The sequence below is a fragment of the Streptomyces sp. NPDC058291 genome (genome assembly GCF_042880855.1).
Classification (GTDB): domain Bacteria; phylum Actinomycetota; class Actinomycetes; order Streptomycetales; family Streptomycetaceae; genus Streptomyces.
In genome coordinates this window covers 1-57,671 of record NZ_JBHVYK010000025.1, presented here as the reverse complement: position 1 = coordinate 57,671, position 57,671 = coordinate 1, and the positions used below count along the sequence as shown (strand labels likewise).

The window sequence follows — 57,671 nt, the reverse complement described above, 5'->3', positions numbered from 1 at the left end:
AACCAGCTGTGCACCTTGGCGGCTCCCCGCGTGGGCGGCTCGCCGGTGGCGAGCTCGACGAACGTGCGCGGGAAGGAGGCGACCATCGTCGGCCGGAACGCCTCCATGACCGGCTCCACGACGGCGCGCCGCCAGTCGCTCATGACGACGGTGGGCAGTCCGAGCAGGGTGGCGGTGAGGAAGTAGCTGAGTCCGCCGGCGTGCGTGTGCGGCATCAGCGACATCAGCCGGTCGTCCGGCGAGGCGGGGAACCGCTCCATCCGTGGCTCCTTGCCGGCCCAGAACTGGCGGTGCCCGAGCATCGTCGACTTCGGGGTGCCGGTGGTGCCGGAGGAGTGGATGAGCGCCACGATCTCGTCGTCCGCGTGCTGGTGCGGGTATCCGTCGGGCAGCGCGCCGCTCGGCTCGTACGCCTTGATCTCGGCGGACGGGACGACGAAGCGCGGCCGGCGGCGGTTGGCGTCGGCGCGGTAGGCGGCGACCAGCCGGGTCGGGTCGTCGGCGACCAGGCCCACCGCGCCGACGTGGTCGATGTAGCGCAGGGCCGTGACCGCCGGCATGGCGTCGTTGATCAGGGCCGGCACCGCGCCCAGGGCGGTGAGCGCCAGGAAGTGCAGCAGTGGTTCGAGGCCCTCGCCGACGAGGACGGCGACCGGGTCGCCCTGCTCGACGCCGTTGGACCGGTACCAGTGGGCGTACCGGTCGCGCAGGGCGGCCAGGTCGCGCAGGCTGTGGCCGCGCAGCACGACACGGCCCCGGTGGTCGGTGCTGTGGCTGAAGGCGTACGGAACGGTGTTGTTCGGGTTGGCCTCCAGCGCTTTCTGCAGGAAGTTGCCGGCGCCCAGGGCGGGGTCGGTCATGAACTGACGCCGGACGGCGAGTGGAGCGATCGGGCTGGTGGTCACGGTGCTCTCCAGGGAACGTCGGGGTGGTCTCGTGACGGCTCGGGCCGGTGGTCGCCGACCGCGTCCCGCCGGACGACTCCGCCGGGCGGACCACTCCCCCTCGGCGGACGGCGCGTGCGGGCGGGCGACTCCTACGGGTGGGCGGCCAGTTCGGCGGCGGCCCTGTGGCCCGACCGGACGGCGCCCTCCATGAGTCCGAAGAACTCGGTGCTGGTCTCGGTGCCGGCCCAGTGGACGCGGCCGTGCGGGCGGGTCAGGTGGGGGCCGAGCGCGAGCCAGTCGCCGGGGCCGAACAGGGCGGCGTAACAGCCGCGGCTGTAGGGGTCGTTGACCCAGTCGGTCACCTGGAAGCCGATGGGCTCGGGCAGCCGGGGGAACAGCCGGGCGGCCTGGGCGACGGCGGCGGTCCGCTGTTCGGCGGGGGACAGCGCGGCGAAGCGGCGGGCCTCCTCGCCGGTGACGAAGCCGGTCAGGATCCCCGCGCCGCCGTCGGCGGGCGAGTCGTCGACGGTGGACAGCAGCGGGCCCCCGGCGCTCACCGACCAGCCGGACAGACCGTGTCCGCGCCAGAGCGGGGACGGGTGGATCAGGTGGACCTTGACCGCGCAGCCGGGCCCGGTGCGCTCCCCCGAGCGCGGGACGGGCAGTCCGGGCGAGAAGTCGATCCGGTCGGCGAGCACGGGGGGCAGCGCGACGATCACCGCGTCGGCGCGGGTGACGCCGCCCGCGGAGCGCACCGTCACCCCGCTGTCGTCCTGTTCCACCGCGGTGACCGGCTCGGACAGGCGTACCCGGTCGCCGAGTTCGGCGGCGAGCGCCTCGCTCAGCCGGTGCGCGCCCCCGTCGACCCGCCACTCCTGAGCGCCCCCGGCGAAGGCGTTGAGGTAGCGCAGCCCGCCTCCGGAGCTCAGGTAGAAGGCCATGTGCAGGACGGACACGTCGGCGGGAGCGGCGGCCATCATCTCGCCGAGGAAGAGCGGGAAGAACAGCCGGCTGTCCGGGTGGCGCAGGTGGGCGTCGGCCCATTCGGCGGCCGTCATCGCGTCGAGACGCCCGGCGTCCGGGGTGAGCCAGGGCGCGTCGGTGCGCACGGTGCGGGTGACCTCGTCCAGCAGGTCGAACAGCTCGCCCAGTGCCACGCCGCTCAGCGGCGGGAAGCGCCCGGGAACGCTGTCCGCCCCTTCGGACCCGGAGACGTCGAAGCGGCTGTCCCCCTCCATGACGGTGGGCACGGTCTTGAGGTCGCGGCGGGCCATCAGCGCGAGCAGGTCGGTGTGCCGCTCGCCCAGGTAGGCAGCGCCGGCGTCGGCCCAGGCGCCGGGGGCGACTTCGATGCCGTGCGTCCTGCCGCCGACCCGGTCGCGGGCCTCCAGGACCTGGACGTCGACGCCGCGGCCGGCGAGATCGGTGGCGGCGGTGAGGCCGGCGAGACCCGCCCCCACGACGACGACGCTCATCGGGCCGCCCCCGGGGTCACGCTCGCGACCCGGTCGGCGAGCGCCGCCGGCGTGGGGGCCGCGAGCAGGTCGTCGAAGGTCAGCTCCACGCCGTGGACGCGGGCGACGGCGCTCAGGACGCGGGTGCCCAGGAGCGAGTCGCCGCCGTATTCGAAGAAGTCGGTGTCCGCCGTGATGCCGTCGGTCTCCAGAACCCTTCGGAAGACGTCGACCATGTCGTCGGGACTCATCGGTTGTCCTGTTCTGTGAGGCCGCCCCGGTGTTCCGCCGAGGCGGACGGCGCGACGGCGGGTGAGTGACGTCTGTGGGTGCCGAGCCGGTCGATCTTTCCGCCGGCGGTGTGGACGAGTCGGGGGACGACGGTCACCCGGTGCGGGACGAGATGGCCGGGCACGCTGGCCCGCAGGTCGCGCAGGACCTGCCGGGCGAGGGCGGCGTCGTCGGCGTCGGGGCGCTGGGGCACCACGTACGCGGTCACGGTCGTGCGGTCCTGGACCCGGGTGCCGACGACAGCGGCGACGCCGACCTCCGGATGGGCGGTGAGGTGGGCCTCGATCTCGCCGGGATCGACCCGGATGCCGCGTACCTTGATCTCGGCGTCGAGGCGGCCCTCGTGGACCAGACGGCCGTCCGGCCGACGCGTGACCCGGTCGCCGGTGCGGAACCAACGGACGGGGCCGTCCGGCCCCGGACGGTCGACGAAGCGTTCGGCGGTGACCTCCGGCAGGCCTCGGTAGCCGAGCGCCAACGCCGGTCCGGCGATCAGGAGTTCGCCGTCCGGACCGATGTCGTCCGTGACGTGCGGCAGCGGTGTGCCGATGGGGACGCCGCCGTGCTCGCCCCACCAGGCGCCGGGGCCGGGCGCCCGGGGACCGTGCAGGTCGACCGCGTGCGTGATCAGGGTGGTCTCGGTGCACCCGTAGGTGTTGACCAGCCGGACACGGGCGGTGTCCAGGGCTCGCCACTCGACGAGCCGGGCCGGGCTGACGGCCTCGCCGCCGATGACCACCGTCCGCACGCAGTCGGGCAGTTGCTCGTCGCTCTCCGTGAGGTGACGGACGAGTTCGTGCCAGAAGGCGGTCGGCAGGTCGAGCAGCGTGACCCGGGTCGCGGCGACGGCCCTGAGCAGCCTGGGCATCGAGCCGGTGTACGCCTCTTCGTGGAAGACGAGCGTCGCCCCCGTGGTGAGCGCCGGCAGCATCTCCTCCAGGCAGGTGTCCCAGTTGAGCGACGCGAACTGCAGGACCCGGTCCGCGGGGGTGAGGGAGAAGAGGTCTCGGAGCGAGGCGACGGAGGCGGCGATGGCGCGCCGTGGGGTGAGGACGGGCTTGGGCCGCCCGGTGGATCCGGAGGTGAAGAGCGTGTACGCGGGGGCCTCCGTGTCCCCGGTCCCCGCGGCGGGGGCCGGGGCGGGCGCGGGCAGGAGGCCGGACGGTCCGAGCACTCGGGCGCAGCCCGCGGCCTCCAGGAGCGCCCGTTGCCGGGCGGCGGGGAAGGCCGGATCGACCGGGACGTAGACGCCGCCCGCGGCCAGGACGCCCAGGAGGGCGACGACGGTGGCCTCGGAGCGGTCCGTCAGGACCGCCACCGGCCCGGGCGCGGGGCCCAGCTCCCGGGCCGTCGCACGGACCCGGCGAGCCAGCTCCGCATAGGTCCATTCACGTCCGTCGCATTCGACGGCGCACTTGTCGGGAAAGGCGCGAGCCATTTCCAGAAAGGCAGGCACTATACCCACCATCAAGATATCCCTGTATTTTCCAGCATGGCCACGACGCTATCACTCCGAAATATCGACGGGTCAAGCGAATTTCACCACGTGACCCACGTCACATGAATATGAGGAAGCGGACGCACCCTTGCCCGCCTCATCTGCATGCGGTAGGAATTTACCCATCCACAGAGGAGGTCGACTGCGCATGACGAAACCGTTCCAGTTGCGGATCACCGTACGGGGCTATGAACTCGACACACAGGGACACCTGAATCAGGCCGTTTATCTGCAGTACTGCGAGCATCTGCGCTGGGAGAGCCTGCGCGCGGCCGGCATCTCGCAGGACAAGCTGATCGCGACGCAGATCGGCCCCGCCGTCCTGGAGAACACGATGCGCTTCCGGCATGAACTGCGCGGCGGAGACGAAGTCGACGTGACCTGCCAATGGCTCTGGGGCGAAGGAAAGACCTTCCGCGTCGAACAGGAGATCCGGCGCACGGACGGTGTCCTCGCCTGCGAGTTGTCAAGCGTCGCCGGACTCATCGACCTGACCCAGCGCAAACTGATTTCCCATCCGGCCGAGCATTTCGCAAAGCTGGCCGACCATCCGGAAATCATGGGCCTCTGAGATGCGCTAGACCAGCCGGACCCCGCTCGCCGAAAGCATTCAAGAGCATGCCAGAGCACCCGACGAGGATTCGCCCCGAACCCGGCGACGGAATCCTCCGAGGGTGCTCTCGCTTTCTCACCCCGTCCGCCGCCGCGGTGTCACTCCGGCTTCGACGGCCCCCGTCCCGCCGGCCCGTACGCCGCCGGCAGCCGCGAGAGCGTGAGCAGCGCCCGCCCGATGTCGACCCCCTGACGGCCGAGCGCGTCGGCATACCGCCCCAGCACGCCGTTCTCCCAGGCGAGCTCCGCGGCGGGCAGGCCCGACAGCCGCCGCGACGACTGGTCGTAGCGGGCCAGCTCCACCCGGCGCAGCACCATCGAGATGATCTGGCCGTCGAGGTCGGCGAGCAGCGCGCGGACCTCTTGCTCCCCCCCGCACGCGGGAACCGCCTGAGGCGCCCGGGTCACCGAGGCCGCCACGTCCAGGGCGGCGCTCACGCGTCCACCGCCTCGCCCGGCACGGGCATCCCGCGGGACGTGCCGGCCGCGATGGCCGCGATCATGGTCCGCGACTTGACCAGGGTCTCCTCGTATTCCTCGGCCGGTTCGGACAGCGCGATCACCGCTCCGCCGACGCCGAACGACGCGCCCTCGTCGGTGGCGACGATCGTGCGGATCACGATGCTGAGATCGGCGGCGCCGCCCAGCGAGAACCAGCCGAGGGCGCCGGAGTAGACCCCGCGTGCTCCGCCCTCCAGCCCGTCGATGATCTCCATGGTGCGCAGCTTGGGCGCGCCGGTCATCGACCCGCCGGGGAACGACGCGCGCACGCAGTCCACCGCCGAGACGCCGTCGCGCAGCGTGCCCCGCACGGTGCTCACCAGCTGGTGCACCGGCGCGTACGTCTCGACGTCGAACAGCTTGGGGACGTGCACGGATCCGACCTCGCACACCGTGTTGAGGTCGTTGCGGAGCAGGTCCACGATCATCAGGTTCTCGGCGCGGTCCTTCTCGCTGGCCAGCAGGCCGTCCTTCAGCGCGCGGTCCTGCGCGGGGGTTTCGCCCCGCGGCCGGGTGCCCTTGATCGGCTTCGATTCCGCCACCCGGTCCGTCCCGATGCTCAGGAACCGCTCCGGTGAGGCGCTGAGCACGGCCACGCCGGGGAAGTCCAGGAGCGCGCCGTAGGGGACCGGGCTGATGTCCCGCATCAGCCGGTAGGTGGTCAGCGGATCGACCACCGCGGGCGTCGAGACCATGTTCGTCAGGCAGATCTCGTACGACTCCCCGTCGCGGATCTTCTCCAGGCACTGTCCGACGCGGGCCAGGTACGCCTGCTCGTCGTGCCGCTGCGCGAGCGCGGCGACGGCGAGCGGGGGCGCCCCGGTGAGCGGTGTGCGCTCGCGGTCGGTCTGCTCGGGCAGCAGAGCGAGGGTGGCGGCCGTGGCGTCGAGCCACTTGACGGCGTCCGGGTCGTCCGGACCGGTGCCGAGACAGAGCAGGTACGTGCAGCGCGTGCTGTGGTCGACGACGACGGCGCGGTCGGCGAAGAGCAGGGCCGCGTCCGGGGTGGGCGCGGTGTGCGCGGCGCTCGCCCCGGCCTCTGCCTTGAGTTCGTAGCCGAGGTAGCCGACGTAGCCGAGGTTGAAGGAGAACGGCAGCCGTGGGTCGACCGGCAGCGCGCGCCGCCGTAACTCGGTGTCGAGGTAGTCGAAGAAGCCGCTGGCCACGTGCTCGTCGGGGCGGCCGGCCCGCTCGATCCGGACGGTACGGGTCGCGACCCGGTAGGTGAGGTACTCGGCGAGCGGGCCGCTGCCGTCGCCGAGGAAGGAGAAACGGGAGTCGCCGTCGGCGTGGGAGCCGCTGTCGAGCCAGAAGCCGTGCGGCCCGCCGGCGAACAGTTCGGCGTACACCGCCTCGGTGTCGGGCGCCTGGTCCAGTCGGCGGGTGTACAGCCGGTACGGCGACGCGGTCGGCGCCTCCGTCGCGCCGTGTCCGAGGGAGAGGTCGCGGAAGTTGGCGAGCAGTTCGCGGCCGAACTCGCTGGATATGGACTCGGGATGGAACTGGACGCCCCAGATCGGGCGGGTCCGGTGGCGCAGCCCCATGAGGACGCCGTCCTCGGTCCAGGCCACGCCCTCCAGCTCGTCGGAGAGCGTGGAGACGGCGAGCGAGTGGTAGCGGACGGCGGCGAACGGCGAGGGCAGGCCGGCGAAGAGGTCCTCGCCGTTGTGCCGGATCGCCGAGAGCCGGCCGTGCATCGGCTCCGGGGCGTGCTCGACCGTGCCGCCGAACAGGGCGGCGATGCCCTGGTGTCCGAGGCAGACGCCGAGGACGGGCAGTCCGGAGTCCCGGATGGCACGGCTGCCGACGCCGAAGTCGCGGTCCCGGTCGGGGCGGCCGGGGCCCGGTGAGACGACGATGTTGTCGAAGTCGCCGAGGTGCAGGGCGGACCAGTCGACGTCGTTGCGGACGACGACGGGCGGCTGGCCGTTCACCTCGCCGAGGAGTTGGTAGAGGTTGTAGGTGAACGAGTCGTAGTTGTCGACGAGGAGGGTGCGGACCGGGCGGCTCATGAGGCGGTGTCCCCGGCCGGCCGCCGGCCGTCGGTGTCCGGCGCGTCGGTCACGGCCGCCTGCGCGGGGCAGGTCCGCTCGGTGACCGGGTCGTGGGTCCGCCGAGTGGACGTCCCGGAGACGCCGGGCCCTCGTCCGTGCTCGCCCTGCGGGATCCGGATGTCGGTCCGGGCCTTCGGGGCGTCGAGCGACGTCGGGTCGATGAGGTGGAGTGGGGCGCGCAGACCCGCCGGCCCGACTTCAGGGCTCGAGGTCGTCGTCATGCCTGTGCCTTTCTGAACGTCGTGGTGCAACGGGCTGGTTCCGTCGGGTGTGGGAGACCTCCCGTGTCGGGCGGGCACGGCCCAGTACGGCCGCGCAGGGACTCAGGACGGCAGGACCGCTCGGCGCCTTTGCCCAGCCCCCTGCCAAGGTGGCGCTTTGAGCCAAACACAGGGCGTGGAGGCGCCCCAAAGCTTTTAGCTGGGGCTAAAAGCTCGGCACGGGGCCGGGTCCGCGGCGGCGACGGCGGGTTCGCCGGAGCGGCCGGCCGCGGACGGAACGACCCGGCCGGCGCCGGTCAATGGACGTGCTCGGCCTGGTCAGACCACGCGGCCGACGGAGTGCTCGGCGCCGCGGACGAGCGCCTCGCCCGTCTCGGTGAGCGTGTGGACGACCCGCTGCCCCGACCGCTGGCTGGTGACCAGGTCACAGCTCCTCAGCACCGAGACGTGCTGGCTGATGGCACCCGGGGTGACGTCGACCTTGGCGGCGAGCTCGCCCGTGGAGGCGGGCGTGACGAGCGCTTCGAGGACCGCGGCGCGGACCCCGCCGAGGAGCGCCCTGAGCGGACTGGGGCGGTCCTCGCCGTGGTGGCGCCAGATGTCCGCGACCGCGGGCTTGGGATACACGATCATCGCGGGGAGCGGCGGCAGCATGGTCAGCACTTCCGGTCCGCAGAAGACGCTGGGCACGAGGACGATGCCCTGGCCGCCGAGCGTCTCCTCGAAGGCGTAGCTGCTGCGGACGACGAGACGGTCGTCGTTCCAGCCGATGCGCTCGTTGAGCGTGGAGAAGACGGAGGCCGCCCCCGAGCTCTCCATCACCCGCATCCGGGAGCGGATGTCGGAAACGAGCCCGCCGTGCAGTTTGTGCCAGGACGGTTCGAGGGCCACCCGCCAGTAGGCGCGCAGCCGTTGGGCGATCTGCCCGAGGGCCTTCTCGGGCTCGTCCAGCATCTGCCGGTGCAGCGGGGCCGTCTCCCGGCGCCAGGCGAGGGGCGTCCCGGTGTCCCCCGCCATCCAGGCCACCTCGTCCACGAAGTGGGAGGGACGGGTGGCGCGCACCGCCTCCAGTTCGTTCTCGAAGCTGGAGGGCGTGCCCGTGGGCGGTGGCGTGAGGAAGTCCGGCACGTATCCGGTCGGCGGGATCACCGCCCGCAGCGGCCTGAGGTCGAGGTCCTTCAGCCTGTGCAGGACGTCGTCGACCCAGGGCTGGTGCTGCCTTCTGCGCTCCGGGGACGCCAGCATGCGAAAGCTGTAAACGGTTTCTCCCAGCGGAGACATTGAAAATCGAACTTTCGCGACGTCATCGGCGGTCGCACTGTAGCTGATCAACGTTCCCCCGTTTCTCTGCTGCACCTGCTCCTCTCACGGTAGGCGGGAGAAGGCGCGCCTGCGCAACGCAATCCGGCCCGGTATCCGGACGCCCGGGCCGACGCGAGGACAACGGAACAAGGCGGTCCGGTGACGAAAGAGGCCGCGCATCCCGCCGATCCCGGCGGAGATGCACGGCCTTGACGAGGTTCGACTCGACTTCGCCCCGTGGGAATCGGAACGAGTCAAGCGGTATTCCGGTCACACGGCGGCCGATGTCACACCCGAGGAATTCGGCCATAAACATGTCCGGAAACCGCGCCTTCCGGTGCGGGCCCCGCGTCGGGCGCGGCCGGCGGCGTCCTAGCCGGCCTCGGCGGGGGCCACCTCCCGGGCGAGAACCGCGTACACGTACTCGCTGCCCCAGCCGCGGTCGTCGCGGTCGTTCTCGATCAGATGCGCCTCACGGCGCATCGACAGCCGCTCGCAGATCCGCTCGGAGGCCGTGTTGTCCGCGTCGATACGGGCGAACAGACGGTGCACGCCCAGCTGTTGAAAGGCCAGGTCACGCAGGGCGAGCGATGCTTCCGTGGCATAGCCGCGGCCCCCGTGGCCGGGGTGGAAGACCCACCCGATCTCGGCCTGCGCCGCGTGCGCGCTCGCCAGCGTGACCTGCACCTCGCCGATCACCCCGGGGGCGTCGCGGCGACAGACCGCCAGCGTGAGGTTGTCGCCGTCCTCCTTCCAGTGGGTGCCCTGGCCGATGCGCTCGATCACCTGGGCGCAACGCGCGCGATCGCGCGGCGGGCGGTAGAGAAACCTGGCCACTTCGGGCAGCCCCTGATACGCGTACATGTCGTCGACGTCGTCCGCCGTGAACAGACGCAGGACCAGCCGATCCGTCGTCAGCGGCTGGGAAATCGCGAAATTCATGGGTCCAGCTTCCCTATTCATAGGATTGACACCCCATCATGCGCAACTTAGACTCCACGGCGCTACCTGGCCAGTGGCATCTGCAACGGGGGAACATGAAGCGATGCGGCGATGCGCACAGTCCTGGGCCCATGTCGGGGGCTCGCCGGACTGGACCACCACCCCATTTCTCACCATGTTTCAGAAGCAGCCTGCAAAGGCGGCTGAAAGCGGACGCATAGGCGGCGTGGCAGTACCCACGCCCCTGCGGAGCCGCGAAGTGGCCCGCCCCTCATACCGCGTACCGCGCCCCTGTGGCAGGCGTGCGCGCGGTGGCACCACTCGATCCTGGACAGCACGGCCTGAGTGACCGTTCCAGGCGCCTCCAGCATCGACATCCCACCCCTTTCTCACGGCCGGAGCACGCGCCGAGCGGCGCCCCCGCGCCCGTAGACACGAGGAGAACCATGTACGCAGGGCCACAGCAGACTGCCGTCGTCGTCGGCAACGGGGCGGTCGGCGCCTCCATCGCCTATGAGTTGAGCAGCCGGGGATTCCAGGTCACCCGCGTGGGCCGGGAGAACCGCCCCTACGCCGCCTCGCTCGCCGCCGGCGCGATGCTCGGCTGCTTCGGCGAGGTCACCACGTCGCTGCTGGCCAGCGACCACGGCCGGGCCAAGCTCGACATGGACCACCGGGCCCGCCGTTACTGGGCCGAGTGGGACGAGCGCCTCAGCCAGGACTCGGGCGACGCCCGCACGCTCTTCAGCGCCGACGGCACGTTCGTCCTCCTGAACACGATGGGCTCGGCCGCCGTCGACTCCGGCAACTTCCGCGCCATCGAGGCGACGCTGCGGGAGTACCAGGAGCCGTACGAGACCGCCGACCCCGAGGACCTGGACTGGCTGAACCCGAACGACCTCTCGCGTTCGCTGCGCGGCATGTACATCCCGGGTGAACACGCCGTGGACTCGCACCGGTTGCTGGTCAAGCTGGACCAGGCGCTGGTCAAGTCGGGCGGCAGGGTGGTCGACGCCGAGGCGCTGCGGGTCCGGGTGACGAACGGCCGCGCGACCGGCGTCGAGCTGGTGAACGGCGAGATCCTGCCCGCCGACCATGTCGTGGTGGCCGCCGGCGCCAAGTCCCTCACGCTGCTGGACGAGGTGGCCGAGGCGCGCGCGCAGATGCCGCCCATGGTGAGCGGTTACGGCGTCTCGGTGCTGGTGGAGACCGAGGACCGCGCGCTGCCCTCGTCGGTGGTGCGCACCCCCAACCGGGCCTTCGCCTGCGGTCTGCACGCCGTGCCGCGCGCCGACGGGGTGCTCTACCTCGGCGCCACCAACATCATCTCCGAGCAGCCCCGTCGCTTCGCCGCCATCGGCGACCTGCAGTTCCTGCTGGGCTGTGCCGTGGACCAGCTGCACACCGACCTCGCCGAGGCCTCGCTGCTCTCCGTGCAGGTCGGCAACCGGCCCGTGCCCGCCGACGGCTTCCCGCTGGTGGGCAACGCGGGCGCGGAGGGTCTGTGGCTGGCCACCGGCACCTACCGCGACGGACTGCACCAGTCCCCGCTGCTGGCCCGGCACATCGCCACCCTCGTCGAGGGCGGCACGAGCGAGTACGACTTCCTGTCGTCCTTCTCCCCGGTGCGCGCCCCGCTGGCCGGCGGGACCCGTGAGCAGGTCGTGACCACGGCGGTCGAGCACATGATGGCCACCGGCTACGAGTACAAGTGGAACGTCACGCCGGAATGGCCGCCGCGCATCGAGCGTCATCTGCGCCGGTTCTACGGCGCGCTGGTGGAGGAGCTGCACCCGTCGTTCACGCCCCCGGCCGAACTGGTCGCCGCGATGACCGACGGCATCCGCGCCTCCCTCACGCGCTACTACTCCGCGTGGTCGCGATGACGACGGCGCAGCGCATCCGGTCCGTCCACGACGCGGCCCGCGCCCGACTGGCCGAGGCGGGCGTGTGGGACGTCGAAGGCGATCTCGCCGCCCTGCGGGAGCGCTTCCTCACCGAGGACGCTCCGGCGGCCGTGGCCCGTTTCGAGGCGGCCGTCGCCGAGCGCTGCCGGCGCATCCCGCTCGGGCACATCGTCGGGTCGGTCGAGTTCGACGGTCTCGAACTCGTCGTCGGCAGCGGAGTGTTCGTGCCCCGACACGAGAGCACCGCGCTGGTGGCGTGGGCGGCCCGGGACACGACGCTGCCGCACGGGGGCGTCGTGCTCGACCTGTGCTCCGGCGTCGGGGCTCTCGGCCTCGCCCTCGCCCGGCGTCGCCCCGACGCGAGGGTGACGTGCGTGGAGCGGGACGACACCTGTCTGCAGTACCTGCGGCGCAACGCGGCGCGCAACGAGGCCGTGCTGGGCCCGGTCACCGTGCACGCCGCCGACCTCACGACGGCGGGCTGCCTGGACGCGTACGCCGACGGCGCCGACCTGGTCGTCGCGAACCCGCCGTACGTCTCCCCCGACGTGCGGCTGCTGCCCGAATGGTCCGAACACCAGCCCCGGGCCGCCGTCTACAGCGGCGCCGACGGCCTCGACCTGATCCGCCGGATCGTGGTCCTCGCCGCGGCGGCGCTGCGTCCCGGCGGGCGGCTGGCGCTCGAACACGACCGGGCCCAGCCCGGGCAGGTGCGCGAACTCCTGCACGGGGACGCCTTCGACGACGTCACCACCTTCGTCGACACCGCCGGAGAACCGAGGATCACGGTCGCCCGCCGTACCGACCAGGAGGGAACCCTGTGAGCGCGTCCCGGACATCGCAGAACTGGCTGACCACCCGCAGGGATCGCACCTCCTCGGCCCTGGACCGGTGCTTCGCCGAGGGGTTGACCGGACACACCGTGGTCTCCCGCGACCGCAAGCGGGTCACCCTCCAGGACGGCTCCCGGGCCACGGAGTTCGTCTCCTGCTCCTACCTCGGGCTGGAGTCGCACCCCGCGCTGGCGCAGGCGGTGGTCGAGGCCGTCGGCCGCTTCGGCGTCCACCTGTCGTCCTCGCGCAACCGGATGCGGCCGTCCTACCTGCCCGAACTGGAGGAACTGCTGGGGCGCGTCTATCCCGGCGCCACCCCCTGCGTGTTCACCTCCACCAGCAACGTCCACCTGGGCGTGCTGCCGCTCCTGGCGTCGGGGTCGCTGCCCAGCTACCCCGTACAGGGCGGACCGCATCTGTTCGTCGACCGGACCGCCCACGCCTCGATGCAGGTGCTGCGGGGGATCTTCGAGCAGTTCGGCCCGGTCGAGCGGTTCCGCTCCGACGACCCCGCCTCCGTGGACGAGTCGTTGCAGCGGGCGGCCGAGGCGGGACGCACGCCGATCCTGCTGGTGGACGGGGTCGGTTCGATGGACGGCCTGGTCCCCGTCCAGGATCTCGCGCAGCGCACGGCGTCCGCCGGCGGGTACCTCTACGTCGACGACGCCCACGGCATCTCCATCGACGGCGCCGAGGGCTGCGGCTACGCCTTCGACGCGCTGGGCGGCAAACTTCCCTGCAACGTCGTCCTGGCCGGCTCCCTGTCGAAGGGCTTCGGGGGGTCGGGCGGCTTCCTCCTCGTGGCGTCCGCCGAGGACGTCGCCGTCGTCAGGAAGCTCGCCAATCCGCTGGTCTTCGGCCACTCGGTGATGGTGCCGATGATGGCCGCCAACGTCGCCGCGGCCCGCATCCACCTCTCCCCCGAGATCACCGTCCTGCAGCGGGAGCTGTGGGCGAACGCGGCCCGGCTCGACGAGCTCACCGGCGGCAAGCTGTCCAACGCCGGGCTCCGCACGCCGGTGCGCGGCGCGGTGTTCGAGTCCGAGGAGGAGGGGCTGCGCGCCGTGCGGCGGCTCAAGGAGCGCGGGGTGATCATGCTCCCGGCGTTCTACCCCACGGTCGCGCAGGGCCGGTCCCTGCTGCGGTTCGCGCTGTCCGCCCTGCACAGCGAGGAGGATCTCATCCTTCTCGCGGACACGCTGGAGGAGAGCGGGCAGTACACCAGCGGTCAGGAGCCCGACGCCCGTGACTGAGCGATCCGCCTCGCCGGCCGCGGCGGAGGAGCGCCCCGAACCGCCCGGCCCGGCGCTGGGGCCGGTGGTGCGCCCCCTCGCCGTCTCCCACTTCGTCACCTACTTCGGCGACGGTCTGTTCTACGTCTGCGCGGCGCTGTACTTCACCCGGGTGGTCGGACTGGAACCGGTCACCTACGGCGCCGCGCTGACCGCGTCCTGGCTGCTGGCCATGGTGCTCAGCGTGCCCGTCGGGCATCTCGCCGACCGGTTCGACGCCCGCACGGTCGCCGTCACCCTGCTCGCGGTGGCCGGGTTGTCCATCTGCCTGTACCTGACGACCTCCAGCGTGCCGCTGTTCTTCGTGGGGGCCTGTCTGCTGGCGGTCTCCACCCAGGGCACGATGTCCGCCCGCTCCGCCCTGATCGCCCGCTCGTTCCCCGCCGACCAGGTCACCCGGGTGCGGGCCGTGCTCATCGCGACGGCCAACGCCGGTCTGGCCGTCGGCGCTGCGCTCGGCGCCCTGGTCATCGCCGTGGACACCGACTCCGCCTACCGGCTGGCGTTCGGCCTGGACGGGCTGACGTTCTTCCTCGCCGCCGCGCTGCTGCTCAAGGTGCCGCCGACGCTGCGCACCCCGGCCGCCTCCCCGGCCGACGGGAGCCCGGTCGCGCAGGTCACGGGCTCGCCGCTGGGGGTGTTCCGCGACCGCGGTTACGCCGCCGTCAGCCTCGTCAATCTCGTCCTGATGCTCCATGTCCCGTTGATCGACGTGGCCCTGCCCCTGTGGATCGTCCGCGAGACGCACGCGCCCGAGTGGAGCATCGCCGCCGTCTTCGTCGTCAACACCGCCTTGGTTGTGGCGCTGCAGTACCGGACGTCCAAGACCGTGACCAGCGTCGACGCGGGCGTGCGCAGCCTGCGCGTCGGCGGACTGCTGCTGTTCGCGGGCATGGCGCTCTACTCCCTGTCCGGACTGCCCTCCTCGCCCTGGGCGGCGGGCGGGGTGCTCCTGCTGGCGGTCACGGTCCTCACCTTCGGGGAGATCCGGCAGATCTCCAGCATGAACGAGATCAGCTTCCGGCTGGTCGCGGACGGCAGGTACGGCGAGTACCAGGGCTTCTTCGGCATCGGCTCCACCATCGCCGAGGCGGTGGGCCCGCTCGCCCTCACCTGGCTGCTGCTGTCCCACGGCTCCTGGGGCTGGCTGGCGCTCGGCGGCCTCTTCCTCCTCGCCTCCTTCGCCATGAAGTACTGCGTCGCCCTGGCCCGCCGCTCTCCGCTCGTGAGGGAGAACGCCCTGTGACACCCCCCGCGGCCCCGCGCCGGCCTGTGCTGCTGCTGCTCAGCGGCAGCCGCAGAGTCGTCGACAAGGCCCTCGCCCTCGGTCTGGACGTGGTGCACCTGCAGGCGCCCACCATGACCGACGCCTCGCTGGACCCGCTGTGCCTGCGCTCGGTGCGCACCGACCTGCTCGACGTGCCCGGCGTCGTGGCCGTCGCCCGTGCCCTGCACGAGGAGTTCGGCTTCGCCGGCGTGTGCAGCAACCACGAACCCGCGTGCGCGGCCGCCGAAGCGGTCGCCCTGGACCTGGGGCTGACCGCGCCCGGCACCGGGGTCGCCGCGCTGCTGCGCGACAAGGCCAGGACCCACGAGGTGCTCGACAAGCACTCATCGCTGCGCTCCCCCTGGGCCCGGCTGACCGGCCCCGAGGACGCGCTCCGCGTCGCGCGGACGGCGGGCTGGCCGCTGATCCTCAAGCCCGTCGACGGCTCCGCCAGCCTGGGCGTGCTCAAGGTCGACGGCCCCGAGAGCCTCGACGACGCCTGGCGGCGGGTGCGGGACACGCTGCGCAACGGTCACCGGTACCACGAGGTGCTGCCCGTGACCGGCTATCTCGTCGAACCCTTCGCCGTCGGCGAGGAGTTCAGCGTCGAGACGTTCAGCCGCGGCGGAACCCACGAGGTGCGGGCGGTGGTCCGCAAGCTCGTCGGCGGCGCGTTCGTCGAGACCGGCCACCTCGTCCCGGCCGACCTCGACGCCGAGCGGCGCCGGGCGGTCGTCGCACGCGTCACCGCCTTCCTCGACCACGTCGGGCTGTGCGAGGGACCCGCCCACACCGAGGTCATCGTCGGCGAGACGGGCGTCCACCTGGTCGAGTCGCACGCCCGTACCGGCGGCGACGAGATCCCGGCGCTCCTCACGCTGGTGACCGGGCGGGACATGGAGGCCGACATGCTCGCCCACGCCTGCGGTCTGCCGCTGCCGCCCCCCGTGCCGCCGCTCGGCGCGGCGGCCGTGAAGCGGTATCTGCTGGCCGAGCGCGCCGGCCGGGTCGCCGCCGTCGACGGCGCGGCGCAGGCGGCCGCGCTGCCGGGCGTGCACAGCGTGCGGCTCTGGACGGGCCCCGGCGACACCGTGCGCCCGGCGACCGCGAGTTGGGAACGGCTCGGCGAGGTCGTCGCCGTGGGCCCCGACACCGCGACCGCCGCCGCGACGGCCGAGCGGGCCTGCCGGACCATCACCCTACGGATGGAGGAACAGTGAGGCTCCTCGCGGATCTCACGCTGCCACGCCCGGAGCTGCTGGCCGTCCAGGCGGGCAACCTGGCGCTCATGCGGGACGCGGTGCGCCGGTCGCGGACCTGTACGGCCCTGCGTCCGTACGCGGACGCCCTGACCCCGGAAGGACTGGAGGAGGTCCCGCTGACCACACGCGAACAGCTCGCCGAGTGGAGCGTGGCGGCCGGCGCGCCGAACCGCGTCACCGAGGGCGACATCCGCCTGGTGCTGCGTTCGAGCGGCTCGTCGGGCCGGGTGCGGACCCTGCTGCACGACCGTCCGTTCAACGAGCGGGTCGAGGTCCTCGGCGCGCGCGGCCTGTGCGTCGACGGACTGGGCGCCAACCCGTTCGTGCTCAACTCGCTGGCCCCGGGCGACCTGTTCGGCGGCTTCGGCTTCGCGGACGCGGTCCTGGCCCGCCGGGGCGCGGCCGTGCTCCCGGCCGGGACCTCCCTGCCCGCACCCCACCTCGCGGAACTGATCACCGACCTCGGGGTGGAGGCGATGGTCGCCCTGCCGGGCTACGTGGAGCGGCTGCTGGCCGAGATCCCGGCGGCCATGCGGCGGTTGCGCACCCTGTACTACCTCGGGGAGCGCATGACCGGGCAGGCCGCCGAGACGCTCGCCGAGGCCGGCTGCGCCGTCCGCTCCTTCGCGTACAGCACCACCGAGACCGGCCCCATCGGATTCCAGTGCGCCCATCTCACCGGCGCCGACCACCATGTGCACGAGGACCTGGTGATCGCCGAGGTCGTCGACGACGACGGCCGGCGGTTGCCGGAGGGCGACGTGGGCGCGCTCGCGGTCACCGTGCCGGCCGACACCGGCACCGCGCTCGTGCGCTATCTCGTCGGCGACCGCGCGAGCCTGCGGACCGCCGACTGCCCCTGCGGCTCGACGGCCCGGGTGCTGCGCATCGGCGCCCGCGACGACGTGTCGGCCAACCTGGACGGCACCCTGGTCACCCGCTCCATGTTCGACACCGCGCTCGACCTGGCGCCGGACGCCCGCTATCAGGTCGGCTTCGGCTCACGCCGGGGCATGCTGCGGCTCACCCTGCGCGGCGCCGCTCTGCGCGGGCTGACGGGCGAGGCGGCGCGGACCGCCCTCGGCCGGCACCAGACCCTGCGCAAGGTCGTCGGATCGGCGCGCTTCGCCGGTCTCACCGTCGACGTCGGGACGGCGCCGCGCATCACCGCCCGGGCCAAGGCCCCGTTCTTCTGGGATGACAGTGAAGAGGACTGAGATGATCACGTCTGGCGCCGTACCCGGCGAGGCCGAGGCGGCGACGGTGCTGGGCCCCCTGCGTGACCGGCTCGACGATCTGGACCGCCGGCTGCTCGGGCTCGTCGTCGAGCGGATGGAGCTCTGTCTCGACATCGCCCGGCTCAAGGCCGAGCACGGGATCCCCATGATGCAGCCCTCGCGCGTCGGGCTCGTCGTCGGCAGGGCCCGCGCCCACGCGGCCGCCCACGGCCTGCCCGAGCAGTACCTGGGCGACCTCTTCGAGCGGATCGTGGCCGAGACGTGCGCCCAGGAGGACGTGCTGATGGCGGAGCTGAAGGGAGCCGACGACCGGTGAAGGTCCTCATCATCGACAACTTCGACTCCTTCACGCTGAACATCGCGCAGTACCTGTACGAGGTGACCGGTGTGCAGCCGGTCGTGCTGCCCAACACGGCCGCCTACGACTCCCTGCCGCTCGACGAGTGCGGCGCCGTCGTCCTGTCGCCCGGCCCCGGACGGCCCTCGCGGGAAGCCGACTTCGGTGTCTGCCGCGAGGTCATCGAGCGCTGCGGACTGCCGTTGCTCGGCGTCTGCCTGGGGCACCAGGGGATCGCCGAGTTCTTCGGCGGCCGCACGACCTACGCGCCCGCCCCCGCGCACGGCGTCGTGGACACGGTCGCCCACCTGGGCACCGGCCTGTTCGCGGGACTGCCCCAGGACCTTTCGGTGGTGCGCTACCACTCGCTGGTCAGCACCGATCTGCCGGACACGCTGGAGCGCACCGCCTGGACGCGGGACGGGCTGGTCATGGCCATCGCGCACCGTTCCCGGCCGGTGTGGGGCGTGCAGTTCCATCCCGAGTCCGTCGAGTCGGCCGGCGGCCACGGCCTCCTCGCCAACTTCGTCGCGCTCGCCGCCCGCCACCACGCCGGGGACGGCGTCCCGCCCGTCGATCCCGGGGCGGTCGGCCCCGCGGCCGACGAGGCCCCGTCGGTGGCCGCGTTCCGCAGGGTGGGCGGTTCGCTGCGGCTGCGCCTGGAAGCGGAGACGTTCAGCACCCCGGACGCGCCCGCCGACTTCTTCCGCGAGCACTGCGCCGGACGTCCCCACGCCTTCTGGCTCGACTCCGAGGGCAGCGAGCACCCCGGTTCCCGCTACTCCCTGATGGGCGCCTGGGGCGAGCCGGGGGACGTCGTGCTCGGCTACGACCTGGCCGAGCGCCGCCTCACCCTGCACGGCCCCGGCCGCACCGAGGAGGTCACGGGCGACGTCTTCGCCCTGCTGGAGGAGATCGTCGACGCCGTGGAGGTCACGGCGCCCGCGGACTGGCCCCTGCCGTTCCGCGGCGGCCTGGTGGGCTGGTTCGGGTACGAGCTGAAGGCGCTCACCACCGGCGACGAGCGGCACGCCTCGCCCGAGCCGGAGTCGTGGTTCCTGCACACCCGTGCGTTCACCGTCTTCGACCATCAGCGCGGTGTCGCCCTGGCCTGCCGGCTCGTTCCCCTGGACGGCGACCGCGACGGCGGCCGGGACGCCGACGGGGGCGCCCCGGCGACGCTCGTCGCCCGGAGCGCTCCGGCGGCCGCGGCGGTTCCTCCGGCGCGCACCGCGCCCGGAGCGGAACGGCCCGCCGCCTACGCGCCGGGGCCGGTGTCCGAGCGGCTGCTGGGCCTGCGCGACGACCGGGAGACGTACCTGGCGAAGATCAAGGAGAGCCAACGCCTCATCACCGACGGCGAGAGCTACGAGACCTGTCTCACCAACAGCGCCGAACTGTCCGGCGTGGGCGCGGGACTGCCCGCGTACACCCGGATGCGCACGGTCAGCGCGGTACCCCGCGGCGCCTATCTGCGCGCCGGGGACGTCGAGGTGCTGTGCTCCTCACCCGAGACCTTCCTGCGGGTGGACGAGAGCCGCATCGTGGAGTCACGGCCCATCAAGGGCACCCGCCCGCGGGGCGCGACGCCGCAGGAGGACACGGCGCTGCGGGAGGATCTGCGGTCCTCGCGCAAGGACCGCGCCGAGAACCTGATGATCGTCGACCTGGTCCGGCACGACCTCAACGCGGTGTGCGTACCGGGCAGCGTCCACGTCCCGCAGGCCTTCGCGATCGAGAGCTACTCCTCCGTCCACCAGTTGGTGTCGACCGTCCGGGGGCGGCTGCGCCGGAACGAGTCGGCGCTCTCGGCGGTGCGCGCCTGCTTCCCGGGCGGCTCCATGACCGGCGCCCCCAAGAAGCGGACCATGGAGATCATCGACGAGCTGGAGGGCACGGCCCGCGGCGTCTACTCGGGCGCCCTGGGCTGGCTGTCGTTCTCGGGCGCGCTCGACCTGAACATCGTCATACGGACCGCGGTGGTGCGCGACGGCACGGCCCGCTTCGGCGTGGGCGGGGCGATCACCGCGCAGTCCGACCCCGACGAGGAGTACGAGGAGACCCTGGTCAAGGCGAGCGTGCCCTACTTCGGGCTGCGCGGCTGGCGGCGGGAGGACGAGGGGTGAGCATCCCGGCCGGGGACGACGCGCAGGCGCGCCGGCGGGTCGTGCTGCTGGGCGCGGCCGGCACGGTCGGCCGCTGGTACCGCGCACATCTGACGGGTGCCGGGGACACGGTGACCACCGCCGACCTGGGCGCCGGACCGGACCACGGCGGTGATGTGCGCACGCCGTCCGCGGGGCTGCGCTCGGCGGTCGCCGCGGCCGACGAGGTGGTGCTCGCGCTGCCCGAGGACGTCGCCGCGGCGTGCCTGCCCTGGCTGGCCGGGTCGGCCCGCCCGGCCACGGTGCTCGTGTCCACCTGCTCGGTCCAGCTGCCGTTGTTCGAGGCCGCGTCGGAGCACGGGCTGCGTGCCCCGCTGCGCGGTGTGAACCCGATGTTCTCCCCCACGCTGCCCTCCGCGGGTCAGTCCGTCGTGGTGATCGCCCCCGGGACCTGTCCCGGGCGGCAGGCCGACGGCGCCGCAGCCGGCGCGGATCCTCATGTGCGCCGGATGGCGGCGCGTCTGGAGGCGGGGGCCATGACGGTCTCGGTCATGGACCCGGCCGGCCACGACGCGGCGATGTCCGTGCTGCAGGCGCTGCCGCACGCCGCGGTGCTGGCGTTCGTGGACGCGCTCCTGGCCGCGCCGGTGGACGTGCCCACCCTGATGCGGATCGCGCCGCCCCCGGCCCGCACCCTGGTGGCGCTGGCCTGTCGCATCCTGGCGGCTCCGCCCGAGATCTACTGGGACATCCAGCGGGCCAACGCGCAGGGCGGCGCCCGCCGCAAGGAACTGGCGTCCTCCCTGCTGCGGCTCGACGCGCTGGTCGACGCGGACCGGGGCGAGGACTTCCGGGCCGCCCTCGCCTCGGCGGCGAGGGGCCTGGGACCGTACGCCGCCGAGGGCGCCGAGGAGTGCCGGGACCTCTTCGAGCTGATCCAGCGGCGCAGGACGACGCAGCAGGCCGCCGCGCCGTCGCCGAACGCCCCCGCCCCCGCGGCCGGGACCGGGCAGGCCGCGAAGACCGGGGAGGCCGCCGAGGCCGGGCAGGCCGGGCAGGCCGGGCAGGCCGGACAAGCCGCCGAGACCGGGCAGACCGGGGAGGCCGGACAGGCCGCCGGGACCGGGGAGGCCGGGGAGGCCGGGGAGGCCGGGGAGGCCGGGGAGGCCGCCGAAGCCCGGCAGACCGGGGAGGCCGGGCAGATCGCGAAGACCGCCGAGGCCGGGCAGGCCGCCGAGGCCGGGCAGGCCGCCGAGGCCGGGCAGGCCGGGGGCTGGCTAGGCTGACGCCACGGCCCGCGGCTCGCCGGGAGTCGCGCGCAGAGGGGAGTTTTCGGGATGAACGGGGAGGTCGGCGCCGTCAGCAGCAACGACGTGTACTCCTTCACCAAGCCCAACCGTGCGAGCGTCACGCTGATCGCCGGGTTCGGGGTGGAGGGAGACGTGCACGCGGGGGCCACGGTGAAGCACCGGTTCCGGATGAGGAAGGACCCCACGCAGCCCAATCTGCGGCAGGTTCACCTCATCCACGAGGAACTCTTCGAGGAGGTGCGCGCGGCCGGGTTCGAGGTGGCCGCCGGGCAGCTCGGGGAGAACGTGACCACGCGCGGGATCGATCTGCTGGGACTGTCGGCCGGGGCGCGGCTGCGGCTGGGCGCGCGGGCCGTGGTGGAGGTGACCGGGCTGCGCAACCCCTGCGCGCAGATCGACGCGTTCCGTCGGGGGCTGCTGAAGCAGGTCGTCGGACGCGGCCCGGACGGCCGTCCGGCGTTCCGGTCCGGGATCATGGGCGTCGTGCTGAGCGGGGGCGTGGTGCGGCCCGGGGACCCGATCACGGTCGAGCCGCCGGAGGGGCCGCACGTCCCGCTGGACATCGTCTGAGCCGGCGCCGCGGCCCGCAGGCAGCCGGACGGGCGGGGGCGGGACCGCCCCCGCCCCCGGACCGGCCGGACGAACCGGCGTCCAAACGACAGACCCTAGCCGCGGAACGCCGCCGGGCGTTCCGGGCTCGCCTCCGCGAGCGCCTTGGCGACCGCCTCGACGCCGGCCTGCAGGCCGTAGACGGGGGTGTCCGGCTGCTGCCGCCAGGAGTCGTCGATGCCGCCCGCGTCGACGGTGTCGAAGCCGAGTTCGTCGATCAGCGCGCGCACCTTCGCCTTCGCCGCCCCGTCGTCGCCGGCCACCGGCAGCGCGATCCGGCCGGGGTCGTCGGCGGGCCGGGGACGGTCCAGGATGTCCTGGGCGTAGGTGCCGTTGAAGGCCTTGATCACGGGGTGCCCGAGCTGCCCTTCGACCCAGCGGCTCTCGGTGAGCCCCTCGTCCTCGATCACCGCGATCCGGCCGTCGCGCTGCTGCGGGTAGTAGTTGTTGGTGTCGATGACGACCACACCGTCGGCCGCGCCGTCCAGCAGGCCGGACGGCAGGTCGGGGACCGCCTTCAGGGGGACCGTGACGACCACGATCTCGGCGCCGCGGGCCGCCTCCCCGACGGTGACGGGGGTCGCCCCGGTCTCCTCGGCGAGCTCCTTGAGCGTCTGCGGGCCACGGGAGTTCGCGACGGAGACGTCGTGGCCGAGCGCGGTGAGACGCCGGGTGAGGTTGCCGCCGATGTTGCCCGCGCCGATGATGCCGATCTTCATGACAGACCTTGCCTTCCGCTGTGGTCCGGAATCGATGAGCGATCCATATCAATGCACACGCATGCGTCTGGACGGCTTCAACCCCGACCCCGGCAGAACTATTCCGGTCCCGTTCGGCGCCCTGCGCACGGCGGCCGCCGGAGCGTGCGCGTCGCGCGGACGGCATGACGAAGGGGGGCGCCGCACAGAGGCGCCCCCCTTCCGGCCCGGCTCAGCTCACTTGTCGAGGTGAGCCCAGAACTCGTCGAACGACAGGACCTTGTCGCCGTTGAGGTCACGGCTCTTGATGATGGCCTCGGCCACCGGCTCCGTGACGTTCCAGTCGCCGCCCTGGGCCAGGGCGGTCTTGAACTCGGCCGCGGTGATGAAGCCGTCCCCGTCCGTGTCGATCCGCTGGAACTGCTTGCGCGCCTCTTCGATGTCGGCCACCGATCCGCCCCTCTTGACGATGCCTTGCGGTCATACGTGCTGTCTTGCTGTCCTACTGACGCAGGTCAGGTTAACGGCCCCCGCCGGCGCACGGCGCGCCGACCACCCGGGAGGCCTCCTCGCCACGGTCCGCTCGGGCCGGCCGGCCGGCGGCCGCCCCGCTCCGGCGGACGGCGGATCGCGCACGGACGCGGCGCCCCGGACGCTCGCTCTAGCGGAAGACGCCGGTGTGGCCGAGCGAGTAGCGGCCGGGCTGGGGGTAGACGGCGAGGCCGTGCGGTCCGCTGCCGACCTTGATCCGGGCGAGCTGGGCTCCGGTGCGGGCGTCGATGGCGTACACCTCGGAGTTGTACCGGCCCGACAGCCACAGGACCTTGCCGTCCGCCGAGACGCCGCCCATGTCGGGGCTGCCGCCCTGCGGGAGGCGCCACTTCTTCGTGAGCGCGTTCGCGTGGAAGTCGAAGACGGAGACGGTGCCCTCGCCCCGGTTGGACACGTACATCTCGCGGGAGTCGCGGCTGACGTACAGCCCGTGGCAGCCCTTGCCGGTGTGCAGGAACGCCGGCTTGCCGAACGTGTCCCCGTCGACGATCCACATGCCGTCGGCCATCATGTCCGCCACGTAGAAGCGCTTCCCGTCGGGCGAGACCTTGACGTCCTGCGGCATCGCGCCCTTGAAGGGCAGCTTCTGCTGGGCGACGACCTTCATCCGCGCGGTGTCGACCTTGAGCAGTTCGCCGCTGAACTCGCAGGACACGATGAAGTACCTCCCGTCGAGCGAGAAGTCGGCGTGGTTGACGCCGTAGCAGGTGACCGGTTCGGTCTTGATGCGCTTCATGGTGTGCGGATCGCGGAAGACGAGCTCGCGGTCGAGGGAGGCCATGACGACGGCGTACTTGCCGTCGGGCGTGAAGTACAGGTTGTACGGGTCGTGCACCTCGACGGACTTGCCGGTCTTCCCGGTCCTGGGGTCGATGGGGGTGAGGGTGTTCCCCCGGTCGTTGTTGACCCACAGCGTCTTCAGGTCCCAGGAGGGCACGACGTGCTGCGGCTGCCGCCCCACCCGGAGGGTCTCGATCACCTGGTACGTCTTCGGGTCGATGACGGAGACGGTGTCGGACTCGGTGTTGGGGACGTAGACCCGGGACGGGAAGTCCCGGACCACCCGGGAGAGCCGGTTCGGGCGGTCGGCGGCGTAGACGTCCTCGGGGTCCAGCACGGGCGGCATGCCGGGCAGCCCGTCCACGGCCGGCTTCTTCGCGGCCTTCTTCGCCGGGGCGGGGACCGCGGCCCGGGTGGCGCCGTCCGGGCCGTCCTTCGTCCCGGCGCCGCAGGCGGCGAGGACGGCCAGCGCCGCGCCGGCGAGCAGGGTGCGTGTGACGAGGTTCGGGTGCATCAGCCGATCAGCTCCGTGGCAGTGACCGCGCGCAGGCGGCGGCGGGCGAGTTCGTCCAGCAGGGCGGGGAGGGCGGCGACCGTGTCCGGGTAACCGAAGTGCAGGCTCACGACGGACCCGTTGCGGATCTCGCCGAGGACGTTGCGGGTGACGGCGGGGGCGCCGGGCGAGGTGAAGTCGAGGGAGTCGACGTCGTAGGAGAGGACGTGCGGGTAACCGGCGCGCCGGGCCAGCCGCTCGACGAGCGGGGAGGCGCGGGCGGCGCGCGAGGGGCGGAACCAGGCGCCGATGGACCCGGTGAGCCTGCGCAGCCGCTCGGCGCACCCCGCGATCTCGGCCGCCGCCTCGGCCTCGGACATCGCGTTGACGTCGAGGTGGCGCTGGGTGTGGTTGCCGAGGTCGTGGCCGCCGTCCAGGACGCGGCGGGCGAGGTCGGGGTGTTCGTCGAGCCAGGTCCCGACGGCCAGCACGGTGACCCGGGCGCCGTGCCGTTCGGCCTCGTCGAGCAGGGCGCGGGCGACCGCGGGCTCGCCCTGGCCGTGAAAGGTGAGCGCGACGCGGGGCCGGTCGCGGGGGCCGTGCGCGATCTGGACGGGCTGCCGGGGGAAGGCGCGTGGCGAGGGCGCGGCGGGGGGCCGGCCCGCCACCCCGGAGGGCGGGGACGCGGAGGTCGCAGGGGCGGAGGCGGGCGGCCCGGAGTCGACGGCGCCGGAGGAGGCCCCGGGGGGCGAGCACGCGGCCGCAAACGCACCTGCGGCGACGAGCCCGGCGCCCGCCCGCAACGCGGAACGACGGTCGGATGTGGTCACCCACCCCATTTAAGGGGCGATATCCCCCAATTCGGGCCATTGACGCAGCGGGCCGCCCAGCGCCTTACCCGTTCCTTGCCTGCGCCCGCCGGCTTCCCGCCCGCCCGACCGCTCCCCGTCGGCGGCTCGCCGCGCCCGCGCCGGATCCGCGGCGGAGGCGCGCCCGTCCTCCGCGGCCGTCCTACCGGTCGGCGACCCGCATCTCGAACCAGGTCGTCTTTCCCCGGGGCAGCAGGTCGACGCCCCAGCGGTCGGACAGCTTGTCCACGAGGAACAGGCCCCGGCCGCTGACGTCCAGTTCCTGGACCGGCATCAGACACGGCAGGCCCCGGGAGGGGTCGCGGACCTCGACGCGGATCCAGCCGCGCCGTCGCCGCATCCGCAGGCCGAAGAAGCGGGCGCCGGTGTGCCGCACCGCGTTGCCGACGAGTTCGGAGACGAGCAGGACCGCGTCCTCCGTCATCCTGGCGGTCAGTCCCCACTGGCGCAGGACGACCACCTGGGCCAGTCGGCGGGCGGTGGCGGCGGACTCGGGACGGGACGGCAGCGAGACCTCGCCCTCCGTGGGGTTCCCGAACAACTCCAGCGCCTTGAGCGCCCGTTCGTCCTCGACCGCAGGCGACCAGCGCGCCGCGGTCGCACGGCTCTGTCCCCGCGGCTGTTCGATGCCCTCCAGCCCCGCCATGCCCCCATCATGGCCGCCCGCCGATCCCGCCGGGGCCGTTCCGCCGGAATACGCCCCCCGGCCGAGAGCCCTCCGGGCCAACCGATCGGCATATGCCAAAGGCAGAAAGGACACCGCCGGACCCGCGCCGACCTGCGAGGACGCCTCACCCGCGGACAAGCGTCGCCCTCCCTCGACAAGACAGTCTCAAGGCTCCCTTAAGGTGCCCATAAACCGCCCCATCGAGGGACACGGATGAGACGTCTCGTCAAGAGCAAGCGATTCCGGCCAGCCGTAAAGAGACGTCACTCACAGGAATTTGGCCTTGCCCGGGCCCTCCTCGACGAAGCTGCGCATCCCGATCTCACGGTCGGCGGTCGCGAAGAGACCCGCGAACCAGTTGCGTTCGACCGCCAGCCCCGTCTCGATGTCCGTCTCCAGACCGGTGTCGATCGACTCCTTGGCGGCGCGCAGCGCGATCGCCGGGCCCTGCGCCAGCCTGGCGGCCCAGGCGTGCGCCTCGGTGTACACGTCGGCGGCCGGGACGATCCGGTCCACCAGGCCGAGGGCCAGCGCCTCGTCGGCCTTCACCATGCGGCCGGTGAAGATCAGGTCCTTCGCCTTCGAGGGGCCGATCAGCCGGGCGAGCCGCTGGGTGCCGCCCGCGCCGGGGATCAGCCCGAGCTGGATCTCCGGCTGGCCCAGCTTCGCGTTGTCCCCGGCGATCCGGAAGTCCGCGCACAGCGCCAGCTCGCAGCCGCCGCCCAGCGCGTACCCGGTGACGGCCGCCACGACCGGCTTGGGAATGCGGGCCACGGCGGTGAAGGCGTCCTGCAGCGCGCGGGCGCGCAGGATCATCGCGGTGTGGTCCATCGCCTGCATCTCCTTGATGTCCGCGCCCGCCGCGAACACCTTCGCGCCGCCGTACAGGACGACCGCGCGGACGTCGTCACGACGGGCGGCCTCCTCGGCGAGCTCCTTGAGCCGGTCCTGGGTGGCCACGTCCAGCGCGTTCATGGGCGGGCGTTCGAGGCGGAGTGTGCCGACGCCTTCGGCGACTTCGAGATTCACGGTCATGCCAGCAGGTTAACCACCACTAACGCCGACGGGCCCGGTGCCGTGGGTCACAGCACCGGGCCCGTCGGGGAGAACGCCGCCTCGCGCGGCCCTTCTCCCGGCCTGCGTCCTACTTCTTCCACTCCGCCCAGGGGATGTTCCAGCCGTTGAGGCCGTTGGCCGGGTCGACGGTCGGGTCGGTGGAGTTCTTCACGACCACCACGTCGCCGACCATCGAGTGGTCGAAGAACCACGCGGCCGCGACGGAGCTGTCGTAGCCGCCGCGCACGTCGCGCAGGCCTATGCAGCCGTGGCTGGCGTTGTAGTTGCCGAAGGCGTCACCGCCCCAGTAGTTGCCGTGCACGAAGGTGCCGGAGCCGGTCAGGCGGATGGCGTGCGGGACGTCCTTGATGTCGTACTCGCCGTCGTAGCCGACCGTGTCGCCGTTCATCCTGGTCACGGTGAACTTCTCGCTCATGACCATCTGGCCGTTCCAGGTCGCGTAGCCGGGCTTGCCGGTGGTGACCGGGATGGTCTTGACGACCTTGCCCTCCTGCGTGACCTTCATCGTGTGCTTCTTGGCGTCCACCACGGACACCTGGTCGCGGCCGATGGTGAAGGAGACGGTCTTGGACTGCTTGCCGTAGACGCCCTTGCGGCCCTCGACGCCGTCCAGGTTCATCTCGACCGTCACCTTGGTGCCGGCCTTCCAGTACTTCTCGGGACGGAAGTCGAGGCGGTCGTTGCCGAACCAGTGGCCCTCGACCTCGACGGCCGGCACGGTCGTGACCTTGATGGCCTTCTCGACGTCGTCCGGCTTGGTGATGCCGCGCGTGAAGTCGACCGAGAACGGCATGCCGACGCCGACGGTCGAGCCGTCCTCGGGCGTGAAGTTGCCGATGAAGGTGTTCTGCGGGCTCAGCGTGGTGAAGGACGAGTCCTCGGCGGCCGTGCGGCCCGCGGAGTCCTTGGCGACCGCGTGCACCTGGTAGGCGGTGGACGCGGCCAGGTGGGTGGCGGGCGTCCAGCCCGCGCCGTCGGCCGAGATCGTGCCGTCGATCTTCTTGCCCTTGGCGTCCTTGACGGTCACCTCGGTCAGCTTGCCCTTGGCCGCGGTGACCTTCAGGGCGCCGCTGGTGTCGACGCCCTTGGCGCCGGTCTTCGGGGCGATGGTGACGACCGCCTCCGACTGCTTGCTCTCCGCGGCGGCCGTGGCGCCCTTGTCGCCGCCGGCCTTCCCGTCGGATCCGGCGCCGTCGCCGCCCCCGCCGCACGCCGTGACGGCGAGCAGCATCCCGCCGGCGATCAGCGCCAGCCGCCTGTGGCGGCCGCCTGGGCGCCCCCCAACCGACGCCCCCGGTATCGGTCGCACGTTCAAGTCGTTCTCCCCACTCCCCCGGGCCCTCCCCGGGCCGCACAGCGACGCGTCCCCCGCGTTCGCCGCATATTAACCACAAGGTCAGCGGCCTGGACGGGCCGAAAATGTCACCGTTCAGTCCCAACTTGGACCATGGGACGGCGGGGAAGGTTGCACCCGGAGGGCGGGGACTTTCCGCGGGTCAGTCCACGGAGGCCGCCGTCCACTCCTTCCAGGTCATGTTCCAGCCGCTGAGACCGTTGTCGGGGGCGACCTGCTTGTCCTTGCTGTGGACGACCTCGATGACATCCCCGATCAGGCTGCGGTCGAAGAACCAGCCCGCGGGCGTGTCCGAGGCGCCGCCCTTGACGTCACGGAGGCCGACGCAGCCGTGGCTGACGTTGGCGCGGCCGAAGACGTCGTCCGCCCAGTAGTTGCCGTGCAGGAAGGTGCCGGAACTGGTCAGGCGCATGGCGTGCGGCACGTCCGGGATGTCGTACTCGCCCTTGCCGTTCGCCTTCTTGAAGCCGACCGTGGCGCCGTTCATCCGGGTCAGCTCCAGCATCTCGCTCACCACCATCTTGCCGTTGTACGTGGTGTTCTTCGGCGCCCCGGCCGTGATCGGCACGGTGGCCAGCAGCTCGCCGTCGCGCCGCACCTGCATGGTGTGCCGTGCCGCGTCCACCAGGGACACCTGGCTGCGGCCGACGGTGAACGAGAACGACTTCTTCTGCAACCCGTAGACGCCGGACGCCCCTTCGACGTCGCGCAGGGCGAGCGCGACCGTGACCCGGGTGCCGGGCTTCCAGTACTCCTCGGGGCGGAAGTCGAGCCGGGCGCCGCCGAACCAGTGGGGCCGGACCTCCACCGGCGGCTGCGCCGTGACCCGCACGGCGCGCTCGACGGCCGCCCGGTCCTCGATCTCGCGGTTGAACTCCAGCGAGACGATCATGCCGGTGCCGACCGTGGAGCGGTCCTCGGGGGTGACGTAGCCGATGAACCGCTTCTCGGGGACGTACGTCGTGAACGTGGTGTGCCGGGCCGAACGGTCGCCGTCGCCGTCCAGGGCGACGACGTCCACGGTGTAGCGGGCCGCGAGGCCCAGCCGGTCGTCGTCCGGCCGCCAGCTCAGGCCGTCCGCGGCGATCCTGCCCTTCACCTCCGTCTCCTCGGCGTCCTGCGACCGGACGACCCTCACCGACTCGAGCCGCCCGTCGGGCACCCGCACCCGCAGGCCCGCCCCGGGCCGCACGCCCTTGGCGCCGTCCTGCGGGGTGACGCGGATGACGTCCTCGGGGGCCGGCGGTTTGCCGAGCATCCGGTCGAGTCCGCTCCGGCTGTCGCCGCCGGTGCAGCCGGCGGCCCCGGCCAGTAGTCCTGCCCATGTCAGTACGGCGGCCAGTGCGACCCCCGCGCGCCGTGCGCGCCCATGTACGTGCCTCACGACGTGCCCAACGACCGGGCAGGCCCCGGGGAAACGTGAGTGCGAGGGCCGCTCTGGGCAGGAATGGGGGGAGGACGACACGACGGGGAGCCGCGGCCGGGACACCGCGCGCTCTTTTCCCACGCCGTCCCACGAGCCGCGGGAGGCTGAACGGTGTCCAGCGCAGCCGAGCAGGAGGCGGTGGCGGCCCAGCGCGCCACGCCGGCCATCGTCGTGAACGGTGCGCCGCGCAAGGTGCCGGGCCCACCCGTGTGGCCGGGTGCGTCGACGCCCCTGGGCGCCCGGTTCAGGGTCGGCCCCGACGGGGTCGCGGGCACGAACTTCGCCCTGTGGGCGGGCGGGGCGGAGGCGGTCGACCTGTGCCTGTTCGACGAGGCCGGTCGGGAGACCCGCGCCCGCCTCACCGAACTCACCCACGAGATCTGGCACGGCTTCGTGCCCGGGATCATGCCGGGCCAGCGGTACGGCTACCGGGTGCACGGCCGCTGGGACCCGTGGACCGGCGGCCGCTGGAACCCGGCGAAGCTGCTCCTGGACCCCTACGCCCGGGCGGTGGACGGCGAGTTCGCGCTGCCCGCGGAGGTCTACGGGCACGTCCGCGACTGGCCCCAGCAGCAGGTCGCCGACACCGTGCGCGACGAACGCGACTCCGCGCCCCACGTCCCCAAGGGCGTCGTCGTGCACGACGACGACGACTGGGCCGACGACCGCCGCCCGAAGACCCCCTGGGCGGACTCGGTGATCTACGAGCTCCACGTGCGCGGCTTCACCCGGCTGCACCCGGAGATCCCCGAGGAACTGCGCGGCACCTACGCCGGGCTGGCCCACCCGGCGGCCGTGGACCACCTGGTGAGGCTGGGCGTGACGGCAGTGGAGCTGCTGCCCGTCCACCAGTTCGCGCACGAGGACCATCTGCTGCGCCGCGGCCTGAAGAACTACTGGGGCTACAACTCGATCGGCTACTTCGCCCCGCACGCCGCCTACTCGGCCGCCGGGACGACGGGGCAGCAGGTCGGCGAGTTCAAGCGGATGGTGCGCGCGCTGCACGCGGCCGGGATCGAGGTGATCCTCGACGTCGTCTACAACCACACGGCCGAGGCCGGCGAGCTCGGCCCTACCCTGTCGCTGAAGGGCATCGACAACCGCGGGTACTACCGCCTGCAGTCCGACGCCCGGCGCTACGCCGACTACACCGGCTGCGGGAACACCCTGCACGTGGTCCAACCGCACGTGCTGCGGCTCATCACCGACTCCCTGCGCTACTGGGTGACGGAGATGGGCGTCGACGGCTTCCGCTTCGACCTGGCCGCGGCGCTGGCCCGCTCCATGCACGACGTCGACATGCTGTCCCCGTTCCTGGCGGTGATCGCGCAGGATCCGGTGCTGCGCCGGGTGAAGCTCATCGCGGAGCCGTGGGACGTGGGCTCGGGCGGCTACCAGGTGGGCGCCTTCCCGCCGCTGTGGACGGAGTGGAACGACCGATACCGCGACACCGTGCGCGACTTCTGGCGGCACGCGCTGCCCGACGTGCGGGAGATGGGCTACCGGCTGTCGGGGTCGAGCGACCTGTACGCCTGGGGCGGCCGGCGGCCGTACGCGTCGGTCAACTTCGTGACCGCGCACGACGGCTTCACCCTGCGCGACCTGGTGTCCTACGAGCGCAAGCACAACGAGGCCAACGGCGAGGGCAACCGGGACGGCACGAACGACAACCGCTCCTGGAACGGCGGCGCCGAGGGCCCGACGGCCGACGAGCGCGTGACGGCGCTGCGGCGGCGGCAGTTGCGCAACCTGCTCACGACGCTGCTGCTGTCGACGGGCGTGCCGATGCTGGTCGCGGGCGACGAGTTCGGGCGCACCCAGCGGGGCAACAACAACGCCTACTGCCAGGACAACGAGATCAGCTGGGTGGACTGGGGGCTGCTGGAGGACCCGGGCTGGCGGGCCCTGTTCGATCTCACCTCCCGGCTGATCGCGCTGCGCCACCGTCACCCGGTGCTGCGCCGCCGCGCCTTCTTCTCCGGCCGGGCGCACTCGGCGGACGGGCTGCGGGACCTGGCGTGGTTCACGCAGCGGGGCTCGGAGATGACGGAGGGGGACTGGTACGCGCCCGCGGCGACCCTGGGGATGTACCTGTCGGGGCGGGACATCCCCGGCCGGGACGAGCGGGGCGCCCAGATCGCCGACGACAGCTTCCTCGCCGTCCTGCACGCCGGGCACCGGCCGGTGGACTTCGTGCTGCCGGGGCCGCCCTGGGCGGAGCGGTACGAGGTGGTCGTCGACACCTCCCGCGAGGAACAGGAGGAGGCGCCGGGGGTGACGCTGCCCGCGGGGGCGGCGGTGACGGTGCCGGGGCGGGCGGTGCTGCTGCTGCGGGTGGCGGGCTGAGGCGCGCCGACCGGCACGGGACCCGGGGCGGCCACCGCCGCGGTCACCCCCGCGCCCGCCCCAGGATCCCCCGCCCGTACGCCGCCGCGACCGCCGCCGCGCGGTCGTTGACGCCCAACTTGGCCTACAGGTGGGTGAGATGGGTCTTCACGGTCGCCTCGCTGATGAAGAGTCCGCGGGCGATCTCACGGTTGGACGTGCCACGGGCCACCAGGGCGAGGACCTCGCGCTCACGCGCGCAGAGCGGCTCGGCCGCGGGCGTCCGGGGGGTGCGGACCGCGCTGACCAGCCGGGTGGCCACGGCGGGGACAGCACGGTACGGCCCTCCGCCGCCGCGCGGACCGCCGTGAACAGCTCGTCGCGAGGGGCGTCCTTGAGGAGATGGCCCGTCGCGCCCGCCTCGATCGCGGGGAGCGTGTCGAAGTCGGTGTCGGTGTCGTACGGGGTCAGGACGAGGATCTTCGCCCGCGCCCGGCGGCGGGTCAGCTCGCGGATGGCGTCCACCCGCGAGCGGGGCGGCGTTCTCGTCGAGGGCCAGCTGCAACGCCGTGTTGGTTCGCTCGAGTTCGGCGATGGTCGCGGTGCGCTCGCGGTTGCGCTGCGCGTCCTGGCCCATGATGTGGGCCACCACCAGCTGCCGACCGGAGTCGGCGGTCAGGAGCCCGGCGAAGAGGATCCACTGGACCGTGCCGTGGAACGGCAGCCCGTCGGCCTGCGCACCGGCCACGGCGACCGCGCTCCCCAACAGCCCGAGCCCCTGGCGCCTGACGGGGAGCAGCTCGTCGGCGTCCAGGAAGCCGGTGGCGGCGTAGAACGCGAAGAACGGGTCGATCCAGGTGAGGGCGAACGCGAGGGCCCAGCGGACGACGTAGGAGACCGTCCCGGTCCGCGACGGGGTCCGGCCGCGATCGGGACGCCCGGACCGGATGCGCTGCCAGCCCACCTGGAGGGCGATCGCGGCGCCGATCAGGTCCCAGGCGGTGTACCACTGGATGGAACGGTCGATCTCGGAGGCGAGCGCGAGGACGACGCCGACGCCGAGCAGTCGACGGTGACTTCGATGAGGGACATGGCACCAGCGTCGCGGCCGGGCGGCGCCCGCACATCGGCCGGCCCGCTCGAACGGGCATCAGCCGATCGGTGGATGCGCCGGTACGACCCGTCGAACGCGCAGGTCGTAGGACCTGCGACCGAGCCCGGTCGGGCCGAAACTCGGTGGGCGATGTCAGTGCCGGTCCGTAGGCTCGCGGTGATGGCCGAGACACGTGCAACCACCGCCCCCGACCGCTCCGCCGTACGGTCCCTGCTGCGTCTGTGGCCGTATGTCCGACCCGTGAGGGTGCGGCTGTTCACGGCCGCCTTCGTCGCCGTGCTGGCCTCCTGCACGGGGCTGGTGATCCCGCTGGTGCTGAAGTGGATGGTGGACGGCCCGGTGGCGGACCGGGACACCTCCGGGGTCTGGCTGGGCGCGCTGTTCCTGCTGCTGCTCGGCCTCGCGGAGGCGCTGCTGTTCGGGATGCGGCGCTGGCTGGTGGCGCGTCCGCTGGCGCACGTCGAGGCGGAGATGCGGGCGGAGCTGTACGGGCGGCTGCAACGGCTGCCGGTGGCGTTCCACGACCGGTGGGCGTCGGGCCAGCTGCTCTCGCGGGCGACGGCCGATCTCGGCCTGGTCCGGATGTTCCTCGCCTTCCCGCTGACGTTCCTGCTGGTCAACTCCGTGACGATCGTCTTCGGCATCGTCATCATGCTGCTGCAGGACTGGAGGCTCGGCCTGGTCATCCTCGGTCCGGCCGTCCCCGTCATCGTGATGTGCGTGTACTTCGAGAACCGGTACGCGGTCGTGGCGCGCCGCGCGCAGGACCAGGTCGGGGACCTGACGACGGTGGTCGAGGAAAGCGTCCTCGGCATCCGGATCATCAAGGGCTTCGGCCGGCACCGCACGCAGGCGCGGGCGTTCCGGGAGCTGTCCTCGACGCTGCGCGGCACGGAGCTGAGCAAGGCCCGACTGCTGGCCACGATCTGGGCCGTCATCGTGACGCTGCCCGAACTGGCCATCGGGGCCGCGCTGGTGCTGGGGGCGGTGCAGGTCGCGGACGGGGACCTGTCCGCGGGCACCCTGGTCGCCTTCCTGTCCACCGCGCTCGCGCTGCGCTGGCCGGTCGACTCGATCGGCTTCCTGCTGGCGATGAGCCAGGAGGCGGCGACGGCGACCCAGCGGTACTTCGAGGTGATGGACGAGGAGCCGGAACGGGACGCGGTCGTGCGGGCCGACCCGACGCCCGACGCGGGGCTGCGCTTCGACGGCGTCGTCTTCCGATACCCGGACGCCGACCCGGGCTCCCGGCCCGTCCTCGACGGCGTCGACCTGCACGTCCGTCCCGGTGAGTCGATGGCCCTGGTCGGGGCGACCGGCAGCGGCAAGACCACCCTCACGGCCCTCGTGCCCCGGCTGCACGAGGCGACGGCCGGGCGCATCACCCTCGACGGCGAGGACGTCGCCGCGCTGCCCCGCGAGGAACTGCGCGCGCGGGTCGCCGTCGCGTTCGAGGAGCCCACCCTGTTCTCCGCGAGCGTCGGGGAGAACGTCCTGATGGGCGCCGACGACCGGGCGGGGGCCGCCGAGCTGGAGCGGGCGCTGGCGGTGGCGCAGGCCGAGTTCGTGCACGCGCTGCCGCAGGGCGTCGACACCCAGGTCGGCGAACAGGGGCTCAGTCTCTCCGGCGGGCAGCGGCAACGGCTCGCGCTGGCCAGAGCCGTGGTCGGGCGGCCCCCGTTCCTCGTCCTCGACGACCCGCTCTCCGCGCTGGACGTGCACACCGAGGCCGCGGTGGAGGCCGCGCTGCGGCAGGTCCTCGCCGGCACCACGGCGCTGATCGTCGCCCACCGGCCGTCCACCGTCCTCCTCGCCGACCGGGTGGCCCTGCTGTCGGGCGGCCGGATCGCCGCCGTGGGCACCCACCACGAACTGCTGCGCGACAACCCCGAGTACGCCCACCTCATGTCAGGAACCGGCCGCCAGGAGGACGACCGATGACCACCCCCGCCACCTCCTCCCCCACGACCGACGGCGGACCGGGACAACCGCGTCCGAAGGCCGTGGAGGATCCCTTCGACAAGGACGTCCTGCCCACCCCGCCCGGCGCGACCGGCCTGCTGCTGCGCTCCTTGCTGGCCCCGCTGCGGGGGCGCGTCGCCCTCACCACGCTCCTGCTGCTGCTCCAGCAGGCGGCCGTGCAGGCGGGCCCGCTCCTGGTGGCGTACGCCATCGACCGGGCCGTGCCCGCGTGGCGGTCGGACGACCACGGGCCGCTGGTCGCGGTGGGCGTCGGCTACCTGCTGTGCGCCCTGGCCTCCGGCGCACTGCAGTACGCCTTCCTGATCGCCTCCGCACGCATCAGCCAGGACGTGCTGCTCGACCTGCGCGGCCGGATCTTCCGGCACGCACAGGCGCTGAGTCTGGACTTCCACGAGCGCTACACCTCGGGCCGGCTCATCTCCCGCTCCACCAGCGACGTGGAGGCCCTGCGCGAGCTGCTCAACGAGGGGCTGCAGGAACTCGTCTCGGTGGTGCTGTCCTTCCTGTTCATCTCCGCGATGCTGCTCTGGCTGGACCTGGGCCTGGGCGCCGTCGCGGTCGCGTCGTTCGTGCCGCTGTACCTTCTGGTCCGGGTCTACCAGCGGCGCGCGGGCCGGGTGTTCACGGCCCGGTCCACCGCGATCGCGGCCGTGATCGTGAAGTTCGTGGAGACCATGAACGGGATCCGGCCGGTGCGCGCCTTCCGCCGCGAGGCGGTCAACGAGGCCGGGTTCCGGGTCCTGAACCGCCGGCACGAGCGCAGGAACGGCGACGCCCTGCTGGAGATGGCCCGCTACGTCGTCGGGTCGCGGCTGGTCGCCAACGCGGCGGTCGCGCTGATCGTGCTGTGGAGCGCCACCCGCGTCGCGGACGGCTCGCTGGAACTGGGCGTGCTGGCGGCGGCGGTGCTGTACCTGCGGCGGCTGTACGACCCGATCGACCGGCTCGGCATGTTCCTGAACTCCTACCAGTCGGCCGCCGCCTCGCTGGAGAAGATCGCGGGCCTGCTCGCGCAGACGCCCTCCGTGCCGGAGCCGTCGACGCCGAGGGAACTGCCCGCGCTCCAGGGCGGTCTGCCCGGCCGGGAGGTCGTCTTCGACGGGGTCTCCTTCGGCTACCGCACGGGCGGCGAAATCCTGCCCCGCTTCGACCTGGTCCTGCCCGCCGGGCAGACGGTCGCCGTGGTGGGCTCCACCGGCGCCGGCAAGTCCACGCTGGCCAAGCTGCTCGCCCGCTTCTACGACCCCTCCCGGGGCCGGGTGCTGCTTGACGGGGTCGACCTGCGCGAGCTGCCCGTGCCCGAGCTGCGGCGCGGGGTGGTGATGGTGACGCAGGAGGCGTTCCTGTTCTCCGGGACGGTCGCCGAGAACATCGCCATCGGCCGGCCGGACGCGTCCCGGGAGGACGTCGAGCGGGCGGCGAAGGCGATCGGCGCGCACGAGTTCGTCAGCGCGCTGCCGGACGGCTACGACACGGACGTCCGCAAACGCGGCGGCCGCATCTCCGCGGGGCAGCGCCAACTCGTGGCGTTCGCGCGGGCGTTGCTCGCCGACCCGGCGGTGCTGATCCTCGACGAGGCGACCAGCTCGCTCGACGTGCCGGGCGAACGGGCCGTGCAGGCGGCGATGGCGACGGTGCTGAAGGGCCGCACGGCGGTGGTGATCGCGCACCGGCTGTCGACGGTGGAGATCGCCGACCGGGTGCTCGTCATGGAGCACGGCCGGATCGTCGAGGACGGCACTCCGGCCGAACTCGTCGCCGGCGCGGGCCGCTTCGCGGACCTGCACCGCGCCTGGCAGGACAGCCTGGCCTGATCCGGCGGCCCTCTGGGATCCGCGACTGCGCCTGCACTGGCACTTCCGCGGCTGGTTCGTGCGCACCGAGCGGCCGGTGTTCGACCCCGCCACGCTGGCACGACTGCTACTCGGCGCCGACCCCGGCGCCGCCTCGCGCACACCCGCTGGGCATTCGTCCTTCCACTACCGGCTCCATCCCGATCTGCACGAACTCCTGCATGCGCAGGCGGCCACGAATCTAGGCCGTGCATCGGAAACGCTGTTCGGTGCTCCGACCAGGCGGGCGAGCTCGGCGGGCTCTGGTCCGTTCGCACCTTCGGCACCACCGCACCCCGTCCAGCAGCAGCCACCCGCCCCAGGCCGACGCACCCCACGACAGGGAGTCCTGGCCCCACTGAGCCTTCAACAGCTCTACCAGGAACAGCAGTTACGGCAACATCAAAGCGCCGAGCTGGCAGGTTGCAGCATCAGCACCGTCCGGCACGCACTCGACGAAGCAGGCATCCCACTCCGCCAACGCCGCCCAGCCGGCCGTCTTGAGAAGATCGTCTCTCGCGCCTGGCTGCAGAGGGAGTACCACGACAAGGGGCGCTCTCCACCCGACATCGCCCGCGCACTGGGCGTTCGCAAAGACGACGTGATGCGACTCGTGAGCAAGTGGGGCATCCCTCGACACCCCACGAGTCAGTTCACCAACCCGTTTGCGTCACTCGATATCGATCTGTGCCCCGCGATGCACGCCGTCAGCCGTACGAAGTACGAAGAACTCCCTCCAGCGCCTACAGCACCTCACGGTGATCTCCAGACACCGCACTCTTCAGGACGCCGCTGCCGAACTCGGAGTGACCTGGGGCACTCTCCATTACCAACTGAAGCGGATCGAGGAGACCGTGGGCTTCACCATCATCGGCACCGGACGGTCCCGGCCCCTCACCATCACGGAAGACGGACCATCGCTTCCTTGACGAAGCCAATCGTCTCCTCGCCCTCCTCGGCGACTCAAGATCGGAAAAGACAACAGCTTCTCACGATCGTGGAGGAGGCTCTGTCTCTGCGTCGGGGCGTCGTGACGAGTCGCGTCGGCGCGCCACCAGAGTGGTACCGGTGACCACCAGGCCGATCGCCACGACCTTCGCAGCCTGGTAGATCAGCGAAGGGCTGGAACTTGCCCGGCCCAGGAACGCCCACAGGAGCAGACCGAGTCCAGAGAGCATCAAGAGGAAGCCGCCGATCGGGCCCAGGCCCCCCCAGCTCCAGGGAGACGCCGCTAACTCGTGCTCCGTGCCAGGTTTTTCACGTTCATCAGCTGTCATGGCTCGCACATTAACGTAAGTCCGGTCCGCGGTCGTGTGGCTCCGGGCCAGGCCAAGTAAGCGACGCACCCAGGCCGCGCAGCCTGTGCACGAGGGACCTCGGCGGCCCGTCGTGCCCGTGTCGTGGTGAGCCAGGGCAGCTGTGCCGTCGGGCAGTGGGGGGGGGCGTAGCTGATCTTAGGTAGACGTAATCGCACCCCACGCGAGGCCAGATCGAACTCTCGGAAGAACCGCGACGCAGCTGTCATGGGGTGAACGGCCGCGCATACGTCGTGCGTGATGTCAGCGTCGAACAGTGACGTGGTCCGCAGGCCACCACCGATCTCGCGGTGACCTTCGAAAAGTTGCACACGCAATCCAGCGCGAGCCATGACGACGGCAGCCGCCAGCCCGTTCGGACCCGTCCCCACGATCGTGACGTCCGCCTTCATCACCGACTGCTTCCTTCCGTCGGCAAGCGCCGCCTCCAGGGTCGACCGACGCACGCCTACCAGACGGCTCACCCAATACGCAACAAAGCAAACACAAAACGCCACCGCTCAGCAAGGTGCGGTGTCGGACGTGTTCGTTCCTTTCGCCTCGGTCATCCCGGAAGCGACCGGTTAGTGTGGCACTTTTCAGTCACAGGGGTCTCATAAAAATCACTTGTCCCGTCACCATGGGCACGCTAAGTTAACCGTCAGGAGCGAACGCGACCAAAGGTCCTGACTTTCTAGATGTTGGGATTTGTTTACTCCGAACGGCTGCTATGCAGCTGACTCCAGCCCTGAACGCGGGGGACATCCCCGGTGATCAGTGGCGCTCTCATCCGGAGGCGCCGACGGGATCCGGGAACCGTGGGGGCTGTGGGCAATGACCGACAAAACGAAATGGGGAACAATGCAGAAGCGAACTGTCGGTGCCGTCATCGGTGCCGCTGTCGCGGGTACATGCCTTGCACTGACCATGCAGGGCTCGGCCCAGGCCACGCCTGTGGCGCCGGTGAACGAGAAGGTGGCCGTCAGCAAGGGCGAGGCCGCTGCGCCCAAGGCTGTCGCGAGCGCGGTCGGCCGGGCGGCCGCCCGGGCAGCCGTGCACGCCAGGGCCGCCTGCCCTTCCGTGGGCCACGCCGTAGGAGCACTGACGGACAACCTGAGTCTCGGCGGGGTGTTCAGCGCGCCGGCCAAGATCTCCGGCAGCGTCTCCAGCGCGACCGCGTTCGATAGGTGACGGCGACTCGTCGCGTCCAGAGGGCGGTACTGCTTGCCGGTGCCGCCCTCCTGGGTGCCCACTTCTCCATTGCGGCCTTCTCTCAGACGCCGCTGAGTCCTGCCAAGGTGCAATTGGCGCCACTCCTGAACGCCTATCTCCAACCGTACTTCTCGCAGAACTGGATGCTCTTCGCCCCGGATCCGGTGATGGTCGACCAGGGGATCATCGCGCGGGGCCGCTGCAGCGACGGTGAGGTCACGAAGTACTACGACGTGACAGGCCCGACTATCCGGAGGGTCCAGAACGACAGGTTCTTTCCCTCGCGAATGTCCCGGGTGGTCAGCAACGGCATCCAGCAGTACAACTCGACCGACGACCTCCTGAGGCGCCTCCGCGAGCAGAAAGAAAAGGGGAAGGCGAAGAAGCCGGGAAAGAATCCCATTCCGCTGCTGCCGTACGAGAAGCGTACGCGCAATCAAGCGGTGAACTACCTCTCAAGGTATGCACTGACCCAGATGACTCAGGCGTGCACGGACGGACGTAGCCTCCAAGCAGTGCAGGTCCGGATGTACGTCCGGTCTCTCCCGCCTTGGTCACAGAGGGACAACCCCCACGCACACGACAAGGTCGACGCCTACGACTTTCCATGGAAGAAAGCTGCTGATCTGCAGTGAAACTACTAGACAAAATCGACACCTGGGCCAGCCGTCCTGTCGCGGTCCTGGGTGTGTCGGGAACCCGTGCGTTACTGGGGTTCGTCGGCCTCATGTTCTATGTCAGCCAGTACGGGGACCGGCGCTACCTCTTCGGCCCCGGAAACGACACACTGCTGCCGTACCACCTCTTCCTTGACGAGTTGAAGGAATCGGGGAGTTTCAGTGTCTACGCGTGGAGCAACTCGCCTGTCGTCTTCGAAGTGCTGTTCCACCTCGGACTGATCGCTGCTTTGGCTGTCACGCTGGGTATCGGGGGCCGTCCCGTCCTGGCGGTGCACGCCATATTTCTGTGGTCGCTCTACCAGCGGCAGTCGGCGCTGATGGACGGCGGCGACAACCTCATGCAGCTCGTCGTCCCGATGCTGCTTCTCACACGCTGCTATGATCATTTCTCCTTGCGCTCTCCTTTGGGGCAACGGGTGATACAGCGCATACCCAAGGCCCTTCGAGCTGCCGGTACCCCACTGCACAACCTGGGTGTCACCGCGATCGCGGTGCAGATGTGCCTGGTCTACATGGTCAGCGGGCTTTACAAGGTGCAGGGGCAGGCGTGGCAGGACGGAACCGCGCTCTTCTACATCATGCGGGTACCAGAATTCGAACTCCCCGGAATTTCGCAGTTCGCGTACAACAACGACCTGTTGGTGTACCTCGGCACCTATGCGACTGTCATCTTTCTCGTCTATTTCCCCATGGGTGTCCTGGTACGGCCCCTGCGCCCATGGGCGGCTGCCGCATCCATCGGTTTCCACGTCTCCATCGGCTTGTTCATGGGGCTCACCGGATTCGCATTGACGATGATCGCGTGTGACCTCGTCTTCCTGTCGCCGGAACTGTCCCGCGCACTGCAGGCAGCGCGAAGGCTGAGCGCACGTCGCAAGGAGAAAGCAGCGGCGGACGGGACTGGAAGCAGTGCGGCACACAACCGCGAACCGGTAGCGGCCGCTTCCGCCGACTGAAAGGCTCCCCGTGCGACGCCCTCCCACCTGCGTCATCGGCAGTCACCTCGATGCTCCTCGTGTGACCGGCGGGCATGATCCCGACGCGTACGTGGAGCTGGGCTCGTTCACCAAGGTCCTGACCGGAACCGTGCTTGCCGTGCTTGCCGAGAAGCGCGTTGTTTCCCTCGACGACCCGGTCGAACGGTGGCTGAGCGCGCCGGCAGGTACCGGCGTCACCCTTCGACACCTCGCCGACCACACCTCCGGCCTTCCGCGGCTGCCTCCTGACACGGGCCTGTTCAACCCGTACAGGGACTTCACCCAGACTCAGCTCGAACAGTTCGTGGGTCGTCTCGACAGTTTGGTCACCGCAAGCCCGGGTGAGCGCGAGGAGTATTCCAACTTCGGGTACACCGTGCTCGGCGCTGCACTCATGTCGGCTGCCGGCCAGGACTACGAGGAACTGGTCGGCGATCACGTGCTCGCGCCTCTCGGCTTGCCCGCAGGGGCGGTGACCGCCAGACCACCCGCGGACCAGCGTCTGCTGGCGTCGAGCTGGTTCGGCCGCCCCGTGAAGCCATGGGACTTGACCGGAGCCGTCCTGCCCGCGGGTGGCATGTGGGCCAGCACGCGTACAACCGCTGGCCTGCTCACCGGACTGCTCGTCGACAAGACCCTCGGTGAGCCGGCGCTCACCTGGCGCCGGGTCGGAGATCTGCCGCTGACCTACCACAACGGTGCCACCCGAAAATCGAGGGTCTTCGCTGGAGCGTTGCCCGACGGCCGCTGGGTGGTCGTTCATCGCCTCTCCGGATCCATCAAGGACACGGATGCAGCGGGAATCGACGAACTTCGCGCATCGGCCAAGGAAAGCGGATGAAGCAGCGGCTTCCACAATGCTGTAATCGAACGGCTGCGGTGCGCGGGGCAGTCTGCGTGAGCGGATGGCGCGGCACAAGGCATCCCAGGCGGGACGCGGCAACGTGCCGCGCGGCGCTGATCTGCGGAAACAGCACCGCGCGGCACAAGTCGGCACCACCCACCCCGATCGCGGTAGCCCTCGTAATGTGCAGGTCTCGGGTTCGAATCCCGAAGGCGGCTCCACTCGGGACCAGGTCAGATGCCCGCTGACCTGGTCCTTTTGTGTTGAACTACTGATGTTTGGTCAGATTGCGGGGCTCACCATGCACCGACGCGGCCAGTGCTCGCGACACCCGGATCCTGGCCTTTCCGCAGGGCCCAGTGCTAACGATCAAAGGGAACCTACACGGCCCGGCCCGGCGGCCCGGCCCGGCGGCCCGGCCCGACCCTCGGGGGAACTGAGTGATCGACGCGTACGAGGATCCCGGCACGCCGGACACCCGCGGCGGCTGGGCGTATCTCGCCTGGCTGGTGCGCTGCCAGCCGGGGCGGTCGGCGGCCGGGGCCGTGCTGTCCGGCGTCTGGATGGTGCTGCTGGCCGTGGCGCCGTACCTGCTGTCGCGAGCGGTGGACGACGGGCTGGAGCCCGGCGACACGGCCGCGCTGGCCGGCTGGACGACGGCCCTGTTCGCCGTGGGCGCGCTGAACGCCTGGGTGAGCATCATGCGGCACCGCACGATGACCCGGGTGCGCATGGACGCCTACTTCCGCACCACCAAGGTCGTCGTCGGACACGCGGCCCGCCTCGGCGCCGCGCTCTCGCGCGGGGTGGGCAGCGGCGAGGTCGTCACCATCGGCGTCGGCGACGTGCACACCATCGCGCAGTCGCTGACGGTGATCGGCCCCGGCGTGGGGTCGGTCGTCGTGTACGTGTTCGTGGCCGGTCTGCTGCTGTCGGTGTCGCCGCTGCTGGCGTCGGTCGTGCTGCTGGGGATGCCGGTGGTCGCCGTGCTGGTGGGGCCGCTGATGGCGCGGCTGCAGGGCACGGAGTCCGAGTACCGGGAACGGCAGGGCGTGCTCACCGCGCGGATCGGCGACCTGGCGGGCGGGCTGCGGGTCCTCAACGGCCTCGGCGGCAAGGGGCTGTTCGCGGACGCCTTCGACCGCGACTCGCAGCGGCTGCGGGCGCAGGGCTACCGGGTCGGCGCGGTCACCAGCTGGATGCAGGCGCTCGGGGTGGGCCTGCCGACCCTGTTCGTCGCCGTGGTGACCTGGCTGGCGGCCCGGCTCGCCGCCCAGGGCGAGCTGACGGTGGGCGAGCTGGTCGCGGTGTACGGCTATGTCGCGGTCCTGATCGGTCCGGTGGCGTTCCTGGTCGACATGGGCTACCAGCTCAGCCGGGGCGTGGTGGCGGCCCGGCGCGTCGTACGGCTGCTGCGCGTGGGGCCCGAAGCGGACACCGGCACCGCCCTGCCGCCCGCCGAACCGGCGGTGCTGCACGATCCCGCCTCGGGCGTGCGGGTGGCCCCGGGCCGGCTGACCGCCCTGGTCGGCGCGCGGCACGCGGAGGTGACCGCCCTGGTGGACCGGCTCGGCCGGTACGGCCCGACGGACGTCACCTGGGGCGGGGTGCGGCTGGACGCCCTGCCGTCGGACCGGGTCAGAGCCGCGATCCTGGTCGCCGACAACGAGGCCGACCTGTTCGCGGGGACCCTGCGCGAGGCGGTGGCCGGACGGCGTGATCCGCGCGCGGCGGACATCGCGCGGGCTGTGCGGGCGGCCGCGGCCGACGACATCGTGCAGGGCCTGCCGGAGGGGCTGGACTCGCCGGTGACCGCACAGGGACGCAGCCTCTCCGGCGGGCAGCGGCAGCGGATCCGCCTGGTGCGGGCGCTGCTCGCCGATCCCGAGGTGCTGCTGGCCGTGGAGCCGACGTCCGCGCTGGACGCGCACACGGAGGCGGTCGTGGCCCGGCGGCTGCGGGCGGCGCGCGCCGGGCGGACCACGGTCGTGACGACCACCTCCCCGCTGCTCCTGGACCACGCGGAGAGCGTGCACTATCTGGTCGACGGCAAGGTGGCGGCGACCGGCCGCCACCGTGACCTGCTGCGACAGGAGCCCGGCTACCGGGCGCTGGTGGCGCGTGACGCCGAGGACGCCGAGGAAGAGGCGGGCGACGTGCCGGGGGCCGCGAGGGCCGAGCCGGACGACATCGACGAGGAGGCCCTGCGATGACCGCGCCGACCAGGCCGACCGAGCCGACCGAGCCGCCCACGGACGGCGCGCCGACCCGGACCGCGGAGGGCGACGGGGGCCCGGGGCGGCTGCCGGTCGCCGGACGGGCCGAGGTGCGGCGGGCGGCGGTCCGGCTGGTACGGGCCGACGGACGGGCCTTCACCGCCGCGCTGGCCCTGAACGTCCTCGCCACCGGAGCCGGTCTCGTCGGCCCGTGGCTGCTGGGCCGGATCATCGACGAGGTGCGGGCCGGACACGGCGCCGGCGTCGTGGACCGGCTGTCGGCGGCCATCGTGGTGTGCGCGCTGGCGCAGTTGCTGCTGGCGCGCTGGGCCCGGTACGCGGGACACCGCTTCGGGGAGCGGACGCTCGCGCGGGTCCGGGAGGAGTTCGTCGCGCGGGCGTTGGCGCTGCCCGCGTCGGCGGTCGAGCGGGCCGGCGCCGGCGACCTGACCACGCGCGGCACCGCCGACGTGGCGGCCGTGGGCACGACTCTGCGGGACGCCGGGCCCGAGCTGCTGGTCTGCACCGTTCAGGCGCTGTTCACGCTCGGCGCGGTCTTCGTGATCGACCCGCTGCTCGGCGCCGTCGGCGTGCTCGCCCTGACCCCGATCTGGTTCGCCCTGCGCTGGTATCTGCGCCGGGCCCGCGCCGGCTATCTCGCCCAGGGCGCGGCCGACTCCGAGGTCGCCGAGATCGTCGCGGCGACGGCGGCCGGGGCCCGCACGGTCGAGGCGTTCCGGCTCCAGGAGCGGCGCACGGCGGCGAGCCGGGACGCGCTGGAGATCTCGCGCCGCGCCCGCTTCCACACCCTGTACCTGCGCACGGTGTTCTTCCCGGCGGTGGAGGTGTCGTACTCGCTGCCGGTGGCGGGTGTGCTGCTGCTGGGCGGGGCGCTGCACGCGCGCGGCGCGATGAGCCTGGGCGCGGTGGTGACGGCCGCGCTGTACCTGCGGCAGTTCACCGAGCCGCTGGACCAGATCCTGGTGCGGGTCGAGCAACTGCAGAGCAGCGGAGCCTCGTTCGCCCGGGTGGAGGGCCTGGCGCGGGCGCCGCGCGCCGTGAGCGACGGCGAGGCGCCGACTCCGGCGGACGACCGGATCGACGTGAGCGGCGTGCGGTACGCCTACGAACGCGGCGGCGAGGTGCTGCGCGGGGTCGATCTGACGGTGCGGCCCGGGGAGCGGCTGGCGGTCGTCGGTCCGTCGGGCGCGGGCAAGACCACCCTGAGCAGGCTGCTCGCGGGGGTGGACGCGCCGAGCGCGGGCACGGTGACGGTGGGCGGGGCGCCGGTCGCGGACCTGGCGCCGGAGACGCTGCGCCGGCAGGTCGTCCTGGTCACCCAGGAGCACCATGTCTTCCTCGGCACGGTCCGCGACAACCTGCTGATCGCCGAACCGGCCGCGACGGACGAGCAGTTGTGGGCGGCACTGGGCACGGTCGGCGCCGCCGGCTGGGTCCGGGAGCTGCCCGGCGGCCTGGACGCCGGGCTGGGCGGCGCCGGGTGCCCCACCGACGGCTCGCAGGCCCAGCAACTGGCCCTGGCCCGGGTGGTGCTGGCCGATCCGCACACGCTGATCCTGGACGAGGCGACGGCCCTGTTGGACCCGGCCACCGCCCGGCACACCGAGCGCGCGCTGGCCGCCGTGCTCAGGGGCCGGACCGTCATCGCGATCGCCCACCGGCTGCACACCGCTCACGACGCGGACCGGGTGGCGGTCATGGAGGACGGCAGGCTCACCGAACTCGGCACGCACGAGGCGCTGGTGGCGGGCGACGGCGCGTACGCGGCGTTGTGGCGAACCTGGCACGGGGAGCCGGCCGGCGAACGGACCGGGTCGGGACCGTCAGGGACGTGATCGCACCGCGCGCCCCGCCGTCGACCGGACGACGGGGCCGCTCGGCAAGCCCCGTCAGCCGGCCCGTCGGCCGACCCGGCAACCCGGCCCTGTGGGCGACCCGGCAGGCGCCCCACGCGCCCGGCCGTCATCGACCGGACCACGGGGCTACCCGGCAAGCCCCGTCGACCGACTGGTCGGCCGACCCGGCAACCCGGCCCTGTAGGCGACCCGGCAGGCGCCCCACGCGCCCGGCCGTCATCGACCGGACCACGGGGCCGCTCGGCAAGCCCCGTCGCCAGACGAGCCGGCCGACTCGTCGGGCCACCCGGCAACCGACCCTGTGGGCGCGCCGACAGGCGCCCCCCACAGGGAACCCGGCAGGGGCCCCCACAGCGAACCCGGCAGGGGCCCCGGAGGCCGAAAATCGACGGGTCCGCATACCGAACATGAATTCCCGGACAACGGACCATTTCCGGCCAACTTCCTGACGCGGTCCTGACAGACAGCGCAATCCACTGCCACTCTTCCCACTGCCAGTTCACAGCAACCCCACAGCAACACCTCGCTCCAGGTTCCGCCTTGGTTCTGCGTACCGCCTTTGTCGTGCCCCGTACGGCCCACCCGCCGTCGGGTCTCCCCTGGCCGCGTGATCCGCGGCCGCGCAGAAGGAGTCAGTGTTGAGCAGCAGTCCCTCTCGCAGACGCACCCCCCACACCACCCCCCGTCGTGCCGCGGCCCTCGCCCTCGTCGGCGTCTCCGCGCTCATCGCCGCCGCCGTGCAGTCCGGCGCCGCGACCGCCGCCCCGGCGGCGTCGCCGCAGTCGGCGAGCCGGGCGAACCCGGGCGCCGAGGCGCTGCGCCTCACCCCCGCCCAGCGCGCCGCGCTGATCCGCGACGCGGACGCCGGCAAGGCCGCGACCGCCAAGGAGCTGGGCCTCGGCGCCCAGGAGGCGCTCGTCGTCCGGGACGTCATCAAGGACGTCGACGGCACCGTCCACACCCGCTACGAGCGCACCTACGCCGGCCTGCCGGTCCTCGGCGGCGACCTCGTCGTCGAGAAGGCGAAGTCCGGGGCCACCGAGGGCGTCACGAAGGCCACGCGGGCCACCATCAAGGTCGCCTCGCTCAGCCCGGCCGTCAGCGCGGCCAAGGCGCAGAAGCAGGCACTGGGCCTCGCCGCCGACGCCGGCGCCGCGAAGGCGGTCGCCGACCACGCGCCGCGCAAGGTGATCTGGGCGGCCAACGGCACGCCGGTCCTGGCGTACGAGACGGTCGTGGGCGGCTTCCAGGAGGACGGCACGCCGAACGAGCTGCACGTCATCACGGACGCGACCACGGGCAAGAAGCTCTACGAGTACCAGGGCATCGAGACCGGCACCGGCAACACGGAGTACAGCGGCACGGTGACGCTCGGCACCACGCAGTCCGGGTCGACGTACAACCTGACCGACGCCGCGCGCGGCGGCCACAAGACCTACAACCTCAACCACGGCACCTCGGGCACCGGCACGCTCTTCTCCGGCCCCGACGACGTCTGGGGCAACGGCGCGGCCTCCAACGCGGAGACGGCGGGGGCCGACGCGCACTACGGTGCGGCGCTGACGTGGGACTACTACAAGAACGTGCACGGCCGCAGCGGCATCAAGGGCAACGGCGTGGGCGCGTACTCGCGGGTGCACTACGGCAACAACTACGTCAACGCGTTCTGGGACGACGGCTGCTTCTGCATGACGTACGGCGACGGCTCGGGCAACGCCCACCCGCTGACGGCGATCGACGTGGCCGGCCACGAGATGACGCACGGCGTCACCTCGAACACGGCGGGGCTGAACTACTCCGGCGAGTCCGGCGGCCTCAACGAGGCGACCTCGGACATCTTCGGCACCTCGGTCGAGTTCTACGCGGCGAACCCCTCCGACGTCGGTGACTACCTCATCGGCGAGGAGATCGACATCAACGGCGACGGCACGCCGCTGCGGTACATGGACAAGCCGAGCAAGGACGGCGCGTCGAAGGACAGCTGGTACTCGGGGATCGGGTCGGTGGACGTCCACTACTCGTCGGGCCCGGCGAACCACTTCTTCTACCTGCTGAGCGAGGGCAGCGGCGCCAAGGTCGTCAACGGCGTCAGCTACAACTCGCCTACGGCGGACGGCCTTCCGGTCACCGGCATAGGCCGCGACAAGGCGGAGAAGATCTGGTTCCGCGCCCTGACCACGAAGTTCACCTCGACCACCAACTACGCGGCGGCCCGCACCGGCACGCTGGCGGCGGCCGGTGAGCTGTACGGCACCACGTCCACCGAGTACAAGGCGGTGCAGGACGCGTGGGCCGGCGTCGCGGTCGGCGCCCGCTCCGGCGGCGGCGGCGGTGGCGGCACCTCCTTCGAGAACACCGCCGACGTGTCGATCCCGGACAACGGGGCGGCTGTCACCTCGTCGGTCACCGTCTCGGGCCGGACCGGCAACGCGCCGTCGAACCTCGCGGTGGCGGTCGACATCGTCCACACCTACATCGGCGACCTCCAGGTGCAGCTGGTGGCCCCGGACGGCACGGCGTACACGCTGAAGGCCTACGGCACCGGCGGGAGCACGGACAACATCAACACCACGTACACCGTGAACGCCTCCTCCGAAGTCGCCAACGGAGTGTGGAAGTTGAGGGTCCAGGACAACGCGGCCCAGGACACCGGCTACATCAACAGCTGGAAGCTCACCTTCCCGTAGGACGCGGGCCCCGCGCGGGGCCGCAGACAACCGCCTGACAGGCGAAGCGCAGGGCGCCGCCCCGGGGTTCGACCCCCGGGGCGGCGTCTCTTTTCGTCCGCCGCGCCCCGTCTCCTGTCGGCCGTCTCCGCAGGTCAACGCAGTTCACATTCCTGCAATGTTCATCGGACAGTCGATTTTCGGCCAACATCACTTGGGGGTCATGACATGTACGCGCCTGGATGTCACTCTTCCTTCACCCGCCGCACAACTTCACACCCGTCTCGGGCGGCCGCCCCACGCCGCCTGGACCCCCCACATCCAAGGAGCTTGTGTGACCTCCCTCTACGCGCGTCACAAGCGCACCACTCTGGCCATCGCCACCGCCGTCGCGGCCGGAGCCCTGGTCACCACCGGTCTGACCACCGGTACCGCTGCCGCCCAGACCCCGGTGGAGAGCGGCAAGTCGGTCCAGCCGGCCGCGCCGGTCCAGCTGTCGGCCGCCGCCCGCACGACGCTGATCAAGCAGCAGCAGGTCGACGCACCCGAGACCGCCCAGGCGATAGGTCTCGGCGCGAAGGAGAAGCTCGTCGTCAAGGACGTCGTCAAGGACGCCGACGGCACCGTGCACACCCGCTACGAGCGCACCTACGCGGGCCTGCCGGTCCTCGGCGGCGACCTCGTCGTCCACCAGTCCGCCACCGGCGCGGCCAAGGGCGTCACCAAGGCCAACTCGGCCACCATCAAGGTGGCCACGCTGACCCCGAAGGTGGCCGGCGCCAAGGCCGAGAAGCAGGCGCTGACCGCCGCCAAGGCCGCGGGCTCGGAGTCCACCTCGGCGGACCAGGCCCCCCGCAAGGTGATCTGGGCGGCCAACGGCACTCCGGTCCTCGCCTACGAGACGGTCGTCGGCGGTCTGCAGGACGACGGCACCCCGAACCAGCTGCACGTCATCACCGACGCCGCCACCGGCAAGAAGCTCTACGAGTACCAGGGCATCGAGAACGCGACCGGCACCGGCAAGACCCTCTACTCGGGCACCGTCAGCCTCACCACCACACTGTCGGGCTCGACGTACTCGCTGACCGACGCCTCGCGCGGCGGCCACAAGACGTACAACCTGAAGCACGGCACCAGCTCGGGCACCGGCACGCTGTTCACCAACACCACCAACACGTGGGGCACCGGTAGCGCCTCCAGCTCGAGCACCGACGTGACGGCGGCCGCCGACGCCGCCTACGGCGCGCAGGAGACCTGGGACTTCTACAAGTCGACGTTCGGCCGCAGCGGCATCAAGAACAATGGTGTCGGCGCCTACTCCCGCGTCCACTACGGCAGCTCGTACGTCAACGCGTTCTGGGACGACAGCTGCTTCTGCATGACCTACGGCGACGGCGAGGGCAACCTCGACCCGCTGACCTCGCTGGACGTGGCCGGCCACGAGATGAGCCACGGCGTCACCGCCAACACCGCGGGCCTGAACTACTCGGGCGAGTCCGGCGGCCTGAACGAGGCGACCTCCGACATCTTCGGCACGGGCGTCGAGTTCTACGCAGCCAACGCCTCCGACCCCGGTGACTACCTCATCGGCGAGAAGATCGACATCAACGGCGACGGCACCCCGCTGCGCTACATGGACAAGCCCAGCAAGGACGGCGGCTCGGCCGACTCCTGGTCCTCCAGCGTCGGCAACAAGGACGTCCACTACTCGTCCGGCGTCGCGAACCACTTCTTCTACCTCCTCTCGGAGGGCAGCGGCGCGAAGACGATCAACGGTGTGAGCTACAACTCGCCCACGTCCAACGGCTCCACGGTCACCGGCATCGGCCGCGCCAAGGCGCTGCAGATCTGGTACAAGGCGCTGACGACCTACTTCACGTCGACGACGAACTACAAGTCGGCGCGGACGGGCACGCTGAGCGCGGCCTCGGCGCTGTACGGCTCCACCAGCACCGAGTACAAGGCGGTGGCGGCGGCCTGGTCGGCCGTCAACGTCGCCTGATCCACCCGTAGTCGAAATAGGGCGGCACCCGGGACGAAGATATCCCGGGTGCCGCCCTACGCTTGGGCCCCATGTCTCCGCAGGACTTCACCTACACCGACGTCGGCGCGACCCGCGACCTACCCGGCCAATGCCCTCCGGGCTTCCACCCCCTCCACGTCCGCACCCGCCTCGGCGAGGGCCACGAGGTCTTCCGCCGCGCCGCGGAAGCGGTCCTGACCTGGGAGATGCACCGCGCCCTCGGGGTGGGCGTCGACGCCTCCGCGGACCGGGCGGCCCCGGACGTCGACGTCACCATCACCCTGGCCGGCATCGTCAAGGCGCCCTGCCGAGTGGTCTGGACGGTGGACGAACACCGGCGGGCCGGCTGGGCCTACGGCACCCTCCCCGGTCACCCCGAGACCGGCGAGGAGTCCTTCGTCGTCGACCGCACCGGGGACGGCACGGTCTGGCTGACGGTCTCCGCCTTCAGCCGGGCGGCGAAGTGGTACGCGAGGGCCGGCGGCCCGGCCACGAGGGGCCTGCAACAGGCGTACGCCCGCCGCTGCGGGACGGTGCTGCGGGCACTGTGCGCGGACGAGGAGTCCTAGGCCGCGTCCGCGGCCGGGCGGGAGGGGCCGTCCCGCCCGGGCGGGGCTCAGGTGCGGGACACCACGCCGCAGGCCTTCTCGCCGTTCTCGGACAGCTCCCTGCTGCGGTCGTACGGGTCCGCGGTCGGCCCGCTCGGAGCCGCGCCCGTGGGCTCGTCCGATGCCCCGGCCGTGGAGAACGAGGGATGCAGGAAGCCGTCGTAGACGTCGCAGGCGGAGTTGCCGACGTCCCGGTCGTACCTGACGACCGTGATCCTGCCCGGCGTGACGACGTACTTCCGCGGATCGGAGAACTCCAGGTCGAGCACGCGCCGGACGATCGTGCGGGCGACCTCGGTCGAGGCGTCCGCGTCGACGCGCGTCACCGGGTAGACGAAGGTGTAGTCGGCGTGCACGACCACGGAGGCGTGCTCGCCCGCCTTGAACGTCATCCGCCCCCGCGTCTTCACCACGCCGCCGACCAGGCGCAGGTGCCGGGGGTCGAAGCGGCTGAACATCGACAGCGGGTCGTGCGCCTTGTCCGGCTTGCCCAGGGCGGTGTTCAACAGGGTCAGCAGGTCCTTCTGCCGCGGCTCGATAGCCGCGAGCGCGGCCCGGGGACGCTCGCCGCGCAGGGTCGCCGGGTCGAGGTTGGCGTCGATCAGCAGCTTCCTGCTGCGCTGCAGCGCCTTCTCCACCTGAGCCGTGGACAGCGTCCCGACCGGAGCCGCCTTCGGCACGACGATGCCGGCCGCGCCGTCGGCCCACCTCAGCGCGGGCGAGCCCGCGAACGGCCGCTCCAGCGTGGGCGCCTGCGGATCGACCGCCGCGGGCGCGCCGGTCGGGGCCACGGTCTCCGCCGGCAGCGGTGACACGGCGGCCTCCGCCTCCCCGGCGCCTAACGGATCGCCGGGCAGCAGCGAGGGCCGCATGGCGACGACGGCCAGAACCGCCGCGACGGGCAGCCCGAGGATCGCCCACCACCGCCGCCTGCGCGTCGCCCTCCTGTGCGCCTCCTGCAGGGACGGCCCGCTGCGCCAGCCCTGCGGCGACTCGCCGCGCGCCTCCTGCTGCCGCAGCCGCTCGGTGACCATACGGGCCCGCGCCGACGGCTCCTTGGGCGCGGAGGCGGGTATCCCCCGCGCGCTGTCCTCGACGAACTTCGCCCATTCCTCGTCGGATATGGAACCGCCGCCCCCGGGAGTCGCCCCTCCGCCGCCGGCCCCCTCCGCCGCACCGGATCTGTGCTCTTCCGACGATCCGTCACTCACGCGCCGCCCCCTCAACTGTGCGTCGATCACCGAACGACACAGCCTATGACAGCCCCGCTCGGGTCCCGCGAGGGGCGTCCACCCGGCCGGATGCGTCACCCCGTCCCGCGGGGACAGGGCCGAGCACGGGCGCCGCGGACGGAACCGGGCGCCCGTCCTGCGGGACGTCCGCTAGCGCAGCAGCACGCCCGCTCCCTCGACCGCGTCCTGCGACGGCACCTCCACCAGCCCCAGTTCGGCGCCGGACGCCAGCAGTCCGTGGGCCGGCAGGATGCGCACGGTGTAGCCGAACGGGCCCGTACGGTCCAGACCGAGCGGGCCCTCGTAGACCCAGCGGCCTTCCAGATCCGGGCCGCCCGTCGGTTTGAGCGGGACCGTCGAGGCGTCCGTGATGCGGTCCTCCTCGTCGACGCGGCCCGAGACGGCCTGCACCTCGACGTCGTCGGGGGTGAGGTCGCCGAGACCCACCCGCACCCTGAGCGCGAGGGTCGTGCCGAGTTCGGCGGTGGTGGTGGCCACCGACGTCTCGACGTGGTCCACCCGCACGGCGTGCCAGGACGCCCGCACCCGCTGCTTCCAGCCGGCGAGTTCCCGCGCCGTGTCTGGAGCCATCGTGCGATGGGCGTGGGCGGCCGGCGTGTAGAGCCGTTCAACGTACTCGCGGACCATACGCCCCGCCAGCACCTTCGGGCCGAGCAGGCCGAGCGTGCGACGGACCATCTCGATCCAGCGGTCGGGCAGGCCCGCCTGGCCGCGTTCGTAGAAGCGCGGGGCGATGCGCTGTTCGAGGAGGTCGTACAGGGCGGCCGCCTCGATGTCGTCACGGTGGTCGGGGTCGGTCCCCACGCCGTCCGCGGTGGGGATCGCCCAGCCGAAGTCCGGCTGGAACCACTCGTCCCACCAGCCGTCCAGCACGGAGAGGTTGAGACAGCCGTTGAGCGCCGCCTTCATGCCGGACGTGCCGCAGGCCTCCAGCGGGCGCAGGGGGTTGTTCAGCCAGATGTCGCAGCCGGGGTACAGCTTCTGCGCCATCGCCATGCCGTAGTCGGGCAGGAAGACGATGCGGTGCCGGACGCGCGGGTCGTCGGTGAACCGGACCAGCTCCTGGACCAGGCGTTTGCCGCCGTCGTCAGCCGGGTGCGCCTTGCCCGCGACGACGATCTGGATCGGCCGCTCCGCGTGCAGCAGCAGATCCGTCAGCCGGTCGCGGTCCCGCAGCATCAGCGTCAGCCGCTTGTACGAGGGGACCCGGCGCGCGAAGCCGATGGTGAGGACGTCCGGGTCCAGGACGCCGTCGATCCAGCCCAGTTCGGCCGTGCCCGCGCCCCGCTGCCGCCAGGACGCCCGCAGGCGCTCGCGCACCTCCACCACCAGTTGCTCGCGCAGATCGCGACGCAGCTCCCAGATGTCCTGGTCGGGGATGTCGGCTACGGCGTCCCAGCGCTCCGAGCCACCGACGCTCAGGGCGTCCTCGGCGCGTTCGGCGCCGATCTGACGGGCCCCGAGGCGCAGCACCTCGGGCGCCACCCAGGTGGGCGCGTGCACGCCGTTGGTGACGGAGGTGATCGGCACCTCCTCGGGGTCGAACCCGGGCCACAGGCCGGAGAACATCTCCCGGCTGACGTGACCGTGCAGCAGCGACACCCCGTTCGCGCGCTGGGCCAGCCGCAGGCCCATGACGGCCATGTTGAAGAGGTTCGCCTCGCCGCCGGGGTAGGTCTCCATGCCCAGGCGCAGAATGCGGTCGACGTCCATGCGCGGGAGCTCGGCGTCGGGACCGAAGTGGCGGGCGACCAGTGCGCGGTCGAAGCGGTCGATGCCGGCGGGGACGGGGGTGTGGGTGGTGAAGACCGTCCCGGCCCGGACGGCCTCCAGCGCCGAGTCGAAGTCGAGCCCGTCGTCGCCGAGCTCGGCGATCCGCTCCAGACCGAGGAAGCCGGCGTGGCCCTCATTGGTGTGGAAGACCTCGGGCTCGGCATGGCCGGTCAGACGGCAGTACGTCCGCACGGCCCGGACACCCCCTATGCCGAGCAGCATCTCCTGCAGCAGCCGGTGCTCGCTGCCGCCGCCGTAGAGCCGGTCGGTCACCCCGCGTTCGCCGAAGTCGTTGTCCTCGACGTCGGAGTCGAGCATGAGGAGCGGGACCCGGCCGACCTGGGCCAGCCAGACGCGGGCGTGCAGCCGTTTGCCGGCCGGCAGGGCGAGGGAGATCCGCGCGGGAGAGCCGTCGTCCTCCCTCAGGAGGGTCACCGGCAGCTCGTTGGGGTCCAGGACGGGGTAGTGCTCCTGTTGCCAGCCGTCCCGGGAGAGCGACTGGCGGAAGTAGCCGTGCCGGTAGAGCAGCCCCACGCCGATCAGCGGGACGCCCAGGTCGCTGGCCGCCTTCAGATGGTCGCCGGCGAGGATTCCGAGGCCGCCGGAGTACTGGGGCAGCGCGGCCGTGACGCCGAACTCGGGCGAGAAGTAGGCGACGGCGGCGGGCAGCCCGGCGGAGGCGGGTTGCGCCTGGTACCAGCGGGCGCCGGTCCGGTAGTCGTGCAGGTCGTCGGCGGCGGCGGCGAGCCGGCGCAGGAAGCGGCGGTCCTCGGCGAGCTCGGCGAGACGTGCCGGGCGCACGCTGCCGAGGAGTCTCACCGGGTCGCCGTCGCAGAGCGCCCAGCGCTCGGGGTCGACGGACTGGAAGAGGTCGCGGGTCTCCGCGTGCCACGACCAGCGCAGGTTGCGTGACAGGTCGCTGAGCGGTCGGAGAGGTTCGGGGAGGAGGGGTCGGACGGTGAATCGACGGATCGCCTTCACATTCCACCTCGGCGTGGCGCGTTCGCTGGATGGACACACGGCGGTGTGGGTCCACGTCTACGGAAACGGTACCGGCGCGGGTGTCGACCTCGCTGAGGACTGGCCGCCGCGGCCCGCCGCTTTTCGGCCCGACGGGCCCGGCGCCCGGCCGCCGGACGGGCCGGTACGCCGGATCCGCCGCCGGCCGGGCGTCCCACAACGGGCCGAAAACCCTGTTTCTCCTCCGGCGGTCGCCTTGTGGCGCTTCGCACCCCGCGAGAGGCTGCCCCCGGTGTGCCCGGGCCCGGCCGGGGCACACGGGAGTCGAGGAGGGGAACCCGGACCATGGCACGGACGCGCATGCGGCGTCGGCGTCGGGCAGGGGGCTCGACCGCGGCGGGGACGGCCCTGGCGCGATCGGTCGCCCTGCGGCCCGCGCGCGCCGCGCCGGAGGGCAGGACAGGCGGCGCACGGAACCGGAACCGGCCACCTCCACGGCAAGGTCCTGATGAACGGGTTCGTCGTGGGATACGACGCGGGGCCGGACCCCTCAGGCGGCGGAAGCACCGGTGGCGCGGGCGGCGAACGGCAAGGTGTCCGGTCGCGGGCCCCGTTCGCCGGACGAGTTCCCGCAGGTCCCATCGTTCACGCGACAGGCGTCCGAAAGCGGCCTTCCGTTCGTCTCGATCCAGGCATGTTGTGTGTAAAGACATAGGCGTGAGCAGTTAACAAAGCGCCGGATTGCACACCCGAATAGGGTGGAAGGCTCCCCCGTACTCCCCCAGCAGGACCCACCTCCCCACATCCATCCGCCCACCCCCCGTTGATGCGGACAGGAGCGGTCATGCCAGCCAGGCACCACCCGTCATCACCCCCGACGTCCCGTACCGAGAGCAGCAGGAACGTCGTGAGCGGAAAGCAGGGAAAGAACAGCAAGAAGAGCAAGACCGGCAAGAGCGGCAAGACCGGCAAGAGCTCCACGAGCGCCGCCGCGAGCGAACCCGTCGAGACGACCGAGAAGACCGAGACGACCGAGACGACGGGGATCGCGGGGAAGACCGCGGGCGGTCCGGTCACGGCCGTCGGACGCATACCCGTCCTCGACGTCCGGCCCCTGGTCCAGGGGGGGCGCCGGCCGGCCAAGGCGGTCGTGGGCGAGACGTTCGAGGTCTCGGCGACCGTCTTCCGCGAAGGGCATGACGCCGTCGCAGCCAACGTCGTCCTGCGGGGTCCGGACGGCGCGCCGGGACCGTGGACTCCGATGCGTGAGCTCGCCCCCGGCACGGACCGGTGGGGCGCGGACGTCACCCCGGACGCGACGGGCCGCTGGACCTACACCGTGGAGGCGTGGGGCGATCCGGTGAGCACCTGGCGGCATCACGCCCGCATCAAGATCCCCGCGGGGATGGACACGGAGCCGGTCCTCGAGGAGGGCGCGCGCCTCTACGAGCGGGCGGCCGCCGGAGTGCCCGAGGGGCCGGACCGCACCACGGTGCTGACGGCGGTCGACGCCCTGCGCGACGAGAGCCGCCCGGCCGCCTCCCGGCTGGCGGCGGCACTGACCCCGGAGGTCGACGCCGTCCTGGCGCGGCGTCCGCTGCGCGAGTTCGTCACCGCTTCGGAGCCGCTGCCCCTGCTGGTGGAGCGGGAGCGGGCCCTGTACGGGTCCTGGTACGAGTTCTTCCCCCGTTCCGAGGGGACCCCCGAGCGCCCGCACGGCACGTTCCGCACCGCCGCGCGCAGGCTGCCGGCCATCGCCGCGATGGGCTTCGACGTCGTCTACCTGCCGCCCATCCACCCGATCGGCACCACGTTCCGCAAGGGCCCCAACAACACCCTCGACCCCGGGCCGGACGACGTGGGCGTGCCGTGGGCGATCGGCTCGCCGGAGGGCGGCCACGACGCCGTCCACCCCGACCTGGGCACGCTGGAGGACTTCGCCTGGTTCGTGGAGCGGGCGCGCGAGCTGGGGCTGGAGATCGCCCTCGACTTCGCCCTGCAGTGCTCCCCCGACCACCCCTGGGTGCACAAGCACCCGGAGTGGTTCCACCACCGCCCCGACGGGACCATCGCCTACGCGGAGAACCCGCCGAAGAAGTACCAGGACATCTACCCGATCGCCTTCGACGCCGACATGAAGGGTCTGGTCGCCGAGACCGTGCGGGTGCTGCGGCACTGGATGTCCTACGGGGTGC

The 57,671-nt window shown here is 72.1% G+C and carries 45 protein-coding genes and 1 pseudogene (1 of these 46 running past the window's edge); 25 read left to right on the top strand and 21 right to left on the bottom strand.

Going from position 1 to position 57,671, the window contains the following annotated elements; genetic code table 11:
- The 4 genes from ACFVYK_RS15645 to ACFVYK_RS15630 all read right to left on the bottom strand — a co-directional run.
- Positions 1 to 905, bottom strand: partial view of a class I adenylate-forming enzyme family protein gene (locus ACFVYK_RS15645; protein WP_389773630.1) — the 5' portion only. The gene continues 820 nt to the left of window position 1, outside the view; the window shows 905 of its 1,725 coding nt (coding positions 1-905); its start codon is at positions 903 to 905; the stop codon falls past the left edge of the window.
- A gap of 131 nt (positions 906 to 1,036) precedes the next feature.
- On the bottom strand, positions 1,037 to 2,362 hold the full coding sequence (locus ACFVYK_RS15640; protein WP_389773627.1) for a flavin monoamine oxidase family protein: 1,326 nt from the start codon (positions 2,360 to 2,362) through the stop codon (positions 1,037 to 1,039).
- Positions 2,359 to 2,592, bottom strand: a complete 234-nt coding sequence (locus ACFVYK_RS15635; protein WP_389773625.1) for an acyl carrier protein — start codon at positions 2,590 to 2,592, stop codon at positions 2,359 to 2,361. Before ACFVYK_RS15635 ends, ACFVYK_RS15640 begins: the two co-directional genes overlap by 4 nt.
- The gene (locus tag ACFVYK_RS15630; RefSeq protein ID WP_389773623.1) at positions 2,589 to 4,070 is read right to left on the bottom strand and encodes an amino acid adenylation domain-containing protein; all 1,482 of its coding nucleotides are present in this window, start codon (positions 4,068 to 4,070) and stop codon (positions 2,589 to 2,591) included. Before ACFVYK_RS15630 ends, ACFVYK_RS15635 begins: the two co-directional genes overlap by 4 nt.
- Before the next feature lie 208 nt (positions 4,071 to 4,278).
- On the opposite strand from ACFVYK_RS15630, the gene ACFVYK_RS15625 reads away from it, so the two are divergent.
- Positions 4,279 to 4,701, top strand: a complete 423-nt coding sequence (locus ACFVYK_RS15625; protein ID WP_389773620.1) for an acyl-CoA thioesterase — start codon at positions 4,279 to 4,281, stop codon at positions 4,699 to 4,701.
- Positions 4,702 to 4,841: 140 nt separating this feature from the next.
- Here the strand turns inward: ACFVYK_RS15625 and ACFVYK_RS15620 are convergent, their stop codons facing one another.
- The 5 genes from ACFVYK_RS15620 to ACFVYK_RS15600 form a co-directional block, all read right to left on the bottom strand.
- Positions 4,842 to 5,180 (bottom strand): chorismate mutase, encoded by a 339-nt coding sequence (locus ACFVYK_RS15620; RefSeq protein WP_389773618.1) that lies wholly within the window; start codon positions 5,178 to 5,180, stop codon positions 4,842 to 4,844.
- Positions 5,177 to 7,255 carry an aminodeoxychorismate synthase component I gene (pabB, locus tag ACFVYK_RS15615; protein WP_389773615.1) on the bottom strand — a complete coding sequence of 693 codons (2,079 nt, stop codon included), beginning with the start codon at positions 7,253 to 7,255 and terminating at the stop codon, positions 5,177 to 5,179. Before pabB (ACFVYK_RS15615) ends, ACFVYK_RS15620 begins: the two co-directional genes overlap by 4 nt.
- Positions 7,252 to 7,518, bottom strand: coding sequence for a hypothetical protein (locus tag ACFVYK_RS15610; RefSeq protein ID WP_389773612.1), 267 nt, complete (start codon positions 7,516 to 7,518; stop codon positions 7,252 to 7,254). The genes pabB (ACFVYK_RS15615) and ACFVYK_RS15610 overlap by 4 nt, the downstream gene beginning before the upstream one ends.
- Positions 7,519 to 7,836: 318 nt before the next feature.
- Positions 7,837 to 8,763: an ArsR/SmtB family transcription factor gene (locus ACFVYK_RS15605; RefSeq protein WP_389773610.1), complete on the bottom strand. Its 927-nt coding sequence runs from the start codon at positions 8,761 to 8,763 to the stop codon at positions 7,837 to 7,839.
- Positions 8,764 to 9,192: 429 nt separating this feature from the next.
- Positions 9,193 to 9,762, bottom strand: coding sequence for a GNAT family N-acetyltransferase (locus tag ACFVYK_RS15600; RefSeq protein WP_389773606.1), 570 nt, complete (start codon positions 9,760 to 9,762; stop codon positions 9,193 to 9,195).
- A 446-nt stretch (positions 9,763 to 10,208) separates the two neighbouring features.
- Here ACFVYK_RS15600 and ACFVYK_RS15595 point away from each other — a divergent pair, with 446 nt between their 5' ends.
- Genes ACFVYK_RS15595 through ACFVYK_RS15550 form a run of 10 tightly spaced genes read left to right on the top strand, consistent with a single transcriptional unit; the run spans position 10,209 to position 21,883 of the window.
- On the top strand, positions 10,209 to 11,648 hold the full coding sequence (locus ACFVYK_RS15595; protein ID WP_389773604.1) for an NAD(P)/FAD-dependent oxidoreductase: 1,440 nt from the start codon (positions 10,209 to 10,211) through the stop codon (positions 11,646 to 11,648).
- Entirely contained in the window at positions 11,645 to 12,493 is an 849-nt protein-coding gene (locus tag ACFVYK_RS15590) for a N5-glutamine methyltransferase family protein (RefSeq protein WP_389773603.1), read from the top strand. The genes ACFVYK_RS15595 and ACFVYK_RS15590 overlap by 4 nt, the downstream gene beginning before the upstream one ends.
- On the top strand, positions 12,490 to 13,755 hold the full coding sequence (locus tag ACFVYK_RS15585) for an aminotransferase class I/II-fold pyridoxal phosphate-dependent enzyme (RefSeq protein WP_389773600.1): 1,266 nt from the start codon (positions 12,490 to 12,492) through the stop codon (positions 13,753 to 13,755). The genes ACFVYK_RS15590 and ACFVYK_RS15585 overlap by 4 nt, the downstream gene beginning before the upstream one ends.
- Positions 13,748 to 15,040, top strand: a complete 1,293-nt coding sequence (locus ACFVYK_RS15580; RefSeq protein WP_389773598.1) for an MFS transporter — start codon at positions 13,748 to 13,750, stop codon at positions 15,038 to 15,040. Before ACFVYK_RS15585 ends, ACFVYK_RS15580 begins: the two co-directional genes overlap by 8 nt.
- Positions 15,037 to 16,281 (top strand): ATP-grasp domain-containing protein, encoded by a 1,245-nt coding sequence (locus tag ACFVYK_RS15575; RefSeq protein WP_389773595.1) that lies wholly within the window; start codon positions 15,037 to 15,039, stop codon positions 16,279 to 16,281. Before ACFVYK_RS15580 ends, ACFVYK_RS15575 begins: the two co-directional genes overlap by 4 nt.
- Positions 16,278 to 17,540, top strand: a complete 1,263-nt coding sequence (locus ACFVYK_RS15570; RefSeq protein WP_389773592.1) for a phenylacetate--CoA ligase family protein — start codon at positions 16,278 to 16,280, stop codon at positions 17,538 to 17,540. Before ACFVYK_RS15575 ends, ACFVYK_RS15570 begins: the two co-directional genes overlap by 4 nt.
- 1 nt (position 17,541) lies before the next feature.
- Positions 17,542 to 17,877, top strand: a complete 336-nt coding sequence (locus ACFVYK_RS15565; RefSeq protein ID WP_389773590.1) for a chorismate mutase — start codon at positions 17,542 to 17,544, stop codon at positions 17,875 to 17,877.
- Positions 17,874 to 20,024 (top strand): aminodeoxychorismate synthase component I, encoded by a 2,151-nt coding sequence (gene pabB, locus ACFVYK_RS15560; RefSeq protein WP_389773588.1) that lies wholly within the window; start codon positions 17,874 to 17,876, stop codon positions 20,022 to 20,024. Before ACFVYK_RS15565 ends, pabB (ACFVYK_RS15560) begins: the two co-directional genes overlap by 4 nt.
- Positions 20,021 to 21,289, top strand: a complete 1,269-nt coding sequence (locus ACFVYK_RS15555; RefSeq protein WP_389773585.1) for a prephenate dehydrogenase dimerization domain-containing protein — start codon at positions 20,021 to 20,023, stop codon at positions 21,287 to 21,289. Before pabB (ACFVYK_RS15560) ends, ACFVYK_RS15555 begins: the two co-directional genes overlap by 4 nt.
- A 51-nt stretch (positions 21,290 to 21,340) precedes the next feature.
- The gene (locus ACFVYK_RS15550; protein WP_389773583.1) at positions 21,341 to 21,883 is read left to right on the top strand and encodes an MOSC domain-containing protein; all 543 of its coding nucleotides are present in this window, start codon (positions 21,341 to 21,343) and stop codon (positions 21,881 to 21,883) included.
- A 95-nt stretch (positions 21,884 to 21,978) separates the two neighbouring features.
- Here the strand turns inward: ACFVYK_RS15550 and ACFVYK_RS15545 are convergent, their stop codons facing one another.
- From ACFVYK_RS15545 to ACFVYK_RS15510, 8 genes are all read right to left on the bottom strand, one after another.
- The gene (locus ACFVYK_RS15545) at positions 21,979 to 22,641 is read right to left on the bottom strand and encodes an NADPH-dependent F420 reductase (protein WP_389773581.1); all 663 of its coding nucleotides are present in this window, start codon (positions 22,639 to 22,641) and stop codon (positions 21,979 to 21,981) included.
- A 216-nt stretch (positions 22,642 to 22,857) separates the two neighbouring features.
- Positions 22,858 to 23,070 carry an EF-hand domain-containing protein gene (locus ACFVYK_RS15540; RefSeq protein ID WP_389773580.1) on the bottom strand — a complete coding sequence of 71 codons (213 nt, stop codon included), beginning with the start codon at positions 23,068 to 23,070 and terminating at the stop codon, positions 22,858 to 22,860.
- A gap of 211 nt (positions 23,071 to 23,281) precedes the next feature.
- Complete coding sequence (locus tag ACFVYK_RS15535) at positions 23,282 to 24,466, bottom strand: YncE family protein (RefSeq protein WP_389773578.1); 1,185 nt, start codon at positions 24,464 to 24,466, stop codon at positions 23,282 to 23,284.
- Complete coding sequence (locus tag ACFVYK_RS15530) at positions 24,466 to 25,284, bottom strand: polysaccharide deacetylase family protein (RefSeq protein ID WP_389773575.1); 819 nt, start codon at positions 25,282 to 25,284, stop codon at positions 24,466 to 24,468. Before ACFVYK_RS15530 ends, ACFVYK_RS15535 begins: the two co-directional genes overlap by 1 nt.
- 172 nt (positions 25,285 to 25,456) lie before the next feature.
- The gene (locus ACFVYK_RS15525) at positions 25,457 to 25,960 is read right to left on the bottom strand and encodes an ATP-binding protein (RefSeq protein ID WP_389773573.1); all 504 of its coding nucleotides are present in this window, start codon (positions 25,958 to 25,960) and stop codon (positions 25,457 to 25,459) included.
- Positions 25,961 to 26,248: 288 nt separating this feature from the next.
- Positions 26,249 to 27,016, bottom strand: coding sequence for an enoyl-CoA hydratase/isomerase family protein (locus ACFVYK_RS15520; protein ID WP_389773570.1), 768 nt, complete (start codon positions 27,014 to 27,016; stop codon positions 26,249 to 26,251).
- A 109-nt stretch (positions 27,017 to 27,125) separates the two neighbouring features.
- Positions 27,126 to 28,373: an Ig-like domain-containing protein gene (locus ACFVYK_RS15515; RefSeq protein ID WP_389773567.1), complete on the bottom strand. Its 1,248-nt coding sequence runs from the start codon at positions 28,371 to 28,373 to the stop codon at positions 27,126 to 27,128.
- 181 nt (positions 28,374 to 28,554) lie between these two features.
- Positions 28,555 to 29,796: an Ig-like domain-containing protein gene (locus ACFVYK_RS15510; protein WP_389773564.1), complete on the bottom strand. Its 1,242-nt coding sequence runs from the start codon at positions 29,794 to 29,796 to the stop codon at positions 28,555 to 28,557.
- A gap of 153 nt (positions 29,797 to 29,949) precedes the next feature.
- Here ACFVYK_RS15510 and glgX point away from each other — a divergent pair, with 153 nt between their 5' ends.
- Positions 29,950 to 32,184, top strand: coding sequence for a glycogen debranching protein GlgX (gene glgX, locus ACFVYK_RS15505; RefSeq protein ID WP_389773561.1), 2,235 nt, complete (start codon positions 29,950 to 29,952; stop codon positions 32,182 to 32,184).
- A 43-nt stretch (positions 32,185 to 32,227) separates the two neighbouring features.
- Here the strand turns inward: glgX and ACFVYK_RS15500 are convergent.
- Positions 32,228 to 32,694, bottom strand: a pseudogene (locus tag ACFVYK_RS15500) (LuxR C-terminal-related transcriptional regulator); the annotation flags it as partial.
- Between the two features lie 742 nt (positions 32,695 to 33,436).
- On the opposite strand from ACFVYK_RS15500, the gene ACFVYK_RS15495 reads away from it, so the two are divergent.
- The 3 genes from ACFVYK_RS15495 to ACFVYK_RS15485 all read left to right on the top strand — a co-directional run bounded on the left by ACFVYK_RS15495 (position 33,437) and on the right by ACFVYK_RS15485 (position 38,021).
- Complete coding sequence (locus ACFVYK_RS15495; protein WP_389773559.1) at positions 33,437 to 35,218, top strand: ABC transporter ATP-binding protein; 1,782 nt, start codon at positions 33,437 to 33,439, stop codon at positions 35,216 to 35,218.
- Positions 35,215 to 37,074, top strand: coding sequence for an ABC transporter ATP-binding protein (locus ACFVYK_RS15490; protein WP_389773556.1), 1,860 nt, complete (start codon positions 35,215 to 35,217; stop codon positions 37,072 to 37,074). The genes ACFVYK_RS15495 and ACFVYK_RS15490 overlap by 4 nt, the downstream gene beginning before the upstream one ends.
- 683 nt (positions 37,075 to 37,757) lie before the next feature.
- Entirely contained in the window at positions 37,758 to 38,021 is a 264-nt protein-coding gene (locus ACFVYK_RS15485) for a LysR family transcriptional regulator (RefSeq protein ID WP_389773553.1), read from the top strand.
- Positions 38,022 to 38,365: 344 nt separating this feature from the next.
- Here ACFVYK_RS15485 and ACFVYK_RS15480 read toward each other — a convergent pair whose 3' ends face one another.
- Positions 38,366 to 38,800, bottom strand: a complete 435-nt coding sequence (locus tag ACFVYK_RS15480; protein ID WP_389773692.1) for an NAD(P)-binding protein — start codon at positions 38,798 to 38,800, stop codon at positions 38,366 to 38,368.
- A 421-nt stretch (positions 38,801 to 39,221) separates the two neighbouring features.
- On the opposite strand from ACFVYK_RS15480, the gene ACFVYK_RS15475 reads away from it, so the two are divergent.
- The 9 genes from ACFVYK_RS15475 (at position 39,222) to ACFVYK_RS15435 (ending at position 51,451) form a co-directional block, all read left to right on the top strand.
- Entirely contained in the window at positions 39,222 to 39,578 is a 357-nt protein-coding gene (locus ACFVYK_RS15475; protein WP_389773550.1) for a hypothetical protein, read from the top strand.
- Positions 39,575 to 40,234, top strand: a complete 660-nt coding sequence (locus ACFVYK_RS15470; RefSeq protein WP_389773547.1) for a DUF5819 family protein — start codon at positions 39,575 to 39,577, stop codon at positions 40,232 to 40,234. The genes ACFVYK_RS15475 and ACFVYK_RS15470 overlap by 4 nt, the downstream gene beginning before the upstream one ends.
- Positions 40,235 to 40,326: 92 nt before the next feature.
- Complete coding sequence (locus tag ACFVYK_RS15465) at positions 40,327 to 41,235, top strand: HTTM domain-containing protein (RefSeq protein ID WP_389773544.1); 909 nt, start codon at positions 40,327 to 40,329, stop codon at positions 41,233 to 41,235.
- Between the two features lie 61 nt (positions 41,236 to 41,296).
- Positions 41,297 to 42,097 carry a serine hydrolase domain-containing protein gene (locus ACFVYK_RS15460; protein ID WP_389773542.1) on the top strand — a complete coding sequence of 267 codons (801 nt, stop codon included), beginning with the start codon at positions 41,297 to 41,299 and terminating at the stop codon, positions 42,095 to 42,097.
- A gap of 443 nt (positions 42,098 to 42,540) precedes the next feature.
- A complete protein-coding gene (locus ACFVYK_RS15455; protein ID WP_389773540.1) occupies positions 42,541 to 44,313 on the top strand; it encodes an ABC transporter transmembrane domain-containing protein in 1,773 nt (590 codons plus the stop codon).
- On the top strand, positions 44,310 to 46,172 hold the full coding sequence (locus ACFVYK_RS15450; RefSeq protein ID WP_389773538.1) for an ABC transporter ATP-binding protein: 1,863 nt from the start codon (positions 44,310 to 44,312) through the stop codon (positions 46,170 to 46,172). The genes ACFVYK_RS15455 and ACFVYK_RS15450 overlap by 4 nt, the downstream gene beginning before the upstream one ends.
- A gap of 656 nt (positions 46,173 to 46,828) precedes the next feature.
- Positions 46,829 to 48,880 carry a M4 family metallopeptidase gene (locus tag ACFVYK_RS15445; RefSeq protein ID WP_389773535.1) on the top strand — a complete coding sequence of 684 codons (2,052 nt, stop codon included), beginning with the start codon at positions 46,829 to 46,831 and terminating at the stop codon, positions 48,878 to 48,880.
- 313 nt (positions 48,881 to 49,193) lie between these two features.
- Positions 49,194 to 50,861 (top strand): M4 family metallopeptidase, encoded by a 1,668-nt coding sequence (locus tag ACFVYK_RS15440; protein WP_389773532.1) that lies wholly within the window; start codon positions 49,194 to 49,196, stop codon positions 50,859 to 50,861.
- A 71-nt stretch (positions 50,862 to 50,932) separates the two neighbouring features.
- Entirely contained in the window at positions 50,933 to 51,451 is a 519-nt protein-coding gene (locus ACFVYK_RS15435; protein ID WP_389773529.1) for a DUF1990 domain-containing protein, read from the top strand.
- 47 nt (positions 51,452 to 51,498) lie between these two features.
- On the opposite strand, the gene ACFVYK_RS15430 is transcribed toward ACFVYK_RS15435, so the two are convergent.
- On the bottom strand, positions 51,499 to 52,701 hold the full coding sequence (locus tag ACFVYK_RS15430; RefSeq protein WP_389773526.1) for a hypothetical protein: 1,203 nt from the start codon (positions 52,699 to 52,701) through the stop codon (positions 51,499 to 51,501).
- A gap of 171 nt (positions 52,702 to 52,872) precedes the next feature.
- Entirely contained in the window at positions 52,873 to 55,497 is a 2,625-nt protein-coding gene (locus ACFVYK_RS15425) for a glycosyltransferase family 1 protein (RefSeq protein WP_389773524.1), read from the bottom strand.
- A 1,024-nt stretch (positions 55,498 to 56,521) separates the two neighbouring features.
- Between ACFVYK_RS15425 and ACFVYK_RS15420 the strand changes: the two genes are divergently transcribed.
- The coding region (locus tag ACFVYK_RS15420; protein ID WP_389773690.1) for a maltotransferase domain-containing protein at positions 56,522 to 57,671 on the top strand (1,150 nt) is incomplete at its 3' end.

Coding starts and splice junctions, on each gene's coding strand:
- ACFVYK_RS15640 (WP_389773627.1), bottom strand. CDS start 2,362: ATGAGCGTCGTCGTCGTGGGGGCGGGTCTCGCCGGCCTCACCGCCGCC.
- ACFVYK_RS15635 (WP_389773625.1), bottom strand. CDS start 2,592: ATGAGTCCCGACGACATGGTCGACGTCTTCCGAAGGGTTCTGGAGACC.
- ACFVYK_RS15630 (WP_389773623.1), bottom strand. CDS start 4,070: ATGGCTCGCGCCTTTCCCGACAAGTGCGCCGTCGAATGCGACGGACGT.
- ACFVYK_RS15625 (WP_389773620.1), top strand. CDS start 4,279: ATGACGAAACCGTTCCAGTTGCGGATCACCGTACGGGGCTATGAACTC.
- pabB (WP_389773615.1), bottom strand. CDS start 7,255: ATGAGCCGCCCGGTCCGCACCCTCCTCGTCGACAACTACGACTCGTTC.
- ACFVYK_RS15610 (WP_389773612.1), bottom strand. CDS start 7,518: ATGACGACGACCTCGAGCCCTGAAGTCGGGCCGGCGGGTCTGCGCGCC.
- ACFVYK_RS15605 (WP_389773610.1), bottom strand. CDS start 8,763: ATGCTGGCGTCCCCGGAGCGCAGAAGGCAGCACCAGCCCTGGGTCGAC.
- ACFVYK_RS15600 (WP_389773606.1), bottom strand. CDS start 9,762: ATGAATTTCGCGATTTCCCAGCCGCTGACGACGGATCGGCTGGTCCTG.
- ACFVYK_RS15595 (WP_389773604.1), top strand. CDS start 10,209: ATGTACGCAGGGCCACAGCAGACTGCCGTCGTCGTCGGCAACGGGGCG.
- ACFVYK_RS15590 (WP_389773603.1), top strand. CDS start 11,645: ATGACGACGGCGCAGCGCATCCGGTCCGTCCACGACGCGGCCCGCGCC.
- ACFVYK_RS15565 (WP_389773590.1), top strand. CDS start 17,542: ATGATCACGTCTGGCGCCGTACCCGGCGAGGCCGAGGCGGCGACGGTG.
- ACFVYK_RS15550 (WP_389773583.1), top strand. CDS start 21,341: ATGAACGGGGAGGTCGGCGCCGTCAGCAGCAACGACGTGTACTCCTTC.
- ACFVYK_RS15545 (WP_389773581.1), bottom strand. CDS start 22,641: ATGAAGATCGGCATCATCGGCGCGGGCAACATCGGCGGCAACCTCACC.
- ACFVYK_RS15535 (WP_389773578.1), bottom strand. CDS start 24,466: ATGCACCCGAACCTCGTCACACGCACCCTGCTCGCCGGCGCGGCGCTG.
- ACFVYK_RS15530 (WP_389773575.1), bottom strand. CDS start 25,284: ATGGGGTGGGTGACCACATCCGACCGTCGTTCCGCGTTGCGGGCGGGC.
- ACFVYK_RS15525 (WP_389773573.1), bottom strand. CDS start 25,960: ATGGCGGGGCTGGAGGGCATCGAACAGCCGCGGGGACAGAGCCGTGCG.
- ACFVYK_RS15520 (WP_389773570.1), bottom strand. CDS start 27,016: ATGACCGTGAATCTCGAAGTCGCCGAAGGCGTCGGCACACTCCGCCTC.
- ACFVYK_RS15495 (WP_389773559.1), top strand. CDS start 33,437: ATGGCCGAGACACGTGCAACCACCGCCCCCGACCGCTCCGCCGTACGG.
- ACFVYK_RS15490 (WP_389773556.1), top strand. CDS start 35,215: ATGACCACCCCCGCCACCTCCTCCCCCACGACCGACGGCGGACCGGGA.
- ACFVYK_RS15480 (WP_389773692.1), bottom strand. CDS start 38,800: ATGAAGGCGGACGTCACGATCGTGGGGACGGGTCCGAACGGGCTGGCG.
- ACFVYK_RS15475 (WP_389773550.1), top strand. CDS start 39,222: ATGACCGACAAAACGAAATGGGGAACAATGCAGAAGCGAACTGTCGGT.
- ACFVYK_RS15465 (WP_389773544.1), top strand. CDS start 40,327: ATGTTCTATGTCAGCCAGTACGGGGACCGGCGCTACCTCTTCGGCCCC.
- ACFVYK_RS15450 (WP_389773538.1), top strand. CDS start 44,310: ATGACCGCGCCGACCAGGCCGACCGAGCCGACCGAGCCGCCCACGGAC.
- ACFVYK_RS15435 (WP_389773529.1), top strand. CDS start 50,933: ATGTCTCCGCAGGACTTCACCTACACCGACGTCGGCGCGACCCGCGAC.